The 54,674-nt window shown below is 43.7% G+C and carries 71 protein-coding genes, 1 tRNA gene and 1 pseudogene (2 of these 73 running past the window's edge); 8 read left to right on the plus strand and 65 right to left on the minus strand.

Annotation, left to right across the window (positions count from 1 at the left end; all coding sequences use genetic code 11):
- The 7 genes from carB to DW251_RS00575 form a co-directional block, all read right to left on the minus strand.
- Positions 1-1,352 carry the 5' end (the start) of a carbamoyl-phosphate synthase large subunit gene (carB, locus tag DW251_RS00545; protein ID WP_118299919.1) on the minus strand. It extends 1,867 nt beyond the left edge of the window, so only the first 1,352 of its 3,219 coding nucleotides appear in the window; it begins with the start codon at positions 1,350-1,352; the stop codon falls past the left edge of the window.
- A complete protein-coding gene (locus DW251_RS00550; RefSeq protein WP_118299920.1) occupies positions 1,352-2,425 on the minus strand; it encodes a carbamoyl phosphate synthase small subunit in 1,074 nt (357 codons plus the stop codon). The genes carB and DW251_RS00550 overlap by 1 nt, the downstream gene beginning before the upstream one ends.
- 333 nt (positions 2,426-2,758) lie before the next feature.
- Positions 2,759-3,358, minus strand: coding sequence for a hypothetical protein (locus DW251_RS00555; RefSeq protein WP_118299921.1), 600 nt, complete (start codon positions 3,356-3,358; stop codon positions 2,759-2,761).
- A gap of 137 nt (positions 3,359-3,495) precedes the next feature.
- Entirely contained in the window at positions 3,496-4,302 is an 807-nt protein-coding gene (locus tag DW251_RS00560) for a chitobiase/beta-hexosaminidase C-terminal domain-containing protein (protein ID WP_118299922.1), read from the minus strand.
- Positions 4,299-4,703, minus strand: coding sequence for an FMN-binding protein (locus DW251_RS00565; RefSeq protein WP_118299923.1), 405 nt, complete (start codon positions 4,701-4,703; stop codon positions 4,299-4,301). The genes DW251_RS00560 and DW251_RS00565 overlap by 4 nt, the downstream gene beginning before the upstream one ends.
- Before the next feature lie 85 nt (positions 4,704-4,788).
- Entirely contained in the window at positions 4,789-8,085 is a 3,297-nt protein-coding gene (locus DW251_RS00570) for an FMN-binding protein (protein WP_118299924.1), read from the minus strand.
- Positions 8,085-8,336 carry a hypothetical protein gene (locus DW251_RS00575; protein WP_118299925.1) on the minus strand — a complete coding sequence of 84 codons (252 nt, stop codon included), beginning with the start codon at positions 8,334-8,336 and terminating at the stop codon, positions 8,085-8,087. The genes DW251_RS00570 and DW251_RS00575 overlap by 1 nt, the downstream gene beginning before the upstream one ends.
- A gap of 335 nt (positions 8,337-8,671) precedes the next feature.
- On the opposite strand from DW251_RS00575, the gene DW251_RS00580 reads away from it, so the two are divergent.
- The 3 genes from DW251_RS00580 to DW251_RS00590 are packed head-to-tail and all read left to right on the plus strand — an operon-like array spanning position 8,672 to position 10,836.
- Positions 8,672-9,760: an FAD:protein FMN transferase gene (locus DW251_RS00580; RefSeq protein WP_118299926.1), complete on the plus strand. Its 1,089-nt coding sequence runs from the start codon at positions 8,672-8,674 to the stop codon at positions 9,758-9,760.
- Positions 9,757-10,155 carry a NusG domain II-containing protein gene (locus DW251_RS00585; RefSeq protein WP_118299927.1) on the plus strand — a complete coding sequence of 133 codons (399 nt, stop codon included), beginning with the start codon at positions 9,757-9,759 and terminating at the stop codon, positions 10,153-10,155. The genes DW251_RS00580 and DW251_RS00585 overlap by 4 nt, the downstream gene beginning before the upstream one ends.
- Before the next feature lie 24 nt (positions 10,156-10,179).
- The gene (locus DW251_RS00590; RefSeq protein ID WP_279217480.1) at positions 10,180-10,836 is read left to right on the plus strand and encodes an aldo/keto reductase; all 657 of its coding nucleotides are present in this window, start codon (positions 10,180-10,182) and stop codon (positions 10,834-10,836) included.
- A gap of 153 nt (positions 10,837-10,989) precedes the next feature.
- On the opposite strand, the gene DW251_RS00595 is transcribed toward DW251_RS00590, so the two are convergent.
- The 6 genes from DW251_RS00595 to DW251_RS00620 form a co-directional block, all read right to left on the minus strand.
- The gene (locus tag DW251_RS00595) at positions 10,990-11,739 is read right to left on the minus strand and encodes an HAD family hydrolase (protein WP_118299928.1); all 750 of its coding nucleotides are present in this window, start codon (positions 11,737-11,739) and stop codon (positions 10,990-10,992) included.
- On the minus strand, positions 11,736-12,920 hold the full coding sequence (locus tag DW251_RS00600; protein WP_118299929.1) for an amidohydrolase family protein: 1,185 nt from the start codon (positions 12,918-12,920) through the stop codon (positions 11,736-11,738). Before DW251_RS00600 ends, DW251_RS00595 begins: the two co-directional genes overlap by 4 nt.
- Before the next feature lie 16 nt (positions 12,921-12,936).
- Positions 12,937-14,259, minus strand: coding sequence for a hypothetical protein (locus DW251_RS00605; RefSeq protein WP_021871148.1), 1,323 nt, complete (start codon positions 14,257-14,259; stop codon positions 12,937-12,939).
- A 31-nt stretch (positions 14,260-14,290) separates the two neighbouring features.
- Positions 14,291-14,755 (minus strand): PTS glucose transporter subunit IIA, encoded by a 465-nt coding sequence (locus DW251_RS00610; protein ID WP_118300150.1) that lies wholly within the window; start codon positions 14,753-14,755, stop codon positions 14,291-14,293.
- Between the two features lie 64 nt (positions 14,756-14,819).
- Positions 14,820-16,178, minus strand: a complete 1,359-nt coding sequence (locus DW251_RS00615) for an adenylosuccinate lyase family protein (protein ID WP_021871146.1) — start codon at positions 16,176-16,178, stop codon at positions 14,820-14,822.
- 11 nt (positions 16,179-16,189) lie between these two features.
- Positions 16,190-17,764 (minus strand): PTS transporter subunit EIIC, encoded by a 1,575-nt coding sequence (locus DW251_RS00620; protein WP_021871145.1) that lies wholly within the window; start codon positions 17,762-17,764, stop codon positions 16,190-16,192.
- Between the two features lie 253 nt (positions 17,765-18,017).
- On the opposite strand from DW251_RS00620, the gene DW251_RS00625 reads away from it, so the two are divergent.
- The 4 genes and pseudogenes from DW251_RS00625 to DW251_RS00640 all read left to right on the plus strand — a co-directional run.
- A complete protein-coding gene (locus DW251_RS00625) occupies positions 18,018-19,565 on the plus strand; it encodes a helix-turn-helix domain-containing protein (protein ID WP_182433551.1) in 1,548 nt (515 codons plus the stop codon).
- 44 nt (positions 19,566-19,609) lie between these two features.
- Positions 19,610-20,194: a 5-formyltetrahydrofolate cyclo-ligase gene (locus DW251_RS00630; protein ID WP_021871143.1), complete on the plus strand. Its 585-nt coding sequence runs from the start codon at positions 19,610-19,612 to the stop codon at positions 20,192-20,194.
- A gap of 110 nt (positions 20,195-20,304) precedes the next feature.
- Positions 20,305-20,940: a cytidylate kinase-like family protein gene (locus tag DW251_RS00635; RefSeq protein ID WP_021871142.1), complete on the plus strand. Its 636-nt coding sequence runs from the start codon at positions 20,305-20,307 to the stop codon at positions 20,938-20,940.
- Positions 20,941-21,023: 83 nt separating this feature from the next.
- Positions 21,024-21,896 (plus strand): annotated as a pseudogene (locus DW251_RS00640) (peptidoglycan-binding protein); the annotation flags it as partial.
- Between the two features lie 117 nt (positions 21,897-22,013).
- Here DW251_RS00640 and DW251_RS18120 read toward each other — a convergent pair.
- From DW251_RS18120 to DW251_RS00840, 44 genes are all read right to left on the minus strand, one after another.
- Positions 22,014-22,781 carry a lysozyme gene (locus tag DW251_RS18120; RefSeq protein ID WP_243034829.1) on the minus strand — a complete coding sequence of 256 codons (768 nt, stop codon included), beginning with the start codon at positions 22,779-22,781 and terminating at the stop codon, positions 22,014-22,016.
- A 69-nt stretch (positions 22,782-22,850) separates the two neighbouring features.
- The gene (locus tag DW251_RS00650; protein WP_118299931.1) at positions 22,851-23,408 is read right to left on the minus strand and encodes an ORF6N domain-containing protein; all 558 of its coding nucleotides are present in this window, start codon (positions 23,406-23,408) and stop codon (positions 22,851-22,853) included.
- A 119-nt stretch (positions 23,409-23,527) separates the two neighbouring features.
- Entirely contained in the window at positions 23,528-23,692 is a 165-nt protein-coding gene (locus tag DW251_RS18450; protein WP_279217483.1) for a ribbon-helix-helix protein, CopG family, read from the minus strand.
- 473 nt (positions 23,693-24,165) lie between these two features.
- Positions 24,166-24,429: a phage holin family protein gene (locus DW251_RS00655; RefSeq protein WP_021871139.1), complete on the minus strand. Its 264-nt coding sequence runs from the start codon at positions 24,427-24,429 to the stop codon at positions 24,166-24,168.
- 2 nt (positions 24,430-24,431) lie between these two features.
- A complete protein-coding gene (locus DW251_RS00660; RefSeq protein WP_118299932.1) occupies positions 24,432-24,773 on the minus strand; it encodes a hypothetical protein in 342 nt (113 codons plus the stop codon).
- Positions 24,774-24,776: 3 nt separating this feature from the next.
- Positions 24,777-24,908, minus strand: a complete 132-nt coding sequence (locus tag DW251_RS00665; protein ID WP_347474600.1) for a CD1375 family protein — start codon at positions 24,906-24,908, stop codon at positions 24,777-24,779.
- 40 nt (positions 24,909-24,948) lie between these two features.
- The gene (locus tag DW251_RS00670; protein WP_021871136.1) at positions 24,949-25,050 is read right to left on the minus strand and encodes a CD1375 family protein; all 102 of its coding nucleotides are present in this window, start codon (positions 25,048-25,050) and stop codon (positions 24,949-24,951) included.
- Positions 25,050-25,478 carry a hypothetical protein gene (locus tag DW251_RS00675; protein WP_021871135.1) on the minus strand — a complete coding sequence of 143 codons (429 nt, stop codon included), beginning with the start codon at positions 25,476-25,478 and terminating at the stop codon, positions 25,050-25,052. Before DW251_RS00675 ends, DW251_RS00670 begins: the two co-directional genes overlap by 1 nt.
- 391 nt (positions 25,479-25,869) lie before the next feature.
- A complete protein-coding gene (locus tag DW251_RS00680) occupies positions 25,870-26,439 on the minus strand; it encodes a hypothetical protein (RefSeq protein WP_021871134.1) in 570 nt (189 codons plus the stop codon).
- A complete protein-coding gene (locus tag DW251_RS00685) occupies positions 26,436-26,660 on the minus strand; it encodes a hypothetical protein (protein ID WP_021871133.1) in 225 nt (74 codons plus the stop codon). Before DW251_RS00685 ends, DW251_RS00680 begins: the two co-directional genes overlap by 4 nt.
- On the minus strand, positions 26,660-26,926 hold the full coding sequence (locus DW251_RS00690; protein WP_021871132.1) for a hypothetical protein: 267 nt from the start codon (positions 26,924-26,926) through the stop codon (positions 26,660-26,662). Before DW251_RS00690 ends, DW251_RS00685 begins: the two co-directional genes overlap by 1 nt.
- On the minus strand, positions 26,902-27,231 hold the full coding sequence (locus tag DW251_RS00695) for an Ig-like domain repeat protein (protein ID WP_021871131.1): 330 nt from the start codon (positions 27,229-27,231) through the stop codon (positions 26,902-26,904). The genes DW251_RS00690 and DW251_RS00695 overlap by 25 nt, the downstream gene beginning before the upstream one ends.
- A gap of 12 nt (positions 27,232-27,243) precedes the next feature.
- Positions 27,244-28,158, minus strand: a complete 915-nt coding sequence (locus DW251_RS00700) for an Ig-like domain-containing protein (protein WP_021871130.1) — start codon at positions 28,156-28,158, stop codon at positions 27,244-27,246.
- Positions 28,158-28,310, minus strand: a complete 153-nt coding sequence (locus DW251_RS17835) for a hypothetical protein (RefSeq protein WP_021871129.1) — start codon at positions 28,308-28,310, stop codon at positions 28,158-28,160. The genes DW251_RS00700 and DW251_RS17835 overlap by 1 nt, the downstream gene beginning before the upstream one ends.
- Positions 28,303-30,402, minus strand: coding sequence for a tail fiber domain-containing protein (locus DW251_RS00705; protein ID WP_118299933.1), 2,100 nt, complete (start codon positions 30,400-30,402; stop codon positions 28,303-28,305). Before DW251_RS00705 ends, DW251_RS17835 begins: the two co-directional genes overlap by 8 nt.
- Before the next feature lie 11 nt (positions 30,403-30,413).
- The gene (locus DW251_RS00710) at positions 30,414-30,824 is read right to left on the minus strand and encodes a DUF6711 family protein (protein ID WP_021871127.1); all 411 of its coding nucleotides are present in this window, start codon (positions 30,822-30,824) and stop codon (positions 30,414-30,416) included.
- 12 nt (positions 30,825-30,836) lie between these two features.
- The gene (locus tag DW251_RS00715) at positions 30,837-33,893 is read right to left on the minus strand and encodes a hypothetical protein (protein WP_021871126.1); all 3,057 of its coding nucleotides are present in this window, start codon (positions 33,891-33,893) and stop codon (positions 30,837-30,839) included.
- A 47-nt stretch (positions 33,894-33,940) separates the two neighbouring features.
- Positions 33,941-34,507 (minus strand): Gp15 family bacteriophage protein, encoded by a 567-nt coding sequence (locus DW251_RS00720; RefSeq protein ID WP_021871125.1) that lies wholly within the window; start codon positions 34,505-34,507, stop codon positions 33,941-33,943.
- Positions 34,504-34,950, minus strand: a complete 447-nt coding sequence (locus tag DW251_RS00725) for a hypothetical protein (protein WP_118299934.1) — start codon at positions 34,948-34,950, stop codon at positions 34,504-34,506. The genes DW251_RS00720 and DW251_RS00725 overlap by 4 nt, the downstream gene beginning before the upstream one ends.
- 11 nt (positions 34,951-34,961) lie before the next feature.
- Entirely contained in the window at positions 34,962-35,480 is a 519-nt protein-coding gene (locus tag DW251_RS00730) for a hypothetical protein (protein WP_021871123.1), read from the minus strand.
- On the minus strand, positions 35,481-35,936 hold the full coding sequence (locus DW251_RS00735; RefSeq protein WP_021871122.1) for a hypothetical protein: 456 nt from the start codon (positions 35,934-35,936) through the stop codon (positions 35,481-35,483).
- Complete coding sequence (locus DW251_RS00740) at positions 35,933-36,358, minus strand: minor capsid protein (protein ID WP_021871121.1); 426 nt, start codon at positions 36,356-36,358, stop codon at positions 35,933-35,935. The genes DW251_RS00735 and DW251_RS00740 overlap by 4 nt, the downstream gene beginning before the upstream one ends.
- Before the next feature lie 11 nt (positions 36,359-36,369).
- Positions 36,370-36,750, minus strand: a complete 381-nt coding sequence (locus DW251_RS00745; protein ID WP_021871120.1) for a DUF6751 family protein — start codon at positions 36,748-36,750, stop codon at positions 36,370-36,372.
- Positions 36,750-37,121, minus strand: coding sequence for a hypothetical protein (locus tag DW251_RS00750; RefSeq protein WP_021871119.1), 372 nt, complete (start codon positions 37,119-37,121; stop codon positions 36,750-36,752). Before DW251_RS00750 ends, DW251_RS00745 begins: the two co-directional genes overlap by 1 nt.
- A 21-nt stretch (positions 37,122-37,142) precedes the next feature.
- The gene (locus DW251_RS00755; protein ID WP_118299936.1) at positions 37,143-38,336 is read right to left on the minus strand and encodes a phage major capsid protein; all 1,194 of its coding nucleotides are present in this window, start codon (positions 38,334-38,336) and stop codon (positions 37,143-37,145) included.
- Positions 38,337-38,351: 15 nt separating this feature from the next.
- Positions 38,352-38,885 (minus strand): phage scaffolding protein, encoded by a 534-nt coding sequence (locus DW251_RS00760; protein WP_118299937.1) that lies wholly within the window; start codon positions 38,883-38,885, stop codon positions 38,352-38,354.
- A 108-nt stretch (positions 38,886-38,993) separates the two neighbouring features.
- The gene (locus DW251_RS18045; protein ID WP_207663344.1) at positions 38,994-39,155 is read right to left on the minus strand and encodes a hypothetical protein; all 162 of its coding nucleotides are present in this window, start codon (positions 39,153-39,155) and stop codon (positions 38,994-38,996) included.
- A 14-nt stretch (positions 39,156-39,169) separates the two neighbouring features.
- A complete protein-coding gene (locus DW251_RS00765; protein ID WP_021871116.1) occupies positions 39,170-39,493 on the minus strand; it encodes a DUF4406 domain-containing protein in 324 nt (107 codons plus the stop codon).
- Positions 39,494-39,540: 47 nt separating this feature from the next.
- Complete coding sequence (locus DW251_RS17840; protein ID WP_021871115.1) at positions 39,541-39,711, minus strand: hypothetical protein; 171 nt, start codon at positions 39,709-39,711, stop codon at positions 39,541-39,543.
- A 35-nt stretch (positions 39,712-39,746) separates the two neighbouring features.
- A complete protein-coding gene (locus tag DW251_RS00770) occupies positions 39,747-39,926 on the minus strand; it encodes a hypothetical protein (RefSeq protein ID WP_118299938.1) in 180 nt (59 codons plus the stop codon).
- A complete protein-coding gene (locus tag DW251_RS00775; protein WP_279217492.1) occupies positions 39,916-40,617 on the minus strand; it encodes a phage minor capsid protein in 702 nt (233 codons plus the stop codon). The genes DW251_RS00770 and DW251_RS00775 overlap by 11 nt, the downstream gene beginning before the upstream one ends.
- A 1-nt stretch (position 40,618) precedes the next feature.
- A complete protein-coding gene (locus tag DW251_RS18455) occupies positions 40,619-40,705 on the minus strand; it encodes a phage minor capsid protein (RefSeq protein WP_279217493.1) in 87 nt (28 codons plus the stop codon).
- Positions 40,706-40,757: 52 nt separating this feature from the next.
- On the minus strand, positions 40,758-41,405 hold the full coding sequence (locus tag DW251_RS00780; protein ID WP_118299939.1) for an AP2 domain-containing protein: 648 nt from the start codon (positions 41,403-41,405) through the stop codon (positions 40,758-40,760).
- Complete coding sequence (locus DW251_RS00785) at positions 41,398-41,610, minus strand: hypothetical protein (protein ID WP_118299940.1); 213 nt, start codon at positions 41,608-41,610, stop codon at positions 41,398-41,400. The genes DW251_RS00780 and DW251_RS00785 overlap by 8 nt, the downstream gene beginning before the upstream one ends.
- Before the next feature lie 369 nt (positions 41,611-41,979).
- Entirely contained in the window at positions 41,980-42,753 is a 774-nt protein-coding gene (locus DW251_RS00795) for a phage minor capsid protein (RefSeq protein ID WP_118299942.1), read from the minus strand.
- A 5-nt stretch (positions 42,754-42,758) separates the two neighbouring features.
- Positions 42,759-44,138: a phage portal protein gene (locus DW251_RS00800; protein WP_118299943.1), complete on the minus strand. Its 1,380-nt coding sequence runs from the start codon at positions 44,136-44,138 to the stop codon at positions 42,759-42,761.
- Between the two features lie 11 nt (positions 44,139-44,149).
- Positions 44,150-45,406, minus strand: coding sequence for a terminase family protein (locus tag DW251_RS00805; RefSeq protein ID WP_118299944.1), 1,257 nt, complete (start codon positions 45,404-45,406; stop codon positions 44,150-44,152).
- A gap of 1 nt (position 45,407) precedes the next feature.
- Positions 45,408-46,127, minus strand: coding sequence for a phage terminase small subunit (terS, locus tag DW251_RS00810; protein WP_118299945.1), 720 nt, complete (start codon positions 46,125-46,127; stop codon positions 45,408-45,410).
- 70 nt (positions 46,128-46,197) lie between these two features.
- Complete coding sequence (locus tag DW251_RS00815; protein ID WP_118299946.1) at positions 46,198-46,482, minus strand: hypothetical protein; 285 nt, start codon at positions 46,480-46,482, stop codon at positions 46,198-46,200.
- Between the two features lie 193 nt (positions 46,483-46,675).
- A tRNA-Lys gene (locus tag DW251_RS00820) sits at positions 46,676-46,744 on the minus strand.
- A gap of 111 nt (positions 46,745-46,855) precedes the next feature.
- Positions 46,856-47,065, minus strand: coding sequence for a hypothetical protein (locus DW251_RS00825; RefSeq protein WP_118299947.1), 210 nt, complete (start codon positions 47,063-47,065; stop codon positions 46,856-46,858).
- Between the two features lies 1 nt (position 47,066).
- Positions 47,067-47,282: a hypothetical protein gene (locus tag DW251_RS00830; protein WP_118299948.1), complete on the minus strand. Its 216-nt coding sequence runs from the start codon at positions 47,280-47,282 to the stop codon at positions 47,067-47,069.
- Positions 47,282-48,100, minus strand: coding sequence for a BRO family protein (locus DW251_RS00835; RefSeq protein ID WP_118299949.1), 819 nt, complete (start codon positions 48,098-48,100; stop codon positions 47,282-47,284). The genes DW251_RS00830 and DW251_RS00835 overlap by 1 nt, the downstream gene beginning before the upstream one ends.
- A 102-nt stretch (positions 48,101-48,202) precedes the next feature.
- The gene (locus DW251_RS00840; RefSeq protein ID WP_118299950.1) at positions 48,203-48,346 is read right to left on the minus strand and encodes a plasmid partition protein ParG; all 144 of its coding nucleotides are present in this window, start codon (positions 48,344-48,346) and stop codon (positions 48,203-48,205) included.
- A gap of 124 nt (positions 48,347-48,470) precedes the next feature.
- Between DW251_RS00840 and DW251_RS00845 the strand changes: the two genes are divergently transcribed.
- Positions 48,471-48,896 (plus strand): helix-turn-helix transcriptional regulator, encoded by a 426-nt coding sequence (locus DW251_RS00845; RefSeq protein ID WP_118299951.1) that lies wholly within the window; start codon positions 48,471-48,473, stop codon positions 48,894-48,896.
- Positions 48,897-49,163: 267 nt separating this feature from the next.
- Here DW251_RS00845 and DW251_RS00850 read toward each other — a convergent pair whose 3' ends face one another.
- The 8 genes from DW251_RS00850 to DW251_RS00880 form a co-directional block, all read right to left on the minus strand.
- Positions 49,164-49,559 carry a hypothetical protein gene (locus DW251_RS00850; protein WP_118299952.1) on the minus strand — a complete coding sequence of 132 codons (396 nt, stop codon included), beginning with the start codon at positions 49,557-49,559 and terminating at the stop codon, positions 49,164-49,166.
- Positions 49,540-49,698, minus strand: a complete 159-nt coding sequence (locus DW251_RS17845; protein WP_182433552.1) for a hypothetical protein — start codon at positions 49,696-49,698, stop codon at positions 49,540-49,542. Before DW251_RS17845 ends, DW251_RS00850 begins: the two co-directional genes overlap by 20 nt.
- Positions 49,695-49,910, minus strand: coding sequence for a hypothetical protein (locus tag DW251_RS00855; protein ID WP_021871099.1), 216 nt, complete (start codon positions 49,908-49,910; stop codon positions 49,695-49,697). Before DW251_RS00855 ends, DW251_RS17845 begins: the two co-directional genes overlap by 4 nt.
- Positions 49,907-51,289, minus strand: a complete 1,383-nt coding sequence (locus DW251_RS00860) for a DEAD/DEAH box helicase (protein ID WP_021871098.1) — start codon at positions 51,287-51,289, stop codon at positions 49,907-49,909. Before DW251_RS00860 ends, DW251_RS00855 begins: the two co-directional genes overlap by 4 nt.
- Entirely contained in the window at positions 51,267-51,719 is a 453-nt protein-coding gene (locus DW251_RS00865) for a Holliday junction resolvase RecU (protein ID WP_021871097.1), read from the minus strand. The genes DW251_RS00860 and DW251_RS00865 overlap by 23 nt, the downstream gene beginning before the upstream one ends.
- 331 nt (positions 51,720-52,050) lie before the next feature.
- On the minus strand, positions 52,051-53,949 hold the full coding sequence (locus tag DW251_RS00870; protein ID WP_243034830.1) for a DUF927 domain-containing protein: 1,899 nt from the start codon (positions 53,947-53,949) through the stop codon (positions 52,051-52,053).
- A complete protein-coding gene (locus DW251_RS00875) occupies positions 53,909-54,490 on the minus strand; it encodes a CHC2 zinc finger domain-containing protein (protein ID WP_021871095.1) in 582 nt (193 codons plus the stop codon). Before DW251_RS00875 ends, DW251_RS00870 begins: the two co-directional genes overlap by 41 nt.
- Positions 54,468-54,674, minus strand: partial view of a hypothetical protein gene (locus DW251_RS00880; protein WP_021871094.1) — the final stretch only. The gene runs 396 nt beyond the window's last position; the window shows 207 of its 603 coding nt (coding positions 397-603); its start codon lies beyond the right edge, outside the window — the gene reads right to left on this strand; the stop codon is at positions 54,468-54,470. The genes DW251_RS00875 and DW251_RS00880 overlap by 23 nt, the downstream gene beginning before the upstream one ends.

Here is a 54,674-nt window from a genome sequence, read left to right on the forward strand (position 1 = left end):
ATCTCATGGATCAGCTCATATGGGAAGCCGCGGCGCAGAGCCTCTGCAATTCTCCAGATACGCATATCGTCTACGATCTCCAGCTCTTTTACCAGTCCTGTATAGGAAAGTCCGGTAAAGTCATAGGACATCAGGCAGTCTACATGCTGCTCCAGGGAACGGATGGCCTTCATCAGGGCGCCCTCAAAGTTGGTGCAGATACTCATGACCTCACCAGTTGCCTTCATCTGGGTTCCTAAGGCTCTCTTGGCGCTTATAAACTTATCAAATGGAAGTCTTGGCATCTTTACTACGCAGTAGTCAAGCATTGGCTCAAAACTTGCATAAGTTTTCTTTGTTACTGCATTTTTGATCTCATCCAGAGTATATCCTAAAGCGATCTTTGCAGCTACTTTTGCGATCGGATATCCAGTTGCCTTAGATGCCAGTGCGGAAGAACGGCTTACACGAGGATTTACCTCAATTACGCAGTATTCAAAGCTGTCTGGATTTAAAGCATACTGTACGTTGCAGCCGCCGGTGATGCCCAGTTCGCTGATGATATTTAATGCAGAAGTACGCAGCATCTGGTACTCTTTATCCCCTAATGTCTGGGAAGGAGCCACAACAATACTGTCACCTGTATGAACGCCAACCGGGTCCAGGTTTTCCATGTTGCAGACGGTGATCACGTTTCCTGCACCGTCACGCATTACTTCGTATTCGATCTCTTTCCAGCCTGCGATGCAACGCTCTACTAAAACCTGTCCTACACGGGATAAACGGAGACCATTTTCCAGGATCTCAGCACACTGCTCCGGATTCTGTGCAATACCGCCGCCGGAACCGCCCAGTGTATAAGCAGGACGAAGAACTACCGGGTAACCGATCTGTGCTGCTACTTCCAGACCATGTTTTACATCTTCTACAATGTCAGAAGGTGCAACCGGCTCACCGATCTTTTCCATGGTCTCCTTGAACATTTCACGGTCTTCTGCTTTTTTAATGGTAAGAGCAGTGGTACCGATGAGGCGCACATTGTGCTTCTCTAAGAATCCTGCGTCTTCCAGTTCCATTGCAAGGTTTAATCCGGCCTGTCCGCCAAGGGTTGGCAGAATGCTGTCCGGCTTTTCTTTTAAGATCAGCTGTTCTACTACTTCTACGGTTAATGGCTCAATGTATACACGGTCTGCAATGTCCTTGTCGGTCATGATGGTAGCCGGGTTGGAGTTTAAAAGGACAACTTCGATCCCTTCTTCTTTTAAAGAACGGCAGGCCTGTGTACCTGCATAGTCAAATTCTGCTGCCTGTCCGATTACGATCGGGCCGGAGCCTAAAACCAGTACTTTTTTAATTTCAGGATTCTTTGGCATCAGTCATTTACCTCCATCATTTTAAGGAAACGGTCAAATAAGTATCCGGAGTCCTGTGGTCCAGGGCATGCTTCCGGGTGATACTGTACCGTGAAAATGTTCTTTCCTGTGTATTTTAAACCTTCGTTGGTTCCGTCATTTACATTGACAAATGCAGGAACTGCGATCTCAGGCTTTACAGTGTTGGTATCTACTGCGTAACCATGGTTCTGGGAAGAAATGTAAACTCTTCCGGTCTCCAGATCTTTTACAGGATGATTTCCGCCTCTGTGGCCGTATTTTAATTTGTAGGTATCCATACCGTTTGCCAGTGCCATTAACTGATGTCCCAGGCAGATTGCAAAGATCGGTACATTGGAGTCATACATTTTTTTGATCTCTTTGATGATCTCAACATTTTCCTTTGGATCACCAGGGCCATTGGAAAGCATGATGCCGTCCGGGTTTGCTGCCAGCACTTCTTCTGCAGGTGTATCTGCCGGATATACGGTAACTTCGCAGCCTCTTTCATTTAAGGAACGGGCAATGTTCTTCTTTGCGCCGAAATCCATTAAAGCTACTTTCTTTCCATTTCCTGGAAGAACGTATTTTTCTTTGGTTGTAGTAGCCATAACAACACCGGCTACTGTATAGGCTTTCATACGGCTGATAGGCTCAGACAGGTCTGAATACTCTTTTGTCGTGATCATACCGTTCATTGTACCTTTTTCTCTTAATAACTTTGTGAGGGCTCTTGTATCGATACCACAGATACCAGGAATATCATTTTCTTCTAAGAAATTCTGAATTGTGTCTTCGCAACGGAAGTTGCTTGGGATCCTTGATAATTCTCTTACAATATAACCATCTGGCCAGGGCTTTAAAGACTCCATATCCTGACGACAGATTCCATAATTACCGATCAGAGGATAGGTCATAACAACGGCCTGTCCTGCGTATGACGGATCAGTTAATACTTCCAGATAACCGGTCATAGATGTGTTAAAAACGATCTCGCTGATCACTTCACGCTGGGAACCAATACTGGTACCAGTGTACACAGTGCCGTCTTCCAATATAAGGTATGCTTTCATAGGGGGAATACCTGTCCTTTCTTATGTTGTGTGTTGGGAGAGAGCATCCGTTTTCCACGGCTGTGATACAGCGTGGAAAGCATTTTACGCAGCGCCATCTTCTTGAAAGTCTTCGTCTTTCAAGAAGCATCGGATGGTCCATCCGATGTACACATACGGAAACAAAAACGGACTTACAAGCAAGCTTGACATCCGTTTTCATTTCCGTATGTGTGCGCCGCTATGGATTTCTGCCCAAATTGATAGCATTATAATATACCTTGCATAAATTTTCAATGGATTTGAAGACTAAATTTTTTTGCCTTATACTAATCTTTTTTGGCATCAAACTTGCTAGGCAGATTTATCCTCTTCTTTTACATCTTCTGCTGCATCGGATCTATCTTCATTGGACTTATCTTCATCTTCAAGCTCATTTTCAGACTTATTCTCAGCCTCTTCTTTGTCTTCTGTCTCAGGATCTTCTGCCGGGATCACAGTCTCTGTTTCTTTTTTCTCCTGGCTGTCTTCCTGCTCATTTTCTTTCGCCTTTGCCAAAAGCTCTGCAGCAGCCTCTTCCTTTTCGTCTTCCTCATCAAATTCGCTGTTTACAGTCTCAAAGCCCTGGAACTTCTTGTTCAGCTTCTCAAGAGTATCCAGTCCCAGCTCTTCAAGTTCTGCCTCTGTTACATCCAGAGTGCCCCAGCTTGCGGAAGAATTATACTGAACTGCATAAATAGTTCCTGAAAGCTTCGGAGCTCCTTTGATAGTCAGAGTAAACTCTCCTGAAACAGTTCCTGATGAAGTACGTCCATAGGAAGAACTTAAAGCTGCATTTCCCTCTGTAGCGTCAACCGTAACTGTAAAATCACCATTTAATTCAGACTTGCCCTTTGTTCCTGCAAACTGAAGCTGTGCTTCTTTCTCTGCAAGGACTTCTACATCACCTTCCATTGTGCTGCCAGCTGCGCCTGTTCCATATACATAGAACTTGCCTGATGACAGAGTGATATAGCAGGTGTTATCTTCTCCCTTTGCCTGCGCTGTTCCAGATGCAGAACCGGCATAAATGTCTTTTGTAGAAGAGCAGGTTACATTTTCTCCTGCTGTGAAATTATAGCCGTTTGCATAAGTGGTTGCATTCCAGCTGATTTCAGCCAGTTTTCACCATCATCTGTAGTTGTTGCTGCCCAGAGATACTTGGAACCGCCCTTTTCATTATCAAATAAAACAGACACGGGTCCTTCGTATTTGGTCCAGGTATCCTTATCCGGTTTTACAGTAGAAGAAGTATCTGTTATGTAATAATAGATCTCTGTGCCTTCTACCAGGCAGCTGATGGTTGCCACCGGCTTTTCCTCAAATTCATAGGTTCCGTATCTTGTACTGGAAGTTCCCTTTACCGGGTCTACTGTAAATACAGGAGTTGCGCTGATCGCCTTTTTAATCGCTGCTCCCACAGCAGAAAGTACTTCCTTCTGGCCTTCTTCCTCATACTGCGACAGTGTTTCAATATCTGCTGACTGCTCATAATATACATGTGCCAGCAATTCTGTAAGGAATTCACTGTATTTTTCCTGTGATGCCTCATCTAACTGAATTGATGAGATATAACCGGAATAATTTACATCAACAGATGCTGTAATTCCATCCACTTCTGCTGAATAACTTCCACGCTCTAATACAGCCGGTCCTTTCTTCATAAAGCAGCACCATACAGTCACTACCTTGCTGCGGTTTCCTTCTTCATCAAAGGCTGCAAAACGTACTTCTTTGAATTCCGGAGTATTGCTGTAAAATGATACAGAATTTGTTTCTGCCTTTGTGCTGGAAGCATCTGGATCTGTTCCATCTTCTGTGTAACGGACCGTTGTATTCTCCGCCTTATCAATATTCATATAGATCGTAGAGCTTGGGCTGCTGTAAAATCCATATTTGCTGGTGATCTTTGGAGCAAGAACTTCTCATCACTTGACTCTACCGGCTCACCCTGAAGTGCCTGGATCGCAGCATATTTCATTGCGTCTGTGGAAATAGTCGCACGGCTTACTGCGTCTGCTGCATATTCATCGCCTCCGCCTGGAGTGGTCTTTGCATCGATCAGACCAGACAGGTCTTTGCCGGCAAATTTCGTTGAAATGCCTGTAAAGCTGCTGCTTGGGAAAAGATAATCCCAGTATACTTCATCCTGAAGAGCTACCGGTACGGTTCCATTATCAACAATCTTGGCTATTTTTCCGTTTACAACGGTAATACGGATCTTGCCTTCATATGGTTTATTGGTCTGGGATGTGATCATTCCGCTTCTCCTGCAAATACAGGGCTTTCGGAGAATTTTTCCAAAAGCCCTGCATAAAATTTACTATTTTTTGATCGCAGTCTGATTATTCGCCATCTTTAGAAAGAGTTTCTGTTTCTTCTACAGTGGTACCTTCTGTAGACTCACCTACTTCCGGGACCTCCAGTGCATCTTCTTTATCATCAGAAGCTGCATCTTCTGTGGAATCCTCATTTTCTTCAGACTCATCGGACTTGTCTTCTGCTTCCTCAGTATCTTCCTTCTCTTCGGTATCCTGATCATCTGCTGCGTCAGCATCCTCATTTTCTTCATCAGAAGAAGGATCATCTGCCTTTTCTTCCTCTTTTACTTCATTTTCAGTATCTTCCGGATCAGAAACCTCTGAGTCAGAAACTTCTTCTGCCTTGTCAGCTGCAGAAACTTCTTCTGCTGCTTTCTTTTCTTCCGTGTCGAAGTTAAAGCTGATGACGATCTCTCTTCCGTCTGCAAGGATCACTGTAAATGTATCATCTACAACAGTTGCTTCGTTCTCCAGTTCGTTGCCTTCTTCATCTACAACAACTACTGTAAATTCATTCCAGTCTTCCTCGTACTTAGGATCCAGAGCTACATCCAGGATCTCAAGGCTTCCCAGTGCATCTAACTCATTTACATCTACTTCTACGGTCTTTACAACTTCTTCGTTCTTGTAGAATTTAACTTCCGCAGGAGCAGCAGAAACCATAATTGCTGCCAGCTCTGCAGACTGTGTATCAGGCTCAGCTCCTAATGCTGTTAATACTGCATTTTTAATTCCCTTTGCAGTGCAGGTTGCTCCAGATACATCATCGATCTCTGTTACATCTTTGCCCTTCAGATCAGAAACTGTCTTTCCTTTCAGCCAGGAAACCATAGCATCTAATGCCTGCCGCCAGAAATCATCGTTGTCACCGTAGTCTGTAGCGTTATCTGCAACAGATACGATCTTTCCGGAAACTGGATCATATACAACGCTGACTTTTGCAGTATAATTATCAAACTCTGTGCCCTTTGAGTTTACAACGCTGACTTCTGCTTCCCCTGTCTGTGTCTCATTTCCGATGAGTGCAAACTTGGTGGAGAAGCTGAAGTACTTGTTATTGCTGTCACTGACTGTAAGAGTATAGGTTCCTGCCTCTGTATCATCTGGCCAGGTAATGGTATCACCCTTTACTTCAAAACCAGACATTTCTTCTCCATCTGCATTTGTTACAACATACTCCGCAACATAGTCATCCGGGAGGTCAAGACCTGTGATCTGTGCAGAGTCTTCTACACTGGCATCAGCTATCTTAAAGTCTGCTCCTTCAAATTTCTCAGGAACATAAAGTCCATTCTCAAAGGTTACTTCAATGGTGCCATGGTCTGTATAAGCGGTAAAACCGGTAATGGTGTTGCCGATCATAGACTCATAGTGCTCATAGCTCAGTGTGCAACCCTTATTTCCAACCTTCATCAGTCCGCTGGACCAGCCCAGTTCAAACGGTCCCTTCTTCTTGAAGATATTTTCAACTACACGCATTCCGTAATCTACGGTTTCTCCAGCCTTATTGGTTGTATGAAGGATGGTTCCGTATACGGTAGTGTCGTTGCTGTTTAATACGCCCAGACCGCTCATGGTCAGCTCATAATCACCATGTTTTACATTGGTGTTAAGAGTTGTATCGATTTTATACTCCGTTGCTTCCTGATCTGTTACTACCTTGCTGAAGGAAAGCTCCCCATTTTCGGAAGTAAGAGTCTTGTAATACTCCGGCTTCTCAGAAAGGATATAGTAAACATGATCCTGGTTCTGATACAGATCATCGCTGCTTTCAACTGCTGTGAAGTCCTTCAGATCCTCTGCCTTTGCCTTTACAGGATAGGTTACACCATTGATCTGGGTCAGATCATAATGATAGGAACCGGCAGAATATAACTTGTCACTTGCCTTATGGGTGGTATTAGCAGTTGCAGAAGAAACAGCATCTACTTCTACCTCATTGTTTTCCAGTTCATTTGCATAGAACTCACCATATGGAATGTTCATCAGTACATACTGATAACGGATCGGTGCTGTTACAGTTCCGTCAACCTGTGGATAACCTGTTGCTGTAATGGAAATGTTGATAGCTTTTTCACTTTCAAAGATATATTTACCATTTGCTTTTGCAGACAGATCAATGGTACCGTCATCTTTGATGATCTTAACAGCTCCTCTTCCGGTTGCTGCGTAGGTAGTATCTCCTACCTTCACGGCTGTAATCGATTTTACATATGCTTTAACCTGATTTTCACTTGCATTTTCTGTTGCAGCCAGCTGATAGCTTCCATCTTCATTTGCCTGAACCTGAACTGGAACATTGCTTGTGCTTAAAACAAAAGAAACTTCTACAGATGCATATTTTCCAGACTGATCTTCAATCTTCAAAGTATACTTTCCTGCAACCGGGCTGCCGGTCCATGTCATCTTTCCATTTACTACTGTAAACATGACACTGTCATCATTGTCCTGTCCGGAAACAGTATATCTTGCGTCATAGTCCTCAGGAAGGGCATCCAGTCCATTTACAGCTACATCAATATCATCTGTTTTTGCGCCTTCTGCTACGGAGATTTCCTGTTCAAATTTTACAGGTACATACACAGCATCTGTAAATGTGATCTCCATTGTTCCTTCACTGGTATAATATGTAACACCTGTAATGTTCTGTCCCATCATAGACTCATAGTGATATGATGACAGTTCATTGCCATGAGTTGTCTCTGTAAAACCGCTTGCCCAGGCAATATTGGTCTTGCGCCAGATATTTTCCAGATGACGCATACCATAATCAGTACCTTCTTTTGTATGGATCACTACGCCATATACAGTTGTGCTGTCATTAGACAGAGACTCCGGAAGTCCGGTCATATACAGCTGATAATCGCCATAAGAGCTGCTGGCTGATACAGTTGCACTTACACCGCTTACATTTTTAGCCGTACCCTTTACTTCGCTGAATGTCAGTACATCACCGGAAACTGTCAGCTCTTTGTAATAGGAAGGAACCTCACTTAATTCATAGTAAGCAAAATCCTCGTTTTCAAATAAAGCATCTTTTCCTTTGTAAGTTGTAGTGTTTGTCTGTCCACGGTTTGTAACAGTAATATCTACAGAGTCTTCATCCGTTACTTTCTTAAAACTTGAAAGATCGGTTCCTTTCTTTACTCTTACAGGGAATGTAACACCACGGATCTCGCTTCCTTCTGGGTCTTCATGATAGGAACCACCAACCAGGCTTCCTGTTCTTGTTTTATTTAAAGTTGCAGAAGAAACGGCATCTACATCCTCATCATTTCCTTTTACTTCACTGTCATAAAAGTCTGCATAAGGAATGTTCATCAACAGATATTGATATTCTTCCAGCCTGTTACCAGACTTCCGTCTTCCATATTCAGATAATACCAGCCTGATGCTGTGTGGATCCAGCCCGTATATGGCTGACGGTCACGATTTAAAAACTTCCATCCGGAACTGGTCTGTTCCCAGCTTCCTTCTGTTAAAGCTGCAGCCTGTACAGACAGTCCTGACTGAGCTGCTACGATGGTAGACAGCAGAAATACGGCTGCTTTTTTCGTAATGTTCTTTTTCATAGGTTCCTCCATTCCCCGGCATAAAAACATGCCTGTTTTAGTTAGCTATCACTAACTTTCTTACAAAAAAATAAACTTTTTATTAATACAAGTCAATCTTTCGTCCCCGTTTCAGCCCCTCTTTATTGTTATTTTTTTCTCATTAGAAAGTTGTTGAAAAAAAAAGTCAGATTTTCCCGTTTTTAAAGACTCCAAAAGTATCTGTCCCTGCAAAGTAATGAATTGACAACCATTTTGCTCAATGTTAAGATGTGACACAGAAAGATTAGCATTTTCTAACCTTTGTTAAATCTATGATTTAGATGTAATTAACATACTGATATGAGGTGCAACCTGTGAAAAAACGAAATCTGATTCTGCTTACAACTGTCTGCCTGGCTTTATCGGCCTGCCATCCTGCTTCTGCTCCCTCTTCCGGCTCCAAAACTTCTGTTTCTGAAGCTTCCGCTTCAAAACAGGAGGAAAGCAAAGATCTGGCAGCAGACGAAAGCCTTTCCCGCGAGCTTTATGCTATGGATACCGTTATGAACCTGACTGCCTATGGTCCCAACGCCTCTGCTGCCTTAGAGGCTTCTGTCTCTGAGATCAACCGCCTGGACAGTCTGTTATCCATTTCAAGTGAAAAGGGAGAGATCTACCGGATCAATGCAGATAAAGAAGGAACTGTTTCAGAAGATGTAAATGCTCTTCTTAGTCGTTCCCTGGAACTTTCCCAGATGACAGACGGATTGTTTGACTGTACCATTGAACCGGTTATGGAAGCCTGGGGCTTTACCACCCAGAATTTCCGTATCCCTTCTGAAGAAGAACTGGAGGAACTTTTATCCCACGTGGATTATAAACAGGTAAATCTGGAAAATTCTACGGTAACCATTCCCGAAGATGTCCGCCTGGATCTTGGAGGTATTGCCAAAGGTTTTACTTCTTCCCGTGTAATGGATATTTTCCGTGAAAATGGTGTTACCAGCGGCATTATCTCCCTTGGTGGAAACGTACAAGCTTTAGGACACAAACCGGACGGAAATATGTGGCGCGTAGGCATTCAGGATCCACATGATCTGAACTCTACCTTTGCTGTAGTGGAAGTAGCTGACCAGGCAGTGATCACCTCAGGCGGCTATCAGCGCTATTTTGAGGAAAATGGACAGACCTACCACCATATCATTGACCCACGGACCGGATATCCTGCTGAAAACGGACTGATCTCCGTTACCATTATCAGCGCTGACGGAACTCTGGCAGATGCCCTTTCCACCTCTCTTTTTATCATGGGGCCGGAAGAGGCTTCCAGTTTCTGGAAAAAACACAGAGACACCTTTGATGCGATCATGATGAAAGAGGATGGTACTGTTATGGTAACCGCCGGTCTTGCAGACCACTGCAGCGTTACTACTGGCGGAAATGTTGAGGTGATACAGGAATGAAAATGAACCCATCCCATAAAAAGACTCTTATTCTGGTCATTGTCCTTTTGCTTTGTGCCGCTTTTGCCAGTTTTTGGACAGCCCGGCAAAACCAAAAGAATGATGCTGCAGTTGCCGTTATCACTTACCAGGGAAAAGATATCCGCACCGTAGATTTAAGTACGGTAAAGGAAACGGAAACCTTTACCCTTGGAGAACCTGGAGAACAGAATACCATCCAGATCTCCCCAAAAGGGATCGGTGTGATTGAAGCAGACTGCAGAGACCAGATCTGCGTCAAACAGGGGATCCACTCCCATGGCCCGGAACCCATCGTATGCCTGCCTCATAAACTGAGCATCCGTTTTATCTCTTCTAATACAGATAATTCCCTGGATGCAGTGACCGGACGGTAAAAATATCATAAAGAAACCGGAAACTTGACAGAGCATCCTGAAATGGAATTTGTACAGCTGCAGATCAACTACGCTGACTGGGAAAATCCGGCTGTTCAGTCCAGAAGATGTTATGAAGTAGCAAGAAAACACGGAAAACCAGTGATCATCATGGAACCTGTAAAAGGCGGAATGTTGGCAAATCCTCCAGAGTCTGTTGCAGATATCTTAAAGACTGCTGAACCTGACTCTTCCGTAGCATCCTGGGCTGTACGTTTTGCTGCCAACCTGGAAGGTGTGATCACTGTCCTTTCCGGTATGAGCAATGTAGAACAGATGGCTGACAACCTTTCTTATATGAAGAGTTTCACCGGCTTAACTGACGCTCAGAAAGATACCCTTAAAAAGGCTCAGGAAGAATTAGCCCGCATCCCTCTGATCCCATGTACTACCTGTAACTACTGCGCAAAAGTCTGTCCAATGGATATCGGTATCTCCGGCTCCTTCACTGCTATGAACTACCTGACCCTGTACAAAGATAAGGGAATGGCAGCTCATCAGGAACAGTGGCTGGTAGGCGGTCATGGACGCAAAGCTGCTGACCAGTGTATTAAGTGTGGTAAATGTGAGTCTGTATGCCCGCAGCACATTGCCATCAGAAAGAACCTGGAAGTCGTTGCAGAAAATCTGTTAGCGAAATAAAGATCTGTTTCCAACGGAGCTGTCACCTGGCGGTGACGTATTCCTAATATAACAAACAACATAGCAAAAAGCCGTTTCCCTGGTTTTACTTTCAAACCCGGAAACGGCTTTTTAGTTTAAACTTTGATCTGAAATTCTGATCAGGATCTTTATTTAAAAATTCTCAAGAAACTCTGCTACACTCTTTACGATCTGCGTTGCCTCTTTTTTGATTTCGGGATCTGCTACATCCGGAACTGCTCCCTGGTAGGCCCGTACCATTCCCAGATCATTGACACTGTCTCCAATACAACGGATCTTTTCGATCTGCGGAAAATGTTCTTTCAGCCATTTTACAGCAACTGCCTTATCTACGCCTCTGGCTACAATATCACCATTCCACAGATTTGCATAGGCAGAAACTTTCGGAAAACGCTCTTCAATGTCTTTACAAAGATCTTTTATATGCTTCAGGTCCAGATTTCTTCTGTGGATCTGTACAATATTATCCAGACTTTCCAACTGATCGGCTGTGATCGTTCCGCCATCACAAGCTTTCTGGGTACTGGTCCCTTTTTCAGAAAGGAGGCATACTTTCCGGTCTGTAAGGGATACACCGCTTCCATCATCATTTACACTTTGCAGATAGCGCAATACTGCTAATGCCGTTTCCCTTGGGATCAGCTTTGTAAACAGAATCTTTCCATCCCTGTCTGCGATCATGGCACCATTATTTAAGATCCAAAGATCCGGCGAAAAGCCATAAGACTCAAAAATAGGCTTTATGGTCCCTAAATTCCTTCCTGTGGCGATCACAAAGAGATTTCCGGACTTCTGCCAGTTTAAAACCGCATTCTTATCCTCTTCACTGATCATCCGTTCCACATATAAGGTTCTGTCAAAATCACTGACTGCACATTTCATTCCCGTATTTCCTTTCCTCGACAGTAAACGCAGATCAGATCCAGGTTCTGATCCATGATAGTCAGATCTGCGTCCATTCCAGGCCGGATGCTGCCTTTGCAGTCATCTGCATGGATATAATGAGCCGGATTGAAGCTGGTCATCAACATGATATCGTAAAGCCCCACTTTTGTGTGATCTGCCATATTTTTCACCGACTGGGCATAACTCATCTCCACCTGTTTTACTGCCTGATAATCCCTTGGATCGATCCATTCTTTCTTTCCGTCATAGTGCTCTAAGCACACCTGATCCCCGTCTTTTACAAACCGGATCTTTCTTACGTAATGATCAAAACAGCTTTGGGTCTGGGCAAGACCACAGCAGTCTGTTGTCAGCACAATACGGCTGCTTCCCTTGATCCTGTAAGCCAGTTCAAAAGCTTCATGGGACACCGTCATTCCTGTCTGCTTTGCAAACTCACAGATCATATCATCAAAATACAAAGCTGCTCCTGCAGTTCCAAGTTCCCTGTGGTGAAATCCCTTCATTCCGCTGAATGTATGGGTAAATCCACCAAGACCATAGGCCCGCATTTTCTTGATCTCTTCAAAAGTAGCTGCACTGTGTCCCACAGCTGTCTGGATCTGGTGTTCCTGGCAAAATCTAAGAACAGCATCTGCTCCCGGCCGTTCCGGCGCTATGGTCATATGGCGGCACAGTTTTTTATTTTTAAAGGTATTATAAAGGTCCTCCATCACTGTCACATCCGGAAGCAGACAACATTCTTCTTTCTGCATTCCCTTGTATACAGGATTGATAAATGGTCCTTCCAGATGAACCCCTAAAAGCTGCGCTCCCTCAGGATCTTCTTCGCTGACCTGATCAGCAGCCCGGATACAGGTCTTGATCTCCTCAATGGGATCTGCCCCTGTGGTTCCCAGATAAGAAGTAACACCTGCAAAAGGCAGAGTACGACACATCTCCCGAAGAGACTGGGGTGTTTTCTCAAACCAAAAAGAACCGGTAGCCCAGCCGTGAACATGGATATCAATAAATCCGGGGAAAATGATCTTGTCGGAATAATCTTTATATTCTCCCTGCCATTTTTCATAAAGCCCTTTTATCTTCCCATTTTCCAGTTCCAGGAACCCTTCAAAGATCCCGTGTTCCAGTACAATATAGTTTGAATAAAGAACCATGTCACTCCATTCTGTATCAGGTAAGATACCAGTAATCTTTGTTGGCTTCCATCAGGTCATCCAAAACTGCTCCTGCCTTGGAAGGATCGATCACAGATCGATTTAAGATCAGGGCTTTCAGGGCTTTCGTATAACTCTTTTCCCGGAATGCTTCTACTGTCAGCTGTTCATAAGCATACTGTCCTTCCATCAGTCCCTTATAATAAGGATCGATGTCACCATAAGGATAGCCCTTTGCACCATCTTTTCCAATAGTTCCCGCTACTTCTATGATCGCCCTGCTTTCAAAGTTGGGGATGATCCCTTCATTGCGCACCAGGACTACAAATTCATTGTTCAGGTCATAGGCAATGGACTCTGCCACTTCCACCATCAGATTTCCAAACACACTGTTTGTAAGCATTTCTGACGGATCCATGGTATCTCTGCCTACTGCCTTTGCGCAGGTTTCAAATACATCCTTTTCCCTGGAGTCTTTTGCTTCATCTGCACGGGTATAGTTAGGATCACTTTCTTTTACGATCTCATCCGGGAACATGTAATACTGAAGATAGGTAGTTGGAACGTACTCATCCAGATACTGCATATATTTATTTACACGGACATAGGTCTCCAGCCAGGATTTGGATCTCTGCTCTGCATTATAAGGCTTAAATTCATGATCACGCAGATAGGTCCTTAACTGGTCAAAATAATTCTTTCCGTCTGTTCCATACAGGTCTGTAAACCATCCAAAATGGTTTAAACCAAAATATTTAGCCCTTAAGATCTCCTGAGGCACTCCCAGGATCTTTGCAAAACTTTTCATCATGGAAAATGGCTGATCGCAGAGATTTAAGATCCGCTTATCATCCGGGAACATCTGGTCCAGTCCCAAGGCCACGATAGCTGCCGGATTGGTATAGTTTAAGATCCAGGTATCCTTGGAATAAGAACGTACTTTTTCCACCATCTGTTTCATGGCTCCCAAAGAGCGCATTCCATAGGCAAATCCGCCCGGACCGCAGGTCTCCTGTCCGATCAGACCGTACTTAAGAGGAATTTTCTCATCCAGGGAGCGCATTTCTGTTTTTCCTACACGCATCTGGCAGAAAATAAAATCTGTATGGCTGTAGGCTTCATCCTCATCCGTTGTAAATACAACATCACACTCCGGGTAAAAACATTTTAATACCAGGCAGTCATAGGCCTCCATCTTTCCCATACGTTCCCCGTCAATATCATAAAAGATCATTTTAGATACCGGAAAACGTTCTTTATACTGCACCAGTGTTCCCACCAATGCAGGAACGCGGGCGCTTCCTGCTCCCGCGATAGTAATAATATGTGGTTTACGCATACTTCTCCTCCTGCTTATAGGTTCTCTTTGATCAGAACTTTAATATATCTTCTTCTCCCCTTGAGATCTGTGTATCCTTCTTTAACATTTTCACAGGTGTTCCCTCTGTGAAGATAACCGGTGTTACCAGTGATTTTCCGGCAGCACGTACCTCATCCAGATCAACAACTACCAGGGTATCTCCCTTCTTTACCATCTGGCCCTGTTTTACCTTAACGTCAAAGCCTTTGCCATTTAACTGGACTGTGTCCATTCCTACATGGATCAGGCACTCTAATCCGTCTTTTCTCTTTAAGCCAAAAGCATGTCCTGTAGGAAACGCAGCTGTTACTTCCCCGTCAAAAGGCGCACCGATCTCTCCGTCTGTCAGATCCACAGCAAATCCATCACCCAGCATTTTAGAAGAAAAGGCAGGATCTGCCACTTCTGTAATATTCATCAGTCTGCCTCCTGCCGGGGACACAAAATCTACTTTCTTTTTTCCAAATAATCCCATTTTTTCTCCTTCTATCCTGCCGGTCAGATCCGGCATTCCATCTTTATTCCTTTATCTTATTTCTTTATTTCTCTGTCATCATTTTTGCCTTGGCTTCCGCTTTATCTGCTAATTCCCTGGCAAGAACGCTGCAAATTCCTGTATAACTGGAAGGAGCGATCATTTTTTCCAGCTCTTCCTTTGTAAACATAGAAGATAAAACTTCATCATCTAACAACACCTGAAGGTAATTCTTTCCTTCCAGCTCTGTTTTCATTGCCTTATCATAAAGAAGCTGATGGGCTGCGTCTTTTCCTAACTTTGCAGCTACATTCATCATCACGTATTCGCTGTTGTCCAGTCCCTTGTTGATATTGGCATTTTTCAGAAGTCTTTCTTTATTAACATATAAAGTACGGGTCAGTTCCTCTGCGCGGATGATCACTTCCGTAGCCAGTTCCATTCCCTCTTCCATCAGTCCGTCAAAAAGCATATAAGAACTGCTGTCTCCCTCAAACATGCGGACTCCGGAATAAAGTCCGGTTGCAGGAAGGGAATAAAGCTTCTGGGAATTGGCAATAATGCCCTTGGCTAACTTCGGGTTGATCTTCTGAGGCATGGTAGAGCTTCCAATGGTTCCAGGTGTAAATCCTTCATGGACTTCCCCGAATTCCTCAATGCCAGTGTAATACACTTCCTCTGCCATTTTATGGAAGGTATTGCATAAAAGGCACAGGTTCATCAGGTATTCCACCTTCATCTGGGTCATATTGCGGCTTGGAACTTCCATGGAACTCATGGAAAGCAGTTCTGCCACATCATCCTGGACTTTACGTCCTGTAAGGCCGGTAGCGTTAAAGCCGCCTACAGCACCGCCCATCATAACCGTAAAGATCCTTTTTTCTGCTTCTTCCAGCCTTTCAAGGCCTGTAAGCAGTTCACTGATCCATACAGACACCTTGTATCCATAGGTAATAGGAATGGCATGTTTTCCATGGGTCCTTCCGGGCATAACTGCATCTGCATTATCCCTTGCCAGGGCTGCCAGGTTCTTTAAAATATCAGCCAGAAAACTTTTATAGATCTCTGTTACCTGTCTGGTAATGTAAAGCTGGGAGGTCTGCTGGATATTCTGGGTAGTCACACCATAATGAACGTATTTCTTTCCCTCTCCCTTGCAGGCTTTTACCAGCACTTTCACAAATGGAACAAAACCATGTCCCACCTTTGCCTTGATCTTTTCCATTTCTTCCAGATCAAGGGTCTCAAAAGGAACAGACGCGATCTCTTCTGCTGCTTCTTTCGGGATAAAACCTTCTTTGGCCTGGGAAAGGGCAAGCGCCCCTTCCACTTTCAGCCAGGTTTTATATTTGTTCTCTTCGCTTAAAAGATATTTGATGCCTCTGTCATCCAGCTTGCTTTTTGAATCATATAAAGCTCTCATTTTTTCACCTCTTATTTTTTCAGCAGGTCATCTACAGCATGGCGTACAAACTCTACATGAGGTCCAAATACTACATGGATATGCTTTTCTGACGGGAAGAAAATACCTGCACAGCCGGAGTCTTTGATCTTGACCTGATCTACCTTCTTCGGATCCTTCAGATCCACTCTCAGACGTGAAATACAGTTCTCAACATTTACAATGTTCTCTTTTCCGCCAAGTCCTTCTACTACAAGAGCTGCGATGGCTGGCCAGTTCTTTTCTTTTAACAGCTGGCTTGCTGATTCTTCTACTTCAAATTCCTCTCTTCCTGGAGTCTCCAGTCCGAATTTTACAATAAACCATTTGAATACAAAATAGAATACAACAAAGTTTACAGCACCTAACAGAACCAGGTAGATCCACTGTGTATGTTCGTACAGAAGTCCGAAAATACCAAAATCAAAAATAGTTCCGCGGATATAACCGATACAGATATGGAACAGCTGGTAAGGCAGCAGGCCAATACCACACATTACACAGTAAAGTACAAACAGTGCCGGTGAAATAAACAGGAAGGAGAATTCCAGAGGCTCTGTGATATTTCCTAAAAATGCAGTCAGGCAGCAGGTAAGGATAACACCCTTTGCGATCTTTTTGTTCTTAGCATAAGCAGTGTGATACATAGCAAGTCCGATGGCCGGAACACGGAACAGAGTGGTTAACATCTGGGCACCGCCAAGGTAGCTGGTTAATGTTGGCATCAGCTGGCTCCAGTATTCGCTGTCAGGTCCTAAGTTAAACAGGATCTCATTGGTTGCATTTAAGATACCTACAAATTCCTGTCCATTGATCATATAAGTACCGCCTGCCTCTGTGAAACGTACCAGGGAAGCAAGTACATGGTGCAGACCAAATGGGATCAGTGCACGATTTAATGCATAATAAATAGCACTTCCAATGTATGGTGTTGTGAAGATGAAAGAAATGCTGATCAGGAAGCTGGTCAGTGCATTCCAGATGATCGGTACAACAAGGCCGATGGGGATCATGCAGGCAAATGTGATGATCGGGATGGATTTCTTTCCGCCGAAGAATGCAAATGCCAACGGAAGTTCCAAACGGTAAAACTTATCTGCAACCTTAGCAGCTACCAATCCGGCGATCAGACCACCCATAGCTTCGATCTTTAAAGTCTGAATTCCAAGAACTGTACCCTGTCCTACCTGTGCTGCAACAGCAGGATCAGCTAAAGTACCGGTTGCTTTTAAATATACGCTCATTACAACATTTAACGTCAGATAACCAACGGTTGCTGCAAATACAGCGATTCCTTTTTCCTTCTTTGCCATTCCCTGGGCAACACCCATAGCAAACAGAAGGGGAATATTGTTAAATACGATATTGGTGATCGTCTGCAAACTGGAAAAGATCAGCTTTACTATTTCATTTCCTAAAAATGGAAATTTTGCGATCATATAGGACTGTGTCATTGCACTGCAGATACCCATGACCATACCAATGGGTGCAAGAAGAGCGATAGGCAGCAGCAGAGAACGTCCGAAGGTCTGGATCCCATCCTTCCAACTTGATTTTGTCTTATTCATTCTGTTTTCCCTCCATACACGCACAAAACATTCTTTTGTGCATTATCTGTAATTTTTCTTTCATACAGAAGATATAACTTGTCACTTTTTATTCTCAGGCGCCTTGTGAACTATCCTCATTATGTCAGATTTACACAGACGCTTCAAGGCAAAAAATATCCAATATATTCTTGCATTTACTTACCTTTATTTTATAATGGTATTAAGATTACGTACCTGCAAAAACATGGGAATATACTCTGGGAGGAATGAAATGAGTTTAAGTTATAATGACCTGACCCTGCTGCGCTACATCCAGAAACGGCAGATGATCCCCTTAAGCAAAACAGCCCTGCATTTTCAGAAAAATGAAAGTTCTATCCGCCGTACCATTGAACAGATCAATCTTTACTCCAGTGAACCTATGGTCCGGATTGAAAAAAGTATCTGCTACAGCTGCATCAGCTATGAAGACCTGGTTTCCTTTATCCGCAACCTGGACCAAAAGGATTATCTCAGCTCCTCTGATGAACGGATCCGGGTGATGATCACTGCCATCTTTTTTCAAAATTATGTAAACTCATCCAAGCTTTATGAACAATGGGGTCTTTCCCTTACTACGAAAAAACAGGACACAGCACTGCTGCGGCAATTTTTAACGCGCTATGGCCTGGAACTGGTGACAAAAAAGAAAAAAGGGCTTTCTATTCAGGGCGATGAGCTCCAGCTGCGTTTTCTGGTCATTGACATCCTCCATCCTCTGTTTGAATTTACATCAGAAAATAAGGTACTTGCCCGTTTTGCAAATACGCCTCTGGAGAAGCAGACCTATGAGCTGGCAACGGAATATCTCTCCTGCAGTTTTCAGGAAGCAACCGAAATTCTTTCCCGTTTTCTCTCAGAAACAGGCTGGTCCCTAAATTATCCCTCCAAAAAATTCCTGCTGCTTTTTATCTGTATTATGAAAACACGGACTGTAAAAGATACATCTGCCTACTCTTACAAACTGCCTTTGGCTCCTTTAAACATCCATTTTACAGACTCTCCCCGGCAGAACCGGCTTTATAATGTTGCCTTAAGTATGTTAAATTTCGCCCAGCCTTTAAAACTTCCTTTTGATCCAAGGCTCTGGCAGGCAACGGAAAATTTCACAGAACAGATCGTAAGCGAACTTCCTTCTCCCTTTCCGGTCCAGGATGAATTTTTAAGGGAACTATATGCCTACTTCTACCGTGAGATCAATCTGGACCATTTCCACTGCACTTTTGTAGATAAGACCGTAGAGGATACAAAAGGACATTTTCCTGTTTTATATGAGCAGTTAAAGCGTTACAGTATTATTTTTAAAGCTGCCTATGGCTTTACGTTTCTGGATGAACATTTATCCACGTTGACCCTTATTTTCCAGAAACATATTTTAAGAAACCAGACCGTTTCCAGAAACAGAAAACGGATCATTGTTATGACCAGCATTAACTTTGAACGTGTCAGCTTCTTTTTAGAACAGCTGCGGGAACATATCTCCTTTCAGTGGATCAGCACCTTAAATATCAACGAGATCCACCAGTTGGAACAGCTGGAATACGATTATATTTTCTGCTTTTCCACCCGTATCTACAACATTCTTCACAACCGGAAACTTCCTGTGATCCGTATGAACTTTTTTGTAAAGGATACAGACATTAACCACCTGCTGGAAAAAGGATTTTCTCCTCAGACCCACCGTTTCCTGACCAGCAGCTTTGTTGTGGAAGCAGCCGGAAAATCGGAAGGAGAACTGACCCGGTTTTTACGGGAACAGTATGGCGATTATTTTGTATAACTGAATTTCATTTTAAAAAATTCTATTCTGAAAGGAAACCAACTATGAACAGACCATTAGACTTGCAGAAAAAAGAACTCCGGAAAATATTAAAAGAAAAAAGGAACGCTCTTGATCCGGATACCTGCCGTTCCAGTGATACTGCCATTTTTAAAGCCATCACCTCCTGGGATGTATACCAAAAAGCTGAAACTGTTTTCTGTTTTGTAGGCACAGAAGATGAGATCAATACCAGGCCTGTACTGGAAGATCTTCTAAAAAGAGGAAAACAGGTGGGTGTACCGAAATGTATCAGCAAAGGCATTATGGAAGTATATAAGATCCGTTCTTTTGATGACTTAGAACCTGGAAAATACGGAATTTTGGAGCCAAAAGAAGGCTGTGAAAAAATCTCACCGAAAGCCATCCATCTGGCACTGATCCCCTGCCTTTCCTGCAGCATGAAAGGAGAAAGATTGGGATACGGCGGCGGATATTATGACCGGTATTTACAACAGATCACCGGTACCCAGGCAGTCCTCTGCCGCACTGCCCTTATGTGTGATGAGATCCCAATGGAGGCCCACGACCGGACCATTGATTTTGTAATATGTGAAGCAGGGGTATTAAATACAAAAAATAACGCCTAAGTTTTCTTAAGAATATTAGTTTTTTGTCAAATTAACAGAAAAACACGTTTTTTGCCTCTTCCATATGCTATACTAAATGCATCTAATACAATAAAATGGGAGGCAGGCATATGAAAGACGGAAAAAGACTGGTCATTACCATCGGAAGACAATTTGGCAGCGGCGGCTGCGAAGTAGGAACCAAACTGGCCCAGGAACTTGGACTGGATTTTTATGACAAGAACATTCTGCGCATGAACTCAGATGAAAGCGGCATCAAGGAAAGCTATTACTATATGGCTGACGAAAAAGCCGGAAATAAGCTGCTTTATAAGATCATCAAGAGCCTGACTCCTGAAAAAGGAGCTCCCTCTTTTGGTTCTGACCTGACATCTGCGGACAACCTGTTCCGCTTCCAGTCAGAGGTGATCCGCAAACTGGCAGCTGAAGAAGACTGCATTATCATGGGTCGCTGCGCAGATTACGTTTTAGAGGGCATGGAAGGTCTGGTACGTGTATTTATCTATGCGGATATGGATTTCAGGGAAAAACGCACCATTGAAAAAGAATATTACGCAGCAAAAGATGCAAAGAAAAATATCAAGCGCATCGACAGGGAGCGCCGTGATTACTTCCGCTATTATACAGGAAAAGAATGGGAATTTCCGGAAAATTACGACCTGATGATCAATACAGCAGCCATTGGAACAGACGGTGCTGTGGAAACCATTAAAAATTATCTGAAAGTCCGTGGATTTGAGATTTAAAAAATACAGATAAAAAAGCTGTCATAAAATAAAAGTGCCTTCTCATATACTGAAAACGACGGTATAAAAAGAAGGCATTTTTTATGGCAAATGGACAGGATTTTATATCCAGAGGCAATTTACAGATCCAGGTGATCAACATCCGGAATAATTTTCCCATACAAAACGCAAAAGTTTCCATCAGCTCCAAAGGAGAACCGGAACGTGTGCTGGAACAGCTGACTACAGACTCTTCTGGACAGACGGAAAACATTTCTCTTCCTGCGCCTCCTGAGGAATATAGTTTAGAGCCTGGTATCTACCAGCCTTATTCTGAATATGATGTGCTGGTGGAAGCAGAAGGCTTTAAACCCTTAAATATCTCCGGCACCGAGATTCTTGCAGGAACACAGGCCATCCAGCCTGCAGCACTTACAGGTGATGAAGGCGGCACACCTCCTGAAGACCCAGTAGTCATCCCAGACCACACTTTATTTGGAAATTATCCCCCAAAGATTGCTGAAGCCGAAGTAAAACCGGTAAACGAAAGCGGTGAGATCGTATTAAGCCGTGTGGTGGTCCCACAGACTATTGTGGTCCACGACGGAGCGCCTACAGACTCCACCGCCAAGGATTACTATGTACCATACAGAGATTATATTAAAAATGTGGCTTCCAGCGAAATCTACTCCACCTGGCCCCAAAGTACCATTACTGCCAATGTACTGGCTATCATGTCCTTTACCTTAAATCGTGTATACACGGAGTGGTACAGAAACCAAGGCTATGATTTTACCATTACCTCTTCCACTGCCTTTGACCATAAATGGATCTACGGCAGGAATATCTTTGAAAGCATCTCCCAGGTAGTCGATGAGATCTTTGACAGCTTCCTTTCAAGACCCGGTGTACGCCAGCCCATATTGACCCAGTACTGTGACGGACGGCAGGTTCAGTGTCCACGGTGGATGACCAGATTGTAAGTGCGTATAGGGGATTTTTCCTTAGATTTTGGCAGAATTTTTCTATATTTTCATCATAAATCAGGTGTTGAAATTTGGCAAGATATAACCGATGATCAGATGTGTGATTTTCTATTTTACAAGGCCTGGATACTGTAAGGCGCCGTCCTGATCCGGTGTCAATGTTACCGGATCCGTTGCCATGCGGCCGTCTTGATCCAGGTAGTACCACTTGCCGTTAATCGTCTGCAGGCCTTTAAGCATAGCACCATCAGATCCAAGGTAATACCAAGACCCTTTGTACTGGTACCAGGTGTCATGGACCATCATGCCGGCACCGTTGAACCAATACCAGAGTTCTCCATCCTTGTGCCAGTCATTAGAAACATATTTTCCTGAGCCGTCTTTTAAATAGAAGCGCCGGCCTCCATTTTCCTGCTGCCAACCTGTTTTTACTGTAACGGGAGTTAAAAAGAGCTTCCTCTCTTCCTGACGTCTGCGGATGAGGCCAGATAATACCTTTCCGCCAGCTTTATTATACTCCAGGATTTTGGCTGCTATCTCAGAACGGGTACGAGTACCTTTAGCCGTCAATCCGTCAATACTTCCGATGTTATACGCAAAAGATACCAAGGCATCAAACTCTGGCTGCGTCCAGTTGTAAGCACTATACTTGTCCACCTTAGGACCATACTTTTTGTCCACAGACTGTCTCAACCACTCATCCGCAGTTTCCTGAGTGATCTTCAGGCCCTGGCAGATAGTTGTGCCAGTAATAGCTTTATCGGCATTAGTGGTGCCATAGCCGATAGTCCAGACACCTACTGCATCCTGGTAGGCTGTCAGGCGGCAGCCTTCAAACTTTTTAATGAGGTTTAATCCATTATCTGATATTTTCATAGCATTTCCTTTCTATTGCGACGTCACAATTAAAAGAGCGCCCCTCTATATGAAGGACGCCCCAAAAACTTACATTAATTGTCTTTTCATTTTTTCGGCTAACACACTGGTTGCTGCTTTTTTTATTGCTTTACTATGGCCTATTCGAAATGCTTTTTCCATTTCATCTAAAGCCTCTAAAGGGAGCATTTCCAAAACCTTTCGAAACAAAGGTGCTATATCATACCCTTCCTTAACCTGTTCTACCGTTTTTGCTGGAACCGGTACTATTTCCTTTTTCTCTGGTCGTTTTTCCTTGGCCCGAAAATAAAAATCAACCAGGTAATCATATACTTCCCATGCTTTGTCCGTGTTTAAGGACTTAGCATGAAGAAGAGCTCCTTTTTCAGTCCAGAGGTATAGGTGAGATGTCCTATTTGCGACCAGGTGAACATTATTCACCTGGTTCTTGAAAGCTCTCAACTCATCACCTGTAAGTGATATGTAATGTTTTCCTTCAACAAAGCGTTCTCTATTATTAGAGAAATTCTTTTTTATCACACCTGGAGTAGTTCCATATTCTTCAGCAATTTGTTTACTGGTTAAAACTCTAATTTCTTTTACTTCTACTGTCTGCGGTAACTGCATGATAAAACTCCTTTCAAATTTTAGTTCTTGAAAGAAGTTTCCTGCTGCATTATAATATTTACAGAAGGAAACTTCTACCCAAAACAGTCGTGTGTGCTTTGGTCGGTGCTACGACTGTTTTATTTTTCTACTAACTTCTTAATCCCTCGACTTATTGCCTCTGTTCTGTTCACACCTTCTTCTTCACAATATTTTTCCAATATTTCTTTATCCTCATTACTTATGCGAATACTCAATTTATTCGGTCTGGGATTATCCGTTGGTCTGCCTGTCCTTGGACTCATATTCTCACCTCACTTTTGTCGGGCATAAATTTATTATATATTATGTCGGGCAAAAGTCAAGGGATTTTTTCTCTTACAAATGGTATCTTGAAAAGATTTTCTGCATATGCTATAATGCCGTTAGGCAAAAAGAAATAAGTTTCCATGTTGGACACAAAAGCGAAAGCCCCTGAGTGGTCGAGACTCAGGGGCTTTCTTCCTTTTTAAGCAGTTAGGCATCTGCAGGCTGGTTACCGACTATTTGCCGCCGTCCAACCATTTGATGATGTAGTGGCAAACTACACCAGCCGCAACAGCGACAATAAAAGAAATAAGATTTTCCATGTCAGACACCCCCTTTCCTTACCGGGTATAGGGGCGGTAACCTAGACATTATAACATATGCATGATTTTTATTCTACTGATTTATTGCGACGTCGCAAATGGCAGCCATGACCCGGACTGCCTGCGGGAGATAGTCGGATCACCTCCTTCTACTTCTTGCTTGCCTGTTTGATGACCTGGTGCGCTCCGGTTGCGGCCAGACCGGATACAATACCAATAGCTGCAGCGTTGATCACATCTGTGGCTGGAAACTCTGGCATAAGATACATGCCAGCTACTCCCAGGATGCCGCCGGTCAATCCGCATACTACCGGGATAACCTCATCCTTGACCTTAGTGGTTGCCTTACATGCCATGCCGCCCAGGTAACAGATTGCTGTGATCGCTGTTACGCTTCCAATTCCAAAATCCATATCTATACCTCCTGTTCTGCCGGCTCATATGGTAAAGCCAGACATCTGTTATAAAGATCTTCTCCGGTTCCATTTCCACCCAATGCTTTATATGGCCTGAACATATACTCCAGATTGTCTCTGTCTTCCAAGGTACAATATTTTCTTTTTAAATAAAATGTACATGCCTGGTAAAGACGGTCATGGAGGAGTGCCAGAACTCCTGCATTGATAGCATTTGTTCTGGCACGTTCTGCCTTTAACTGTTTGGATAATTTATGATATGCTCCAGAAAGCAATACAGAGATGATCCCAAACACCCATGAAACCCAATGCACAGATATGTACTGCATGATTGATTCCATGACTTATTCCTCCGTGATCAGATCTTCGCACTCCAGATCGATCAAGACCTGCTTTACCTGTGGCTTGATCTTTTCTGGTACCTGTGCGTAGGTTTTCTTTCCCTTAACAATAAGGGTTGCATAAATGATTGCCATAGTCTCCACCTCCTTCCTCAGTAATAAAAAGAGCAGCAGCCTAAGCATTTAATAATGCCTCAACTTCTGCTCTGATCTTCACAGGCACATCTTCAATATTAATTTTCCCTTTGCGGATCAGATCTGCATATACTCTTGCCATTATGCCTCACCTCCTTCATAAAGCTCTACAATTGCCAGCTGGGTATTTGTCACTTCTTCCTCTAATGCTGCATATTTTTCACGCAAGTCCGGAAGACGAAACTCTGCAATCAGAACGGTACCTGTTATATCTTTATACTCATACACTGCATTGCCCTCTGAATCAGTACCTGTCTGGTTTTTCTCAACTCTAATTACATAATCCTTCTGTCTGGTCATGCGACCAGCATATACCAAATCTGTCCTGGATGCCATTGTGTCCCCATTTTCATCTAAAAGCAAAATAGATTTAACGCCTGACATCACAGTTTCAACTTCTTCAAAGGTCTGCTCTCCTGGCTGAAAGATAATACATCCTCCATCCTGCTGCAGCTGATATCCGTCAGCTACTAATTCATAACTCTGAGTTCCGATTTTGATAGATTCCATAATGTTCTATCTCCTTTCTGATTTGATTTTGTGTATAATAAAAGGCCCTTTTAGGCCTTGGATTGTTGTTTCTATGAAATTGGCTTAGTTTTATAGTAATTTAGAAACTCTTGGAACAAACAAACTCAACACAGATAATCATATTTCCAAAGTAGTCTTGAATGCTAATAATAATGGAGTAACGTTTACGATTGATGGCGTTCCTTATACTTCACCGATAATGGTTGCGGGAAAGAGCATTACTAGAATGGAAATTGATACAACATTATCTAAATTAACCCTTGTTTTCTTTTATGATGGACAAATCATAAAACGGTATGTATCCTTGTCAGCATCTTAATTTATCAGTTGCAAAGACTTGTATTCCAATAGCAAACAATCTTTTTGTAGATTAAGCCGTACCAAAAATTATCATAGTTACCCATTTTTTTCCGGAAAATGTAGAACCAGCTGTTGCAATTTTTAAATTATTTCCGTCTTTTACTGCTGTAAAATTGTAAACACCGCTATCTTCAACTTTTGTTTGACATATACCGCTAGCATATGTAGGAATGCTTCCAAAAATAGATTGAAGTGTCTTAGTTGCTACTCCATTTGTAAAGGTAAACTCTTCGATAATTAAAACAATTGTTGTAGTTTTAACTTTTATTTTAAAATATCCCGAATCTAAATTACTATTTTGTTTAGCAATCGCAGTCACCACATCCGCTGCACTGTCTGGCAATTTCGATACATCACCGATCTTCTGATTTACAGAATACAACGCTGCCATACTGGCAATCTTATCCGGATCATTAACGATCTGGCTTACTACTGCTGCTGCAATGGCTTCAATGGCATCACTGTTTCCTTTTATTCCTTCCTCCATATGTGTCAGTCTTTCCGCTGATAATGGCGTACTGGTATCAGGCTTATTTTTCCAAAGCTGTTTTACATAAGCCGTAAAGCTGCTTAATTTCATGTTTCTATTCCTCCTTCAGTTGGATAAATATCTTTTGATGGATACAGGTCTGTATCTGGATGCAGGGTAAACAGATCCTCTCCAGGATAAAGCGTGGTTGCCGGATATAAGGTTGTCTGTGGATACAGGGTATAAATTTCAACCTCGATCTTTATCTTCCCGCCTGCAGTCACCGGGTTTGGCGTGATCGATACTGATTGGATATAAATACTGTCTGCCATTATTCAGCCACCACCTCTATACATTCCATCAAAATCTCTTCTGCTACTTTATAGGTGAAATAAAGGCGATAGGTCACACGTTTTTGCGGAGCTATCATGGCACGGATCACATCCCCATTGATCTCACATTCACCCTGGGCTTCGGTTTCATAGTTGCCTTTAAGTTCCCAGGTGGCATCCCGGATCGTGAAGGGAGCCTGATCTCTTGCGTGTATCCGAAGTCCAATGCTTTTATTTTCACCTACATAGAAATGGACCCGTTGCATCTTTTTCCTCCTTCCACTAACAGTTCCGTATAAATCTGCGGTGCTACAAGTTCAGCCTCCCATTCCGTTTCAAGAAGCTGTCCATAGTAAGGAACCGGCTCCACATGAGCACACAGCAATGCTGTATTGACTACAAACAACATCTTTGCTATATATGCCTGATTACCAGCCTCATCCTCTGCCAGGATCTCCACCACATATTCCCCGTCCGTATCAAAGGGGACCGGTACATTCCACCAGTCCCCTTCTGATCGGTTCAGCTCGACTTCACAGCCGTCTACACGGCCAAAAACACGTTTGACCATTATAGCCTCCTATTAGTCGGTAACCTCCACGCTGATCACATAGGTCTTGCCACAGTCTACTGGGTTTGGATTGATCGTTACAGACTTGATCACAGGCGCTGTTGTATCTACTGTTACGGTTCTGGTAACGGTTGTAGTCTTACCTGCAGAGTCTTTCGCAACAACTGTAATGGTATTTGTACCAGTAACCAGTGTCAGTGCCTTACTAAAGGTACCATCAGATCCGACTGTTACTGTTTCCGCAGTACCACTGTTCAGCTTGACTGTTACTGTAACAGGGCTGGAAGTTGCGTCATTGGTAGTACCGGTAACAGTAACCGCAGTCTTGTTGGTAACCAGTTTATCTGCCGGAGCTGTGATAGAAAGTGTAGGTGGTACAGTATCGATCTTGAATGTAACGGTCTTCTGTGTAGCCGCATTTCCATCAAAGTCAGATGCATCGATCTTAATTGTATGGCTGCCATCTGCCAGAGCTGTAGTTGGAGTATAAGTACACTCATATCCACCTGTAACAGCTGTTTTAGTAATGCTGTCACCTGTAACCTTGCTGCCACTGTCAATGGTAATACCAATAGTTGCAGGATTAACACCAGAATCCGCATCTGTTACTTTCCACTTAATAGTTGGCTTATTGTTGGTGATATAAGATCCTGCTGTTGGACTGGTAATGGTAATAGCCGGTGCAACTTTCTCTTTTACTTTTAATTTCAGACTGACTCCCAAGGTCGTATCTGAATCCGTCTTTGTCGTTGTATTTCCAGCCACATCCGTTGCCTTGACCGTTACCGGATAATAATGCCCGTCATTGATGGTATAACTGGACTTAGATGGAGCTGTGATCGTAGCTTCATATTTTCCTGTGCTGGAATTTAATGTTAATGTAGTTGTTACGCCATTAATGATGGCCTGTACTGTTTTTACTGCCATTATTTTATCTCCTTCTTTTTATCTGTTTTTTCTAACCCACGTACAACAACCGCTGCATTACTGAGCAGCGCCGCCTGATCCGGGCCGGTTACAATAAGATGATCAAAAATATAGAGCAACGTTGCCCGCTGCTCCTCTGATAAGTTATACATGTGCTTCCTTTCTGATCAGGCTTTTCAGCCTGTCAATTTCCTCCTGCTGGCTCTGCATAGCAGCTACCAGCAGGGGAATGTAATTGGTATACGGGATGGTAAAATATCTTCCACTATGTCCATACAGAGGAAGGTTTAACCCCTGTTTTCTGCATATCCTGCGGACATCCTGAGCAATAAAACCTATACCTTCATGGTCTGTCCGTTTCATATTGTAGGATACCGGCTGGAGCTGTTTGATGATCTGAAGTGCTGTTCCTGTATCTACTTTATGGATATTTTCCTTTAATCTTCGGTCTGAGTACTCATCTATTGTCCCAATGATCGTATTGGCTCTGAGCTTGTCACACCCAATGGTATTGGCGCCTATATCCGCCATGGACGCATAACAATCTACAGAAAAAGTATCCCTGCATGTAAATCTGGATGCAAGTACGGTTTCACCATAAATGGTAGCACCTGTAGCAGTGGTACCGATCTCTATATTTTTTGCAAGGACTTTACCATTCTGATCTACCGTAAATTGACCATCACCAACATTGATACTTCCCTTGAACAGACCTTCCACTACGGTCAGTTTCCCGTCTGCAGTCAAGGAAGAATAGGTGGACGTCCAGCTAAAGCGATTGCCTTTAATATCAATGCCGCCACTTTCAATGGATAATTGAGCCGATACTTCTCCCTTTTTAACCATCAGTTTTATGTTCTCTGCCGTCATCGTGATCTGAGAAGATAATTCTCCTTCTGCAGCAGACGCTCGTTTTACTTCTGCGGCAATCTGTTCTGCAGTGATCGTCAGTTTTGCCTCTGTACGTTTTTCTAGGTCCACCAGGTTTGCTGATACTTCATCTACATTTTTCTTTAAATATGCAGCCTTGCCTTTTAAGCGGATAATGTCCGCGTTGGTCCCCTGCTCTTCCTTTCGTATTTCTTCACCTGTTGCGCTATAGGTATCCTGTAAGGCATGGATCCCTTTCATCGTCCTCTTAATGATGTAAGAAACAATTGTCCCTTCTTCCGACTTGATCAAGCCGGCATCTCCCAGTTCTAAATATGGCAAGCCTTTTAGCAGATTACATTCGTAAGGAACATAAGGTCGGCTGCTCACCATTCCATAAATCCCCGCTGCGATCTGCTGTAATTCATCTGCGCCCTTGCCGTATAGCAGGAAGTTACCTTCTACTACCAGACAATTACCGGTTCCATAGATCGCACCAATATCCTCTTCTTCCTGGCGGATTTGTACCGCTTCAACGGCTTTTACCGTGTAATCTTCAAAAACACAGGATTTATACAGATTTTGTGAAATTGTTTCATCATAGACCTGCTCATTCATTTCACCTGGAACAAGAGGATATAATTCATCTGACGGATACAGATTTTCAGCTGGTGCCAAAATATAATTCGGTTGCAATGCAATATGCTGTAAAATTCCTTCCCGGTCAAAATGGCCAAACACACCATTCATCTGTTCACATGCAATCAAAGTATCCCGACCAGACAATTCTTCTACACTCATTGTCTTTTCAATCAAAATACTGTCATTTGGAAGATAAGATGGAACCTTTTCCGTCACACCAACGTACTGACATAAACTGGATCTGAATTCTTTCAATGTCATTGGAAACAAAAGATTGTTATACCACTGTGCCACATTTACATCAAATAGAGACATCTGGTCCAGACCCACAATATCCAGGTATTTTCTATCTGTTTCTTTTTCTGCGGATTTAATGATATATACTCCTAAAGGCATCCGATATCCATTAGGATATATATCATCACCTGGAAACAGGCCTGCTTCTGGCCATATTCCCTCCAGGATCTGATAAACTTTCATTCTGGCTTCTTTTACAACTTCCGTAACATTAAGAAGTGTAATTTTTAACTGTGATGCCTCGCAGCTTCCAAATTCCAGATTTTCATTACTGGACAATGCCTCATCCAGTTCCATTGTTTCCGCTTTTATGTTACTGCTTGAAAGATGCAGGTAAGGTTCTTCTTCTCCTTTGTGATAAAAGTCCAGGATCAGCTGTTTATCTGTACTGTCTGCCCGATACAGTTCTTTTAATCGTTCATCCACATTTAACATAAGCTGCCTCCCTAATATTCTGTCAACTGAATATCAAATGGCTCATAGACCATATCCAGTTTTCTTTCATTCACATGAGAGATCGTATATTCAATATCTGCGATATAAAATACTCCTGACTTATAATCCATTTCCTCATCGTTCCAATACGTGACAGATACCTTTCTTTCCCGCTCTCCTCCTGACACGATCCCCGCATCTATGATCGCTTTAACGACTATCTTTTCACCCAGATACAGTTTCCGGATCGGTACTGTCAGGCTCGTCTTATAATTCGGCGATGTCTGACGGTGGAGCAATGCCGTTGCATCACGGGATGCATCCAGTTCCAGTCTCTGATTGGGTGTACTTTTATATTTCTCCAGATACTTATTCGGAAGGACGGTATTTCCAAACTTTATAAGCCATCCTTTAAAAGCCATAGTCCTTTCTCCTTACATAAGCAGCGGATTTTTTCCCGTCTGCTTTCTTGCCAACCGGTTACGTTTTACCACATTTTCATACACTACCTTTCCATCCAGATTGATCATCAGCTGAATATCTCCACCCAGTCCAGCACCTGCCTCTTTCAAAGCTTCCAGCAATGCCTGCTTGATCGTAGACAATGGAGAGACAACTTCTGCTTCCCGGTTGTTGTCTCCAAGGATCGCCGCAAATTCTCCGGCCTGTCTTGGAACAACGGTTCCTGTAGCCAGTCTAGGAAGTTTCATCGATGAGACATTAAATCCAAAATGCTGACCACCGGCAAGGGGCACCCAGTCCGGTACATCAAAACTGATACCATTTAAACCTTCCACAATATGATTGATCGCAACTTCTACTGTGGAAATGATCCCGTTAAAAACACTCTTAAATATATCTTTTATACCATTTAAGGCCTTTTCCATATCTCCGGTAAATACGCCCTGTATAAACTCCAGGATGCCGTTTAAAGCGTCTGTTACACCTTGGGCTGCAGTGCTTACTACTGCAAGAAGCGCAGTAAAAAATCCTCCAACATTTTCAATGGCTGCACCAATAAGCGGGGCAAAACTCTGAACGATCCAGTTTAAAAGCGACTGCAGTACCTGGTTCCATAAGACGGTTAGGGTATCTGCAACGTTTCCGAATAATTCTACAAAACTTTTAATAAATGGCTGCAAATATTGGCTTTTGACTTCTGTAAATTTATCTGCCACTTTCTGAAGTGCCGGCAATATGTATGTTTCAAATGCTTCCAGAGCGCTTTTGTGGATTTCTGTAAGTCCCTCTGTAAATGCGTCAAACATAGGTGCTACATGCTCATCATATGTCTGGTTTATCTGATCAAACGCATCTGTAAACAGATCTTTAAGATCTCCCATTATCTGAGCAGCAACTCCCAGAAGCCCGTCAAATGCCTGTTTAAAACCGGCCGTATTATTTGTAAGAGGCGTCAGCAGGGCGTTTAAAAGATCCCACCCAAGCTTGGCAAACACTTCTGTCAAACCCATGAAGGAGTTGGAAAAAAAGCCGATCAGATTTGCAGTAAATGTCTGCCCGTTTTCATCTGCAAAGACACTGAATACTTCTGCGAAAGCTGCGGAAAAATTTGCCACAATATCTGCTATGTCCCCGGTTATATCAAACATGTCTATGATATATTGCTTGATCCGTTCTCGGACTTCTTCCAGATACTTTGCAGTGCCACCGACCAGGTTTGCTGCCAGCGTAATACCAACTGACGCAACAGAACCTGCAATCACGCCTAAATCATAGACCATTTTATTTCCCCAGGTACTTGCTGCAGCCTGGACTCGCGGATCTGAAAAAATATCAGCCAGGCTTTCCTTAATACTCTGAAGCCCTTTCTGGATCGTAGCGAACCGGGAAGTAGTATCTCCTAATCCTACCTTAAATCCTTTGGCAAACAGATTAGACAGATCACTCCATTTCTTTTTTAATGCATCCAGGGCTTTTGACAGTGAGCTGGATACTGCCACCGTTTCAAACATCTGGGACGGATCTGTTCCGGAACCGCCGCCTCCGCCACCTGCATTATTTTGACTTAAGACATTTAATTTATCAAAAGCTGCCAGACTATTCTTTGCATCTTTTGCTGCGCTTCCTGTCTTTTTAAGACTTTTTGCATAATCTTCCTGGGTCTTCTTAGCCTTCACAAAGGTGGATTTCCCAGTTAATGCCGCTACCAGTTGCCCGATCCAGGCCAGTGCCTGGGCTATCGCATCAATCAATGCAGTGATTGCCGGTACCGCAACACTTAAAATGGGAGCAAAACCGGCTGCCAGGCTGTTCTTTAAATACAATAAAGAAGAGGACAGACCGGATAATGTCTGGTTTGCGCTTCCGGAATATCTTGCAAGGTTTTGAAAGCCTTCCTTTGTCGCGCTCATCACTGCCATTACCGCCTGCATGACAAACCGCATCATCATCATGCGACTGATCCGGCCTAAGAGCTGCATCCCTTTCCCTGAGTTTTTCGCCGCTTTACCAGCGCCATTTACAGAGTCCCTTAATTTATCCGCAGATGCTTTTGCCTTTTTCTGTCCGGCATCTGCATTTAAAAGAGATTTTTTATATTCATTCTCTGCCTGGATCACCTGCTGCAGTTGAACATAGGTCTGATCATAATCTGCATCTCCAAGTGATATTCCCTGCTGCTCCATTCCCAGTAGTTTACTTCTGAGTGCTTCCTTCTGTCCTTCAAAAGAGTCTGCGTCAAACTGAACCGGGATTTTAACAGGAGTGGTAAGGTTCTTTTTATAAGTGTTCAATTCGGACTGTGCCTGGTTTAAAGCTTTATAGGTACTGTCATACAAGGCATCACCAAAGCTTTTTCCCTGGCTTTCCAGGTCTTTGAGTTCTTTCTTTAAACGATCAATCTTCCCCTGCAGGGAGTCCGCCGGAAAAATAACTGCGTCTGGCGTTGGATTAGTCAGTTCCTGCTTATAATCTTTTAAAGCCTGCTTGACTTTTTCCAACTTCAGATAAGCCTCATCATATTTTTCGTCACCAAAGTACATCCCCTGGCTTTCCAGGTCTTTGAGTTCTTGCTTCAATTCGCTGATCTTCTGTGCAAATTCATTGGTTGCCTTTTCCGCTTCCTCTTCTCCGGATACATACTTATCAATAAATTCTATTGCCGCAGGATCATAACCATATGCTGAAGGATCGTCTACCTTTACCCGTCTGGCAGGTGTCGGCTCCTGTTCCTGGTATTCCCCACGATCTACTTTGATGGCATCCATCTGTTCCTGCAGGCTTTTGGTCTGTCTTTCTGCCTGTTTAGCTGACTCTGTTACCTGATCAATTCCCTCAGCTGCCTTGGAAGACTGGGCTGCTGCTGTTTCTGCCGCCTGGCCCACATTGTTAAATGCACTGGAAATATTGTCAGAAAGCCTGTCAACTGCTTTAGTGAGTCTGTCAAAAGCTTTTTCCAGTGTTCCGGTTCCTTTTTCCAGTCCAGAGGTATCAATTTTTGTATCAAATTTCAGACTGCCATCAGCCGCCATATCCTCACCTCTTTTCCAGGCATAAAAATAAGACGCTGTCACGCGCCTCAGCCTAATAACTTATTCCAATAGTCAATTTCTTCCTGTTCTTCTTTCGTATACCGTTTCTTAAGGTCACAGATTTTTTTATTGTTTCTGCGAAACTCTCTTTCCCATTTTTCCAGGTGCTTACCTTTTGCCATTTTCTGCCGGATCCCCAGTACGGTGGAAAAGATACCTTCCCGGATTTCCATGAAATATCCCACAAAGGTCCACCAGTGAACATGTGGAACAGATCGTACTTCACATCCGGCCACCTGGTTAATAGCCGGAAACAGGATCGGCTCATCCTGCTCCCAGTCCATCACCTTGACCGGCATTATATCCTCTTCATCTTCCTGGCCGCAGTCCAGGAACCAGAGCGCCTTTTTAGCTGACTCTTCATAAAGTTCACTTGGCATATCCGGCCAGTCTTCATACAGGATCTTACACATGACTATGTAAGCTTCTTCTACTGTAAGCTCCGGATCATTAAATGCCTGCATGATCACCAGGATATCTCTGTAGTCCGTTCGGATCTTCCATTCCTTTTCACCTACCATAAGAATGACAGGAAGCTGGCCTAACCGGATCATTTTGTGTAGCCGACTGTGTACTTCTGGATCCGCTTATTGCTTGCCTCTACTCCGGCTTTCATGTTTTTCTTGATGATCGGCATCAGACCGTTCATAACGGACTCAAACAGGAGCTTTCCGCCTTTTACTGGTGAAAATGGAGACTGGTCATTAAACAGTATGTCATAAACGTCTGCGTTAAAAATAGCATTAAAACAGTCTTTTACGCCCTGCTCTGCTTTCTTCCACTCAATGCTCGCATTTTCATCTGTTGGATCTACGGTACCGTCCTCCAAAAGCTTGACGTTGCCCTGAAGCTCATCTTTCACATGCCCCAGCTTCTCCATTTCATCCATGCAGCGCTGCCACATATTCAGATCAGAAGGATTAATCCGGATCACACGGTCCGGATCATCATTTATCATGTACTCCTTATAACCTTCATCAAATTTAAGGCTTTCCATATATAGTCTCCTTATTCACTGTCAGGTGTAAACGTCTTTGTTTCTAAGGCAAAAGTTCCCTTTACTCTGTTGCCTGTATGATGTACATTAAACGGGATCTGATAACCGGTGGTATCTCCGCCATAGCTTGACACTTCAATAATCACATCTTCGCGATATGCCACATAAGAGCCTGCTGCTCCAGATGCCGACTCCCAAAGGTGTACTTCAACAACGGTAGTTTTTAAGTCATCTAGGGTCTGACGTTCATCAATGATCCCCTGAAGCCGTTCAAACATAGGATCACCCACAACCGCATAAAACGGATCTGCTGTAGCCTGTGGCTGGTAGCTGTCCAATGTAACGGATGTTTCACCCAGAATATTGTTCTTGGTATCCACATTGGCATTCATTTCTACGTTGTATTCTTCCAGGTCTTTTCCTAAACGGACATAAGCTGTTTCCTTTGTGCCCGGAAGAGCAGAGTCAATAAAGTTACCCATGAATTTTCTTTTGATTTTCTGTCCTGCAATAGGTGCTTTATCTGCCATTTATTCTTCCTCACTTTCTACTTTGTACTGGGCGTAGATCTGCAGCTGATACATAACACCCTGGTCAACGGTATCTCCCATCAAACCCATGCTCATAGCATTAGCTGTGGTTGCTTTTAAAAACGTGGCCTCTTTCACTTCATCACCCACATTTACTTCTATTCCACTCTCTTCTGGAAGCTGCTCTAGCCAATAGGCCAGTTCCAAAAGGAAATTGCTGTTTGCCAGCCGGTTGTAATCTGTAAAGGACTGTCCCACTGCATACATAACAAAGTTATGCCTACGGATCTGATTACCCAGGATATCTTCTTTCACCAGGCTGTCACCATTGCTGGACAGGCCGTAATTAACCGGATCCGGTTCTGTAAAATCAATGTGAATATCATCACCGGTCAGAAACTCGGATATCTTGGGATATTCCGTTAGTTTCTGACGCATATATTCAATGATCGTCATATCCTGCCTCCTCTGCTAAGCACTGCCTGCGCCGCCTGAAGGATATCATCCTTATGATCTGCTTTCATACGTTCAAACCATTTCTTTCCGCGCATAGGAGCACCAGCATAAGTCAGCTCTTTTCCTGTTGGTACCTTGATCTCATTTTTCTTCGCCCAGGCACTTCCAGTTGTTGGTGACACATAAAGGATGCCTTCATACAGATAATGAGCAAAAGGACCGGGAGTATTGATCTGACCAGAACCGATTGTAGTGGCAGCCACCATCAGGTGTTTCAGCTCGCCGGCCTGACGCCTTGGCATATAATCACTCATATAGCGCATACATTCACTGTCGATTGCTGCTTGCACAGGTCCATTTTCAGCAACTTTATGTCTACGCCGCATTTCTGCCGTAGAAAGCATTTTTATAACTATTTTCATGGTTACACCTCCTACTTACAGGACAGCTCATAATGCTGGACCGCTTCACTACCATACAACCGCCCATCCACAGTTGTAACTGTCACATATCCATGACTTGCTTTCAACGCTGCCAGTGACTTCGACATGACTTCTTGGCTACTGCAGTCTATTTCATCTTCAACAATGCCTTTTACGGCCAGATCTCTGCCCTGGGTAAATGTCAGCGGCTCTGTGATACTTTCCAATGGGATAACCAAAAGTACAGAAGCAGCATCACGCTGGCCTGTTTTTAGAAAAGTAGACTGCCTCACATCTTCCCAATAAACATCTTCAACCGGTATCCGGATGTATCGCATATCCTTGCCGCATTTGTGGTATAAATACAAGGTTACATCTGCATTAGTAAACATCAGCACACCCCCTGATAGCATAAGCCGGTATTTTCCAGCCATTTCTTAACGATCTGGTTTTGCTTCCTTATGGCCGCTTCTGTTAATTCCTGCGAAGATCCATAGGAAGCCGAATAAGTTCCGATCTTTTCAGAAGTCTTTCCGGATGCATTTTTTTCCGTCTTTTCCTGCCGATAGATAACCTCTGCCAGTTCACAGCAGCATAATTTTGCTTCTTCCGGAACATCTTCCATAATCGTCAGCCGTCCGAATGTATACTGATCCATGATCTGGCTTGCCTGTCTGGCATAAAAAGGAAAACCGGAGCTGATGGCCGCTTTCCTTCCAAGAAGATATTTATTTTTATAAAAGTCTTCATCTGCATAAACCATCAGCTGTCCACCTCTCTCCTATCAGGCATTTTTGATCAGTGTTACATCCTTAGTTACTGCAGATGCAACTACAGTTACATTTTCTGTAATCTGACTGTATCCGGTCTTTTTGATCTTTGCCGGATATGTACCAGGTCTTAAGTTAAATACCGCTTTGCCGGATGCATTGGTCTTTAATCTGGATCCGTTTACATCTACAATGGCGTCCTCAATTGCCACCGGACTGGATGCGTTATCCTTTACCGTAAAGGTTACAGTCTGGGTAGTTACCGGTGTTGCTGGTTCCAGATAAGCAAACGGACAGCCTACACGGTCCTCATCCATTCTGGTTGCCGGATTTGGAAGAGCCCAGCCCATACGAAATACAATACGCAGAGCTACCATATCCTGCTGAGCCAGGTTATAAACGATATCCTTAGTGATCGGATCCTGGATAACTCCCTGGTCAAGGATCTTTACAGTAACGTCCTGACGGATTGCATATACCGCCTGCTTAAAATCACCTACGATCAGCTGAGCAATGCTGTTGTCATAAGCACCGTTCTGCGGGAAATACATAGGCGCACCGTCCAGTGCGTAATTAGTGGATCCCTGCATGTCGCTCTTAAAAATCGGTGTTCCGTCCGTTGCCTTGATGCCTCTTAACTTTGCTCTCATACCCATGGCTGCCAGAGCGCCAGTTGCCATGTAACCGTCCTCTTCAACCTTGGAGATTACGCCATTCTCTCCCAGAAGCAGGTTGTAATAGTCCGGAGTAGATCCAGGTGCTACATTGTTGCCTGCCTGACGTGCCAGGGTGATGATATCGTTCTGCCATACTCTCGGGCGGTTCACACCGAAGATGATCGCAGAGTCTACTCTCTGGCCGATTGCTTCGTTTACTCTTGGAGTGATCTCACCGAAAATATCAAACTCCGCATCATCTAATACCGCCTCAGGAATTGGTACGATAACTGCCAGCTCAGCTGCATCCAGATATACATTATCCCATGCCTGGCGGCTGGTCTGTTTCATACCAGTGTCACCATCCACCCAGTACGCAGTTGGGAGGAAATCCAATACACGGATCCTGGTCTGGTCACTGGTCATGTTTGGCAGCTTTCGTGCCATGCTCATAAATACGGACTGCTTCGGTGCGTCCTGAAAAATGGTAGATACTACCTGTTCGCGGATGATTGCCTCCGCATCAGATCTGCTTGTAATATGTACTGGCATAAATCAATTACCTCCTTATTCTCTTCCAAAAATACTTCTTAAGGCTTCATTTGCCCTTGTCTTTGTGTCCTCAGTTCCTTTACCGCCCGATCCAGGAGTATAAGAAACCACTTTGGGTATCTGTATGTCCTGAAACAAATAGGCATTGTCTTTCTTGACTGCCTCCAGAGCAGTTTTAATATCCGCTTCCTGGTTCTTGCTGGCTTTCAGCTTCTCTACATCCAAAAATGGCATGACAGCCTTCAGATCACGGGGCTTATACCCTTCTGCAGTAGTCTTTAAAAGGTCATTAAAGTCACGATCCGCAATCTGCTTCTGGTACTCAGCATCCTTGGCTGCCAGATCTGCGGTCAGCTTGGTGACTTTTCCCTGCAGGTCCTGAACGTTGACACCTTCAAAACTTTTAAGAGTTGTCTGGGCTGTATCTAACTGAGTTTTGTAGTTGTCTCTTTCTGACTTTATGGCTTCAATATCCTTGCCATTCTCAGCCATAATGTTGTCCACCTGTTCCTTTGACAGGCCTATGTCCTCTAAAAATTTTCTCTTCATTTTCTTCCTTTCCCACTACGCTTTTTACGGGGTCGCTTCCCTTGTGTTGGTAGTTTTACGTCATTCCGGACAATTTTTTACATAAAAATAACACGCATCTCTGCGTGCTTACTGCTCGATCTTATTACATTTAGTACACCGTCTTACATAACCGCCATAAGGACCGGAAGCCCGGCTCCAGTGCTTACGATAGTGGTGACAGCATTCCTTCTTCTTGAAAAAACTCTGCCAGATCCATGATATAAGTCCCGTAAGATCACCTTCTTTCATTTGCGACGTCGCAATTATTCTTCATAAATCACGTCTAACCCATAAGCTATTGCGGCATCGTGTTCAATCCGACACCCTCTAGCCTTTTCCCAACCCTTGCAGAAATAAGCTGCATGGCAAAGGGACATATTTTCCAGACTTTTAGCAAGGAAACAAAGAGGTATCTGTACCACTCCACGTTCTTTCATCTTTTCATTGCTATACCATTCATCAGTAAACAGGGTGTTTACAATTTCATAACCTTTAGCTTCCAGTATCTTAATCGCCTGTTCCCTGGTTGCAATAATCTCTTCATCTGTTTTTCCAGCCATGGGCTGACTAAGCATTGCTTTCTTCATCTTCTTATCCTCTCTTTCTTAAAAATGGGCACAAAAATACCATCGGCCTACTGACTGGTGGTATTTTTTAACTTATTTCTGATTTTTTCTTTATAATCCTCAATTCCATTGTACTCATCCCAATTATATGGCGGAAATGGTGTGACAAAAGTCTCTTTCCACTTTGCCCGAAGATTTTTCATTTCATCATCCGTTTTTAAGTACTGAATTAAGTCCATCTGAAACATCCTTCATAATGTTTTAACAAATGGTATCAATAATTATGCCATTTGCATTTCTTACAAATTGTTTCCCAATCGTCTTTTTTCTTAAATCGCTCAGGAAGCTTATCTGCTTTTAAACGCCCATCAACTGCATCTACATTTTCGATACAATCAATATCCTCAATCATTTCATCCACAAGAGGACATTTTACGAATCTATCATCTTCCATGTCTCACTATCTCCAATGCTTTCAAAATGTTGTCAGAATACTCTTCCCGCTTAAATGCAGTACGGATAAATGCATCCGATGTTCTTACGTATGCAGCTCCATCTTCACTGTAATACCGCTCGAACTGCCCCTTCCAGACGGTCTCTGAAAATGATGCCCGGCGGATAAAATCTTTTGCTTCGTCAAAAGTTACTTCATGCTGCCGTTCATCGTTAATGTGTTCGCTGTCAAAGCTGAGTTTTTCAAAATCCACTTTGCTCAGTTCAAGATTAATCTTTCCCCGGAAACCCAATTCCTTTAACTCTGATTTTATTATAGCAATTCTCTTCCGTTTTTCAATAGCTTCCAGTTCTTCCTTGGTCGGATTAGCCTCACCAACCTTCAACCGCTCCCTCTGCTGCCGCAAATCCATAGCCTTCGAAAATTCCGTATAGGTTTTCTCCGTCAGCCGTTTCCGGCATCGCGCAGTTGTCAGATCGTCCTTGTCGGCTCCGCCTTTTTCCAGCAGCTTGATGTCCTGCTTCTGTTTCCGGATCACGCGCTCTAGCTTGCGTTGGTACTGCAGAGCAGCATAGGTGTCGTATTCCTTCCCACGAAACTCTTTCTTTTCGTTCTCCTTCCGGTTCTGCTCCGCAAGCCACTCATCAGTATACTTGCGCTTGGAAACTCCGGGGATAAAGGGCCAAAACACGTCAGTGATAGCAGTTAATTCCGCATAAACCCAACATCGTTCCGTAGCCCGTACTCTCCACGAAATCTGGATAATCATTATCTGCCATAATTATATCACCCCCTTTTATCTAAACAAAAAGAGCCTTTCGGCCCTTCTTGTTAATTCCAGTATTTTTCCTCTGCCACTTGCCTTGCATTCACAGCGTCTTCTTTACTTTCAAAGCTGCCCAAATTAATCCGTTTTCTATTAACGGTTATGTAAGCTCTCCACTTTTTTCGATCCTCACTCCAAATTACGCCCGTTTCTCCCGACTTATTTGTATTCCAACGCCTCCTGTTCCAAAACTGTTTTTTCATAGTCACCCATCTGCAATTCTCCGGTTCATAATTTCCATTTGAGTTTACGCGGTCAATAGATAAGTCATCAGAATATCCATGTGAAAGAGCCCAATTATAAAACGCTGTAAAGTCATTTTTCCACTCAGCACATATCTGAATCCCTCGTCCTCCATAATATTGATAGTTAGAACAACTTTCAATATAACAACGAGCTTTCATCCCTCGCCAAATATTATGTAATCTCTCGCCAGTCATATGATGTGTAGAATGCACCTCACTATTAATCGCTTTTGACAAACAGCCGCAAGATTTTGTAAGTCCCCTTCTTAAAATTCCTCCTATAACCACAGTCTGATTACCACAATCACACTGACAAAGCCATGTTGCCTTTCCCCCACGGCTTCCAGCCCTTTCAATAACAACTAATCGGCCAAAACGCTGCCCTGTCAAATCTATCATCTTACCCATTCAGAGCACCGTCCTTTTTCATTTCAGCTCTTGCAGCTTTCATACCCTGCATATAACCGAACCGAAAGCCATTGCAAATCAAATCATAAAAATCTCTGCTCGCTGCCATGATATCATCAATATTATCTGCGCACATATCGTAATGACTATTGATATGTCCTATAGATTTTCTAACCAGTTTCATTGTGTTCTTCACTCTTGCCATAATAAAACTCCCTTCAAAATTAAGTTCTTGAAAGAAGCTTCACTCTGCATTATAATATTTACAGAAGGAAACTTCTATCGTAGAGATTCGTTTGTGCTTGGTCGTGCGGCGGATCTCTATTCTTTTGTTCTGTTTGTTCGACCAGCTAATTGGTTCATAGCTTCAATTCCTTTGACGATAACGTCTGTTTTAGTCAAATTCAAATTGTCAGCACATCTTGTCAACATTTCCGATTGATCTTCGGTTAATCGAATTTCCAACCGTACTTTTTTGGGGTTATCCGTTGGTCGTCCTGTTCTCGGAGACATTTCATCACCTCACTTTTGCCCGTACAAATATATTAACTTATGTACGGGCAAAAGTCAACAACTATTTGTTCCATTTGAAAACTTTCCCCTGCCAAACCATATGTGAAGGCCGGCTCCCCATATGCCAATCTACTTCGACATATTCAGTTTTCAATTCCTCCATACTTTTTTCCACTATTTTTGATGTCATCTGCGCAACACCTGTCATAACGGCCCTCCTGGCAGCCACCTCAATGCGGTCCGACCTTCCTGATGCATAATCAACCACCCGAACGCCACTGGATGTCATTTCATCGATCACATCACCGATTGCCTGGCTGTATGTCTTAGCGCCAGTAGTGATCTTCATCACGGCTTCATCTAAGCTGCGTTCCAGATACTCAGACATAGGAGTAAATACTTTTTTCCCGTTTCCCATTGGCACATTAAAACCGGTTGTCTTTGTGATATTCTCCATGGGTCTAAGACTATCCGTTGTCTGATCCTTTACTGCCTGCACCACCTGTTTTAGCCAGTCATTATCCTCATACGGGATCGCATCCATGCCTGCAGCTTTGTAGATCTCACTATTTCTCACATAATCAGATCTTGCTGCAGTTTCATAGATCTCATCAATATCGATCCCTGCAGTTTTTACACCTTCCCGCAGGATCTCTTTGATCCGCTTCTTACTCATGCCTATGGCAGTCATACGATTAAGCAGCCAATCTGTCACCGGCGTGATCTGGGAGCATTCCCGGATCCGGTTTACGACCTCTAACATGATATCCATTTCCAATGCTGTCATGGTACGTTCTAATGGCTTCGGCAACTTTTCAAGTTCTTCCGGCGTCAATCAGATCACTCCTCTACGTTTGCTGGTTCAGGAAGGTTCTTCTGGGCCTCTTCCAGTGTCTCCCCATACCACTTGCTTCTGTACTCTGCCAAGCTCATTACACCCATGGCAACATCCGCACGATCCGTCTGACGGTCTGCCTCTGCATCCACTACAATGCTGTCATCCCAGTCAAAGGAAACCTGATAGTCATTCCCCGGCGGTACCAGACCGTACAAGGAAGCCCAGAAATTCATGGCATATACCAAATCTTCCAGAGCAGTCTGTAAAGCAAGCTGTGTATCTGACACAAAGGTATAGGAGCGCTGCTTGCTGGTCTTGATCTCCGTTGCTGTCTTATCCACATTCTGAGGATCCGAAAGCGTTCCATAAGCCAGACAGCAGGCAAACTCTATCAACTTCAACTGATTATTAAATCCATTGAATAATGCTGTATCCCGGATCTCCGGAGAAAATGTGTCTATAAAAGGCTTGTCTGATGCACCGGTGTTATACTCCACGTTACGGTATAACCTGTCCTGGCCGCCTGGGTACTCAAACTTATCCAGGTCATGGTTATACTTAAGCATTGAAGTTGCCACATGCACCGCCAGCTGTGTTCCTTCATACTCCCAGCAGATATTGGAATATCGCCTATCTCCCTCTTTGATCAGTTCCACTGCTCTGGAATATACAGATACTCCTAGCGGACTGCCTGTATCATCCGCGTTTGCAAGAGGTACCTTAAAATACCCGAACAGAAGCCGGTCAGCACCCTCCATCACTGCTTCCGGCATTAATTCTGACCACCTATCCACTGAGTTTATGCTGATCTCGCTTCCAAGGCTGTAGTCATTGGTTGCAACAAAGGCCCTGTTTGTGATTCGGATCTGTTCTCCCTGCAGCGTGTGGACTTCCAGCCTGGTATAGATCTTCTGTCCCTTCCGGAACTGTTCCGTAAATACGCACTGCTGGATCTGTCCGGAATCATCAAAAGCAAGCGGGAAGAAACAGTCTGCCTGTACATACTGGATCGCAAGACCTGTTTTTGTAACATACGGTTTTAAAATCAAACCGCCTTTCGCACATCCGTACTCCATATATCTGCGGATACTTGTCAGCACTTTTTTCTGATACTGATCATTCAGATAGGTGGCGGAAGAACCTCCTGTTATCTCCGACTTCATTTCCAGAGTAACAAGCCTTGCAACCTCAGAGGCAATAGCTGCCGGCAGCTGCGCACTCTTCACTTTCTTTCGATCCACCCATGGCGCATTATCTTCATACATGGCCGTCCATAGCTCTATCCTACGGGCCATTTCAGAAGTCATGCAGACATCAACCTGTGTATCTGAATCCTGATTTAAAACCTGCGTGATCGCAGCCAGCATTTTAGAAAATTTCATTGTTATCACCTCTATTCGTACCGGATAAACCGGCTGATGTCCCGCTCAAATGTGTACTCAAAAGCATCTAGCGTATCAATATCACTGGTGCCGTCATCCAGTCGCACATCTTCCACAAGACATTTCTTCTCGTCCCACAATGCCGTTGTTAGAGCATCTTCCAGGCTCTGGCACTGATCTTTTACATAGAAAAAGCGGTGCTGGCTAAGCATCCGCTGCATAAAACGTATTCTGTCATTGATCGTTGTCTTCAGGGCATTTTCAATCCGGATCCAGCCAAGCCCCGCCTTCCTGACCGCTGTCCTCATACCTGCGATCAGCGTCTGCTCTGCACTATCACAATAGACAACGGTAATAAATCCATACAGGTTGATGATCTTCAAGCAAAAGTCTACAAACAATTCTCCCAACTTATTCGGATCAATACTGCCATTTACGCTCATATGGCGCTCACTGGCAAGTGCCGTAATACTTTGATAAGCCCTGGAGTATGCAGTAGCAACAAATGCATGTCCTGATCCTGAACCACCAAAGTCAACACCAATATTGATCTGTAAAAGGCTTTTAGGCTTCTCATAAATTGCATATGGGTTAATGCCTCCACTGGATGTCGCATCACACATCAACTTATACACAGAACCTTCCGCAGCTACCCACAGGCCACGGATGTACCGGTCATACAAGACCGTTCCTTTATATTCCTTGCAAAGCTCATCTACAAATACCCGGCTTAAAAATGGATTATCAAAGATCTCATACTTCTGGCAGTAAATGTCTGCATCAGAGTCCAGGAACTTTTTAAACCAGTGCTGTGGGGCATCCGGGTTACAGGCTCCGTCAAAGCAGGAATAAGGCTTATCCAGACGGGATTTAAGCATGTTAAAAACATCCTGGTTCCAGTCTACAACCTCATCACCGTAACAATACTTTAATGAAGAGCCTCGGATCTTAGATACCTGGCTGACTTTCTCCGCACCCAGGCAGTAAACATCTTCCCCAAACATAGGACAGATGTTCTGGGAATTGATATCACCTACCAGCTTGGTTCCCCAGATACGCTGTAATGGTTCAATGATGTTTCGCTGGATCGTGCCTTTAGAAACGCCCAGGATCGCCACCAGCCCTTCTTTTTCGGCTCTGGCACGGATTCTCTTAGGGATCACATAATAGTCCATATAGGTCTTTCCGGAACGTGTCGCACCAACCTTAATATTCCATCGGTGGTTTGCATTTCGGAAAAACTCCTGCTGTTTATCAGAAAATGGCATACTACACAACCCCTTTTATCTCGCTAAGAACCTGGTCCAGGCGGCTCAGCTCCTCTTCATTGTCGGTACCCTTAAGTTTGTCCGTCTGGGCCTTGATCTGAGCTATGCGGGCCTTCTGCTCATCACTGGCAAGATCCCAGCGCTTATGCAGCAACTCGTCATACTGCTTAATGAGACTGCGAAGCTCCGACTGTGCCCTGGCCTGAGCCTGTAGGAATTTCCCCTGTTTATCCCAGGCATGCTGTACCTCCCAACGCTCTCCGATCACGTTGCCGTCTTTCTCCTCGATTTTCTCGATTGTTTTATCATCCCGATCACGCACATACATGATCTGCTGTGCCCGGATAATAGCCGCATAAGCAATCTGGATCTGATCCCAGAGGACATCCAGCGGATCCGTCGGCATCTCCTGGATAATAGAAACGGTCTCCTCAGGCAGATATTTGCTGAAGAAACCGAATTTTTCTGCTTTCTTATTTCCCGGAGGTCCACCAGAGCTGTTTTTGTTGCCCGGCTGAGCCCCTTTTCGTTTGGAACGTTCCGTATTTTTTTGGAGCGCTCCATTCAATTTTGAGTCCCATTTGTCCTTTGATTTCCATCCACGAATCGTGCCAGGAGATAAATTTAGTTGACTTGCAATCTCAACTAAATCAATCATTCCCACCGATTCTTTATATATTTCAAATGCCTGTTCGCGGTTCGGATCCCTTGCTCTCGGCACTCGTCATCACCTCCTATTCGTCGGTTTTGGGTATAAGAAAAGGAGCCACGCTGGGTGGCTCCTCATAATGTTATTCATCTACATATGTAGCTCTAACATTTTTCAATTTTGTTTGTCCTGCTACAGGCATATTCACTACATCTAAAACTTCTACGTCTAATCCCGGATAATTCGGATTAAAGCGATTTTGTTTCCATTCGGATACCGTCATATCACCCGGTGCTTTTCTTGTAAAAGGATACTGTGGCATATCCTTTTTATTATCTCGCAAATTTTTACCTACTGAAGATAAAAAATTAACCTGAAACCCTTCTACATCCCAAATCTTCTTTTCTACGTTTTTTACCATTGGCATAAAACCTTTTCTCCTTTGACATTTTTATTTTTCTGTTCACCTTGCTGTCTTAGTTCCATTACAATACCACATTTTGTTAGCACTGTCAATAGGTGAGTGCTAACAAAATTGATATGACAAAAAGACACCCTCTCACAAGGATGTCTTTCATGCTACCTGGAATGTCCGGGTGGAGATCCCTAAACCAGGTAAATCGGAACGGAAGGACTCGAACCTTCGCTTAGGATAAAAGCCATTGCTCTACCTACTGAGCTACGTTCCAAGGGGGAGGCAACAAGCTTTCGCCTGCTGCCTGGTGGGGTTCGACGTAAGCCGCCGGCCGTATGCCTTTGGCTTAATTCATGCTACCATAATATCACGGAAGTACCCCCTTCTAGTTACCCACTTTTTTATTTTTTCTTCTGAAGCGTTCTTCTCTCTTTCCTTGAATTACTCCATATGTATAAGCTACTGAAAGCATAAAAGGTGAGCATTCACATTTATATCTATCCATTAACCCCTTGAAAAAATCTCCCATATCCGTTCCTGGATATCCAACTGTAGGCTGATATCCATTTATCCTTAATTCTTCCTGAACATTCACTTTAGGCCACCCCCTGTGCAGTATCTTTAAAAAACAGATGACCATATATCATATCAAGCACGGCAGACATAAACTTCTTGCTATAATTCTGCTTTCCGGCCTCGTGCATAACATCCTCACGGAATTCTTTAAATTCTTCCAAACTCATTTTGCTACATTCTTTTTCCAGTTCTAAAACAGAAGGTGCAATCTGATCACAAAATTCTGAATATGTCATTACGCCACCTCCCCATAAACAACCTTGCATTTATTGCTATTGCCATTGGAGAGCATAAACTCAATCACAATCGGATAACCATTCTCATTCAGCCATTCCCTGACTTTCTCCAGAACACTTCCCTTATACTGAACTGTAACACCGTCATGACCATTCCGGCTGTAAGCCGTTCTCACAATCTCATCTGTAAAAATATCCAGCTTCTGAATAATGGCACTGACTGCCTTATCATGAGGTCTGCCAGACTCGGAAAAAATACCTAACTCTTTGGCAATACCTGTGCAGTCCCACAATTTTGGTTCGTCTGAGATTACTGGAGCATTAACGGGATAACCTGACTCAGAATAAATCCTCATTACTTCTGCCGCTATGTACTTAGAATCCACTCCGGCATCATGTAACGCAGCTTTGACATTCTTCACCATCATGTTTACAGACGGCAATTTTTCCTTCTTGGACTTGTCTTGCTTTGACATCTCATACGAACCGGTCTTGCGAAGTGTTGGAAGAACTTCATCTGCGATCCAGTCCGTGAAGGCTTCTGCGTTTGGTTTATGGCTCTTGAATACCAGCTTATACACACCGCTTTCTGTGAGAAAATTCTCACCCGCATTGTTCAATTTTCGGATGTCAACTTTACTGACATCCGAATTTTTAATCTTAACAACCTGCTTTTCGTTCATTTTGGCAATGGCCATTCTTACTGCGCTGTCACCCAGTTCTAAGCATGTGCCAACGTGATACGGGTTAAATAATACCTGTCCATTCAGTTCAAATACCTCTACATTGTGTCCTTCAAAAATCATTAAATTCTGCATTGCAATTTCCTCCTTGCAATTTCTGGCGGAATCCCTTACAATACAAGGTGATTCCTGGGTTTACAGGTTTCGATTTTTGAGCAATCACGTCGGTCGCCAAACTTACCGTGACTGCTCTTTTTTTGTTTCAACTTCCGCTTTCACAAGCTCTACGATAATGTCAGTTACTGTTCTGCCTTCGTTTACCGCCATATGCTTTAACTGCTTGTGAAGCTCGTCATCCATGATAATTCCTACTCGCTTCATTGTCTCGCCTCCCTTCTATTCGCTATCGAATATATGTGAATTATAATATTCAATATTGAATATGTCAAGTGTATGTTTGCAAATTTGAATATTTTATGCTAAAATATATTCAGAGGTGAATATTATGAGTCTAAACGAAATCATAAAAATTGGAACACGCATCAAGCGTATCAGAATGGATAAAAAAATATCTCAACGAGCTGTTGCCGAAGCATTGGGAATTCCATATTCGACTTATTCAAACTATGAAAACAATAATCGAGAACCTAATCACGATACTCTAAAGCGTATTGCTGATGTACTCGATGTGTCTGTTTCGTATTTGATATACGGTGAAACTGGAAGTATGGCAACAAACACTGCTGAATATCTACTAACTCTGTCTGGATTCGAACTTAATGAAAATCCAGATGGAACGTTTACGATTTGTGATATCGAAAACAACAAAACCAAAAATTCCGTTATTGTTACCGTCAGCCAATTAAAGCGATTAGTCCTTGAAACCTCTGACTATGTCACTTATTTAACTCAAAAACTTTTTCATCAATAAGCCACCCACCACTGAGTAGGTGGCTCTTTCACAACATATCACAGTCATCCTTCAATGTAAACCAGCTGAATTGTCTACACAATTACACACTTCACTGCAATTTCTAAAATTAGGTCTTTCCGTTTTGGAAATATCAAAGCAAAATACGAAAGATAATAACAAATAGTGAAAGATAGTAACAGGTAGTAACAGATATTCAATTTTTCTGATTAGTCTATTCAATTTTGCATATTCACACCAATACAATAATTATAAAATTTTTATAAACTATCTTTTCTGCGCCAGCAGATAGAAAAAATATCTGCGGTATTCATAAAACTGCCTTCGTCCTACCGGAACATCCATCCATTCGTATGGTGTTCCCTCTGTAACATTTCTCAAAATCCACTTGTAAATCTCAGGAGAGGCTTTTCTGGCGGTTTCCTCAATGAGTTGGATATCTTCCTGCATCATAGCATTTCGGACTGCTTCCTGGGCCGTAGAGTCACCTGACAGGTTGCTCTTAGGCATGCCATCATTCACTGTTGCCTTTAACCCATACGCATTCTGGAGCTTCTGCTTCTTTTCAGCGTACTGAATGCAAAAATACTTAAGCTCATTGTATTTCGCTCTTGAAATATTATAATCACTTAGCTTTATATCCCTACGACATATTGTATCCATCGTCTTTCCCCTTTCTCACGCACTCTCTATGCATGTACAACACCGTCCCTCTCTTTGTCCTGATCCACTCTGCATCTCCATTGATTACTTTCTGGCAGATACAGCAGATTGGGACGGATACTTTCTTCAGATCATTCATCTGGTTTCCTCCTCCAAAAGACTAAATGCAGCTAACATCAACCGGCCGCACACTGTAGCGCCCTCGTATTTCTTCATGATCTTTCCAAAGTCTGCCGTGGCCTCTTCCCAGAAGCCCGGATCAGCAGGACGGCCATGATATTTCAGATAAAAGTTATATGAGTCACACCAGACACCTTTCGCAAGCACTGCCTGTTCTTCATTCCTCGTCATAAGATACACCCTGCCTTTCTGTAATGAGTCTTGCGCCGTTTAAACTGGTTTTCGCAAAACTGAATATCGTCCACGTAGTCATAACACACGGCATCTGTCTTTCCGTCTGCCTTTCTGGCAATCCGTCCAACGGACTGCGTAACTACTGCATAGTCTTTCTGCGGGGATACCAAAAACAGTCGATCAAGCCTTGGGATATCCAGACCTTCTTTTGCCAGACCAAAGGATGCAAACAGGATCTTCTTTCTTCCGGTCCTCATATCTTCGATTGCAGTCTCCCTTTCTGACTTTCCCTTCTTGCTGGTCATACTGCCATCGATCATGGCAGAAACGCTTCGCAGCTCATCCGGAAGCAGATCCCTGATATTTCGCAGCTGTTCCAGCCTGCTTGCCAGAATTAAACAGGAATGTCCCTTCTGGCTTACCAGGTCCTTAACGATCATCTCATTTCTCTCCCTGTTTCCTCCAAGATAAGAAAGCAGTTCGTTATAATCCAGGGTCCCATCTGTATCCAGACAGCTGCGGCTGACGGTTATATCTGTATTTCTCTGCAGGATCCGCACCTGCATGGTCTTATCCGCTACTGCCTCATCTGGCACTTTATAGATTACAGGTCCTAAAACAGCAAAGGTACTTTTTATCATCCCGTCAGAACGATGTACGGTAGCTGACAGGCCATATTTATGCCTTGCAGCCAGGCTGTTCATCACCTTGTAAAACATCGTCACCTGTGTTGGTGATCCTGCCAGTCGGTGGCACTCATCCACAATCACCACATCCCATGTATACCGGAACTGTTCCAGGTCCATCTTACACAGGGTCTGGACTGTGGCAAATGTTATATGGCTGCCAACCTGGGCTTTCCCGGCAGTGATCGTTCCCAGCGTTTCAGAAGAAAAATACTGTTCCGCCCTGGTCTTTGACTGGATTAGCAAATCCTGCGTATGAGTGACCCACAATACCTTGCGGCCAAGCTCAGCAGCCAGGGCAATCCCCATCTGTGTCTTTCCTGATCCGCAGGGGCTTTGTAAAATCCCGCAGCTGGTACGCTGCATGACTTCTACTGCCTCTTTCTGGTAGTCATACAGGGGAATGGTACCTTTATAGTCTAAAAGCCCATTATCAGCTAAATGAACATATATCTGATCCTTCTCTGAAAGGAACTGCCTTACCTGCTTTCCTACTCCGGTAGGAACGATCAAGTCTGAACCATCCACATGATAGAGCCAGAGATACTTCGGTGTATTTCCTACCCAAAGCCCTCTGCGTTCCCTTTCTCGGTACTGCGGGTTAGGGATGATCAAATTTTCCTGCGCCCAGTCATACAGTTCCTTGGAAGCGTCCCTGATCCGTATCTCAGATCCAATCTCTACAACCATTGTTCTTTTTATCCCCCATTACTGCAAGATCATCCAGCCAGTCTTCCAACGTCCTTCCATACATTCCGATCAAGTGCCTTGGAATACTGCTCTTCCCATTGTTTCGGATAATCTTGACGATCTCATAATCCACCAGGTAGATCTTCTGATCCGGATACCGGATCGCGAACATCCCACGCCGGTTTCCTGTTGTATCAAACAGCCTCATTGCATTGAACTGGTTTTCTTCCACTCTTCTCAGGCTGAATGTATCCGTTTTGCAGTCCTTACAGTCAAACAGGTACGCTTCCCCGTTCCTTGCAGCGATCACATCACAGGGCTGTCCATTCTTGTTATCCTGGAAGCGGTGGACCCAGAAGCCTTCCGCTGCCAGCCGGGCTGCAAATTCTCTTTCAAACTGTGTTCCGGCTGATTTATTACTCATTTTCATCTGTTTTTATCTCCTTTTCTGCCATGGTCTAACCTTTTTGCGGGATAAGCTAACCAAAATCTAACCTCAGAAATGCCCGCAAACCCTTGATTTACTTAATGGTCTAACCGTCTAACCAAAAATCCGGTTGCATATACCAACATTTTTAAGGAAATTTTAATATTGTGATATATTTAACGTTAAATTTTCTACAATAACTTTTTCCTACGTTACGAGATATTAAAAACAGGTTAGACTGGTTAGACTGGTTAGACTATATATAAAAAAGCCAGTGTTTATGCGGATTTCAGAGTCTAACCTAAATTTTTTTTAGGTTAGACCAGGTTAGACCCTAATCAAAGGGAAGAGCCTCCTGATCATCACTCTCAACTGACATAAATCCGTCTTTATCTGTTACGTCATCATCCTGCGGCAGCCTAAACTTAATATAACTGGACTTGATCCCATACACTTTTGTACTATGGATAAATTTCCCCTGGGAATTACGCACCAGGTACCCTTTTTCTGACCATTTCTTACTTACCGCTGTATAATCAAACCCATTCTGGTCCAGGAACGCCAGAAGCACGTCACGGTTCACGATCAGCTTGTCCTCATCGATCTTGCCCCAGACCTCCCCTTTATTGGGGGAATTATCTGCCTTGGGATCCTCAAAACGTACTGGGTTCTTGGCTGCCCAGTTGAGTACCTGCTGGTAGGCACGTTCCGCCACATCCACATCAAAGTTACTCTGCAGGTATTGTTTTACCTGGCTGACCTGTAAAGCCCGCTCTTCTGGAAAGAAAAGCTTCACTGCGATCTCATCGGCCAGCAACATACAAGACATTGCCATTGCCTGTTTATCCGTTGTATCCAGCTTACATAACTGCTCAAATATTTCCCGGTACCGGTCCATGATCCGGTTTAAGTCCGTTTCCTGTATGTACTCCACAAACTTCCGTCCTGCGTATCCATAATGCTCCTGGACCACGCTGCTGACATAATGACCGTCTTCGATCAGAGGTCCGTCAATGGCGATCTCGATTACACGGTTCTTGGAACCTCCGCCGGAATTTACCTTTGTGATCGGTTCCTCGCCTGTAAAGATAAAACTATTCTTCCAAGTCTTGGTATCCTCCACTCCGCCATAGGCCCTGGCACGGCCACGATCCACACCTTCCGTGATCTGGTAGATCAGTTGGTCGAAATTCCCCTGCCATTTATCCTTTATGGTCTGCAGCTCATCTCCGGCAAAAGGGATACTGCATAAAAATGCGGCATTGCGCATAATGGCATTCTTTGTCATGTTCATGGTCTTTACCAGGCCACCCATTTTGGGATTACCCCAGATGGACATTGCCACCATGAGCGCTACTGTCTTTCCGGTTCCGGTCGTTCCCCATAAATGCAATACAAACGGCAATACCTTAAGAGGTTCCAGAAGTACGGAAGCAAAGCTGGCGGCCATCATCATGCGCAGGGGTATATTTTTACGCAGATCCTTACAAAGTGTCTTCCAGGCACCAAAATCGCCTTTCTGGGCCACATTCCGAAAGATCACCTCATAGTCCATATCTCCTTCATACCGGATATCCTGGGCATAGGGTGTAAAACTGCTTCCTACCCAGCCAAGGCGGTTGATGGACTTTTTCGGTTCCAGGGTAGCCGGGTTCAGCCCCACACAGTCTGAAATATAGCGTACCAGGCTCTTGGCATTATCACTGGTCACCTCAATCCCGAACTGACTGAGCGCATCCACGATCTTATTGGCATTGGCACACACAGCCCTGTCTACCGTGATCTTCTGCCAGGTGGCTGACTTGAAATAAGCCAGAGATATACGCTCCTGGGCTGTATCCACATTTTTTAAGATCTCCACTGGGAGAATTGGATGGCTGCAGGCATAATAAGCAACCGGCATGGCATTCTTGTCATAACGGACGGTCTTTACTCCCATATCCGTTGCCTCCCACTCCCCACAGTTAAGCTCTATGGGCTGATCTGTAAACCGTGTTACTTTTCCCGTCTGCTTTTGTCTCTGAGAATAGTCCAGGACGAACGCGCGGTACAGGTTGTTAAACTCCGGCCTACGCTTTAGCTTCCCGGCTTCTTTCCGCAGCGCCTCCACATACTGGGTCCGCTCCACGTTGTCCTCTATCTCAAAGATCTGGTAAAATATTTCATCCGGGAACGGATCCAAACCGGACAGCTTAGATATACCAGCTAATAACTCGTCCTTCGACTTTTCCAATCTCTTTCACCACCTTCTTATCGGCATACACTTCTTCCGGGCAGTCCTTAAGACACCCCAGCAGATATTCCACATAGGTCAGGTTGCCAAGCCCTTCCCAGAAATGCTCATTGCGCTCCCTGACAGCCTCACAGAGCAGTCCTCTGTACACGGTCAGCCATTTTACTGCCTCCTGCACAAACTGCCCTAATTCCCGCTTATAGCGTATTCTCTTGTCTGCTTCCCGCTTTTCCCTGTAGGTCACCGGCTCATTGACTGGCACCCCGTAAGCCTGCGCCAGCTGCTTTGCAGCTTCATAATTACTGATCCCGTAATAGACCGCCACAAATTTGATTTGGTCACCACCGGAACCGCAGACAAAACAGTAATACCCTTTTCCATTGGGATAGATCTTCATGGAAGGATGGGTATCCTTATGGAATGGACAGAGGCATTTTCCGTTTAAAATATGCAGGCCGCAGTATTCCACGGCCTGCTGCATACTCACTGCATCTTTTATCCTGCTGTAAAGCTCCGGATCACATGAACGGGATGCCTTCATCACCTGCGCCCTCCGGAATATTCATGAAACCATCACCTACAGGAGACGGTGTTTCTACCGGCCTCTGGACCGGTCCTTCTGGGAGCAGTTCATCCTCCGGTACCTCTGCATCTGCCAGGCCCGCCACGCTGCGGATCTGCCACAGTTCTGTAACAATAGGGCGATTTCCGTTTTCTGCCTCATA

The organism is Clostridium sp. AM22-11AC (assembly GCF_003473545.1).
GTDB lineage: Bacteria > Bacillota > Clostridia > Lachnospirales > Lachnospiraceae > Enterocloster.

Bases quoted from the DNA above. Each gene is read 5' to 3' on its own strand.
- DW251_RS00780 (WP_118299939.1), bottom strand. From the start codon at position 41,405: ATGGGTAAGATGATAGATTTGACAGGGCAGCGTTTTGGCCGATTAGTT.
- DW251_RS18450 (WP_279217483.1), bottom strand. From the start codon at position 23,692: ATGAGTCCAAGGACAGGCAGACCAACGGATAATCCCAGACCGAATAAA.
- DW251_RS00575 (WP_118299925.1), bottom strand. From the start codon at position 8,336: ATGAAAAAGAACATTACGAAAAAAGCAGCCGTATTTCTGCTGTCTACC.
- DW251_RS00815 (WP_118299946.1), bottom strand. From the start codon at position 46,482: ATGCCAATGGTAAAAAACGTAGAAAAGAAGATTTGGGATGTAGAAGGG.
- DW251_RS00700 (WP_021871130.1), bottom strand. From the start codon at position 28,158: ATGGCAGTAAAAACAGTACAGGCCATCATTAATGGCGTAACAACTACA.
- DW251_RS00860 (WP_021871098.1), bottom strand. From the start codon at position 51,289: ATGGTTGTAGAGATTGGATCTGAGATACGGATCAGGGACGCTTCCAAG.
- DW251_RS00805 (WP_118299944.1), bottom strand. From the start codon at position 45,406: ATGCCATTTTCTGATAAACAGCAGGAGTTTTTCCGAAATGCAAACCAC.
- DW251_RS00715 (WP_021871126.1), bottom strand. From the start codon at position 33,893: ATGGCGGCTGATGGCAGTCTGAAATTTGATACAAAAATTGATACCTCT.
- DW251_RS00735 (WP_021871122.1), bottom strand. From the start codon at position 35,936: ATGACGATCATTGAATATATGCGTCAGAAACTAACGGAATATCCCAAG.
- DW251_RS00695 (WP_021871131.1), bottom strand. From the start codon at position 27,231: ATGGTCAAACGTGTTTTTGGCCGTGTAGACGGCTGTGAAGTCGAGCTG.
- DW251_RS00755 (WP_118299936.1), bottom strand. From the start codon at position 38,336: ATGCCAGTACATATTACAAGCAGATCTGATGCGGAGGCAATCATCCGC.
- DW251_RS17840 (WP_021871115.1), bottom strand. From the start codon at position 39,711: ATGGACTTAATTCAGTACTTAAAAACGGATGATGAAATGAAAAATCTT.
- DW251_RS00765 (WP_021871116.1), bottom strand. From the start codon at position 39,493: ATGAAGAAAGCAATGCTTAGTCAGCCCATGGCTGGAAAAACAGATGAA.
- DW251_RS00685 (WP_021871133.1), bottom strand. From the start codon at position 26,660: ATGGCAGACAGTATTTATATCCAATCAGTATCGATCACGCCAAACCCG.
- DW251_RS00635 (WP_021871142.1), top strand. From the start codon at position 20,305: ATGAAAGACGGAAAAAGACTGGTCATTACCATCGGAAGACAATTTGGC.
- DW251_RS00655 (WP_021871139.1), bottom strand. From the start codon at position 24,429: ATGGATTTTGGAATTGGAAGCGTAACAGCGATCACAGCAATCTGTTAC.
- DW251_RS00625 (WP_182433551.1), top strand. From the start codon at position 18,018: ATGAGTTTAAGTTATAATGACCTGACCCTGCTGCGCTACATCCAGAAA.
- DW251_RS00875 (WP_021871095.1), bottom strand. From the start codon at position 54,490: ATGAAGGCATCCCGTTCATGTGATCCGGAGCTTTACAGCAGGATAAAA.
- DW251_RS00570 (WP_118299924.1), bottom strand. From the start codon at position 8,085: ATGAACATTCCTTATGCAGACTTTTATGACAGTGAAGTAAAAGGAAAT.
- DW251_RS00560 (WP_118299922.1), bottom strand. From the start codon at position 4,302: ATGAATATTGATAAGGCGGAGAATACAACGGTCCGTTACACAGAAGAT.
- DW251_RS00835 (WP_118299949.1), bottom strand. From the start codon at position 48,100: ATGCAGAATTTAATGATTTTTGAAGGACACAATGTAGAGGTATTTGAA.
- DW251_RS00565 (WP_118299923.1), bottom strand. From the start codon at position 4,703: ATGATCACATCCCAGACCAATAAACCATATGAAGGCAAGATCCGTATT.
- DW251_RS00750 (WP_021871119.1), bottom strand. From the start codon at position 37,121: ATGGTTTATGCAGATGAAGACTTTTATAAAAATAAATATCTTCTTGGA.
- DW251_RS00785 (WP_118299940.1), bottom strand. From the start codon at position 41,610: ATGGCAAGAGTGAAGAACACAATGAAACTGGTTAGAAAATCTATAGGA.
- DW251_RS00730 (WP_021871123.1), bottom strand. From the start codon at position 35,480: ATGGCAGATAAAGCACCTATTGCAGGACAGAAAATCAAAAGAAAATTC.
- DW251_RS18045 (WP_207663344.1), bottom strand. From the start codon at position 39,155: ATGAAAGAAGGTGATCTTACGGGACTTATATCATGGATCTGGCAGAGT.
- DW251_RS00550 (WP_118299920.1), bottom strand. From the start codon at position 2,425: ATGAAAGCATACCTTATATTGGAAGACGGCACTGTGTACACTGGTACC.
- DW251_RS00680 (WP_021871134.1), bottom strand. From the start codon at position 26,439: ATGAAATTAAGCAGCTTTACGGCTTATGTAAAACAGCTTTGGAAAAAT.
- DW251_RS00605 (WP_021871148.1), bottom strand. From the start codon at position 14,259: ATGCGTAAACCACATATTATTACTATCGCGGGAGCAGGAAGCGCCCGC.
- DW251_RS00850 (WP_118299952.1), bottom strand. From the start codon at position 49,559: ATGGATACAATATGTCGTAGGGATATAAAGCTAAGTGATTATAATATT.
- DW251_RS00740 (WP_021871121.1), bottom strand. From the start codon at position 36,358: ATGAAAATAGTTATAAAAATGCTTTCTACGGCAGAAATGCGGCGTAGA.
- DW251_RS00675 (WP_021871135.1), bottom strand. From the start codon at position 25,478: ATGGAATCTATCAAAATCGGAACTCAGAGTTATGAATTAGTAGCTGAC.
- DW251_RS18120 (WP_243034829.1), bottom strand. From the start codon at position 22,781: ATGAAAATATCAGATAATGGATTAAACCTCATTAAAAAGTTTGAAGGC.
- DW251_RS17835 (WP_021871129.1), bottom strand. From the start codon at position 28,310: ATGTATAACTTATCAGAGGAGCAGCGGGCAACGTTGCTCTATATTTTT.
- DW251_RS00770 (WP_118299938.1), bottom strand. From the start codon at position 39,926: ATGGAAGATGATAGATTCGTAAAATGTCCTCTTGTGGATGAAATGATT.
- DW251_RS00690 (WP_021871132.1), bottom strand. From the start codon at position 26,926: ATGCAACGGGTCCATTTCTATGTAGGTGAAAATAAAAGCATTGGACTT.
- DW251_RS00725 (WP_118299934.1), bottom strand. From the start codon at position 34,950: ATGGAAAGCCTTAAATTTGATGAAGGTTATAAGGAGTACATGATAAAT.
- DW251_RS00595 (WP_118299928.1), bottom strand. From the start codon at position 11,739: ATGAAATGTGCAGTCAGTGATTTTGACAGAACCTTATATGTGGAACGG.
- DW251_RS00830 (WP_118299948.1), bottom strand. From the start codon at position 47,282: ATGACATATTCAGAATTTTGTGATCAGATTGCACCTTCTGTTTTAGAA.
- DW251_RS00865 (WP_021871097.1), bottom strand. From the start codon at position 51,719: ATGAAAATGAGTAATAAATCAGCCGGAACACAGTTTGAAAGAGAATTT.
- DW251_RS00665 (WP_347474600.1), bottom strand. From the start codon at position 24,908: ATGGCAATCATTTATGCAACCCTTATTGTTAAGGGAAAGAAAACCTAC.
- DW251_RS17845 (WP_182433552.1), bottom strand. From the start codon at position 49,698: ATGAATGATCTGAAGAAAGTATCCGTCCCAATCTGCTGTATCTGCCAG.
- DW251_RS18455 (WP_279217493.1), bottom strand. From the start codon at position 40,705: ATGGCAGATAATGATTATCCAGATTTCGTGGAGAGTACGGGCTACGGA.
- DW251_RS00760 (WP_118299937.1), bottom strand. From the start codon at position 38,885: ATGAAGAGAAAATTTTTAGAGGACATAGGCCTGTCAAAGGAACAGGTG.
- DW251_RS00710 (WP_021871127.1), bottom strand. From the start codon at position 30,824: ATGGCTTTTAAAGGATGGCTTATAAAGTTTGGAAATACCGTCCTTCCG.
- DW251_RS00845 (WP_118299951.1), top strand. From the start codon at position 48,471: ATGAGTCTAAACGAAATCATAAAAATTGGAACACGCATCAAGCGTATC.
- DW251_RS00630 (WP_021871143.1), top strand. From the start codon at position 19,610: ATGAACAGACCATTAGACTTGCAGAAAAAAGAACTCCGGAAAATATTA.
- DW251_RS00855 (WP_021871099.1), bottom strand. From the start codon at position 49,910: ATGACGAGGAATGAAGAACAGGCAGTGCTTGCGAAAGGTGTCTGGTGT.
- DW251_RS00555 (WP_118299921.1), bottom strand. From the start codon at position 3,358: ATGGAAGGTGATGTAGAAGTCCTTGCAGAGAAAGAAGCACAGCTTCAG.
- DW251_RS00800 (WP_118299943.1), bottom strand. From the start codon at position 44,138: ATGAAATTTTCTAAAATGCTGGCTGCGATCACGCAGGTTTTAAATCAG.
- DW251_RS00720 (WP_021871125.1), bottom strand. From the start codon at position 34,507: ATGATCCGGTTAGGCCAGCTTCCTGTCATTCTTATGGTAGGTGAAAAG.
- DW251_RS00660 (WP_118299932.1), bottom strand. From the start codon at position 24,773: ATGGAATCAATCATGCAGTACATATCTGTGCATTGGGTTTCATGGGTG.
- DW251_RS00615 (WP_021871146.1), bottom strand. From the start codon at position 16,178: ATGAGAGCTTTATATGATTCAAAAAGCAAGCTGGATGACAGAGGCATC.
- DW251_RS00650 (WP_118299931.1), bottom strand. From the start codon at position 23,408: ATGCAGTTACCGCAGACAGTAGAAGTAAAAGAAATTAGAGTTTTAACC.
- DW251_RS00610 (WP_118300150.1), bottom strand. From the start codon at position 14,755: ATGGGATTATTTGGAAAAAAGAAAGTAGATTTTGTGTCCCCGGCAGGA.
- DW251_RS00600 (WP_118299929.1), bottom strand. From the start codon at position 12,920: ATGGTTCTTTATTCAAACTATATTGTACTGGAACACGGGATCTTTGAA.
- DW251_RS00705 (WP_118299933.1), bottom strand. From the start codon at position 30,402: ATGTTAAATGTGGATGAACGATTAAAAGAACTGTATCGGGCAGACAGT.
- DW251_RS00840 (WP_118299950.1), bottom strand. From the start codon at position 48,346: ATGAAGCGAGTAGGAATTATCATGGATGACGAGCTTCACAAGCAGTTA.
- DW251_RS00620 (WP_021871145.1), bottom strand. From the start codon at position 17,764: ATGAATAAGACAAAATCAAGTTGGAAGGATGGGATCCAGACCTTCGGA.
- DW251_RS00745 (WP_021871120.1), bottom strand. From the start codon at position 36,750: ATGTTTACTAATGCAGATGTAACCTTGTATTTATACCACAAATGCGGC.
- DW251_RS00585 (WP_118299927.1), top strand. From the start codon at position 9,757: ATGAAAATGAACCCATCCCATAAAAAGACTCTTATTCTGGTCATTGTC.
- DW251_RS00670 (WP_021871136.1), bottom strand. From the start codon at position 25,050: ATGGCAAGAGTATATGCAGATCTGATCCGCAAAGGGAAAATTAATATT.